This is a genomic window from Pseudomonas sp. W22_MBD1_FP4, assembly GCF_052113765.1.
Taxonomy (GTDB): Bacteria; Pseudomonadota; Gammaproteobacteria; order Pseudomonadales; family Pseudomonadaceae; genus Aquipseudomonas; species Aquipseudomonas sivasensis.
In genome coordinates, this window is the sequence record NZ_JBGQOI010000024.1 from 57,672 (window position 1) to 101,480 (window position 43,809).

Consider the following 43,809-nt stretch of genomic DNA (forward strand, 5'->3'; position numbering starts at 1 on the left):
GCGTGAGCCTGTTCGACCCAATTGCCGCCGTCGAGGCAAACCAGTCTCATCAAGGTGGCCTTACAGCGCCGATGAACGGCAGCATTGTGCGAGTGCTGGTGGAAGTCGGCCAAGCGGTTGAAGCTGGTACGCAATTGGTGGTGCTCGAAGCGATGAAGATGGAGCACAGCATCCGCGCGCCCAAGGCCGGAGTGGTCAAGGCGCTGTTCTGCCAGGAAGGCGAAATGGTTGCCGAAGGTTGCGCGCTGGTGGAACTCGAAACCGCTGATTAGAACTTCGCCGTGGCCTGCACGACGACGCCAAGGATGCGGCAATCCTTGGTGAACAGCCGTTTCGGGTAGGTAGGGTTGAGCGGCACCAGGTAGAGCTCGCCGCTCTCTTCCATCAACTGGCGGAAGGTCGCCTGGGGGCTGTCTGCCCATTGGGCGACCACCAGCCTGCCGGGTTGTGCGGCGATTGCGGGATCCACCAGAATCATCATTCCCGCAGCGATGCTCAGGCCACTAAGCGCAGTCATGGCGTCCCCCGTCACGGGCAGCCAAAAGGCATCTCCGTGGGCATGGTAGTCCGACAGCTCGAAGCCCGCGGCGCCATAAGCGGGGCGCTCTTCGCGCACTTCGCACAGGCCCCTCCACTCGCTGACCGGGTAGCGAAAATACGGTGTGTACTGTTTAGCCTGAATGGGGACTTCGTCGGTTTTCTCACGCACCTCCTGCACCACTTCCAGATAGCCCAGCCCCAACTCTTCCAGGACCCGGTTCATGTCTGCCAGGCTCGGCACGCGCCGCTTGTTGAGCCAATGGCCCACACCGCCCTGGGACATGCCCAAGCGTTCAGCCAGCTCACCCTGTGTGACCTTGCGGTCTTTCATGTTGGCCTTGACCAACGCTATCCAGTTATCCATGGCGCCAGACAATACGGCAGGTATTTTTCAGGGCAATAAACAGTTTGTAGTAATCCATAAAACGACATAAATACGATACGTACTATTATCAGGCTCAAGGTTTTCGACACCCACACAGAGTACCGCCCCTTATGACAACGAGCCCGTATCTCCTGCCTGAAGCCACCAAGAGTGACGACGTTTACAACCTGCGCAGCAGCGGTGCTGCCCAGAGGGCGCTGGACTTTTACTTGAAAGGAAATATGTCAGCACACGTCCCGGACGAAGGTTTTTTCACACTCAAACCGGGCATCAGTCAGGAAGAAGCGCTGGTCCACGCCTCAGAGCTGTTGCGCAGCGCCGCCGCTACGGCCTATGAATCGGCGAGCAGCCATCAAGGCAATCAGCGCGACCTGGCGTTTTCGGTGGTGTATTTGATTGATATGGCGAAGGCGATGATAGAGCGGTCGCTGCAGGCATCGGAGGCTCAGACGAACGCGTAAGAGGCGCGAAGGAAAATATTTCTATCACTGGGATAAAAACATTTGACTTGCAAATGATAATGATTATTATTGGGCTCAGCTGATCGCGAGATCAGTCGATAAACCAAGGGACCTTAGGTCGGACTCTTGGAATATCTCCTCATCAGGCTAATCACGGTTTTTGACCCGGCTCTTTGGCCGGGTCTTTTTTTTGCCAGTTTCCCTGGCGTGGCTTCAGGCTAATGAAGACTGTGTGTTGCTCGATGGCGCGCATGGTAGCAAAAGACCATCGCCAAAAGAAAGTCAGTCGGGTGCTCTGGCTCAGATCTCTGCGAAATAGCGCTTGAGAATCAATCTCATAGATTTTAAGCTGCGGCAGCGTCACGGATGACGCCCCCCTTCTCGCAACAATTTTGCGTCCAGTCTTTACCAGACTCCTGTGTAATATAGTCGTCACAACACTCATATTCAGGCAACCAGACTATGACCGTGGCCTTGACTTCCATCAAGATCAGCACCGACTTCGACAGTGGCAATATCCAAGTACTCGACGCCAGCGATGCATACCATTTGTTGCTGGCAATTCGACCCGATACCCGCAGCCACCATTTCCAATGGTTCCACTTCAAGGCCGAAGGCATGCACGTGGGCCACACCCACACCTTTCGCCTGAGCAACGCGGGTGGCTCCTCGTATAAGCACGCCTGGAGCGGCTACCACGCTGTCGCGTCTTATGATCACGTCAACTGGTTCCGAGTACCAACGCGCTTCGACGGAGAGATCCTGCACATCAGCCTCGAAACCCGCGAGAAACATGCCTGGTTCGCCTACTTCGAGCCCTACAGCCGTGAACGCCATGATCGGCTGATAGAGCTGGCGCTGAAATACGCCGGCACTCAACTGCTGGCGACCGGTAAAAGCGTCGAAGGCCGCGATATCCAATTGCTGCGCCGTGGCAAAGGCGGCGAAGGCCGTCGCAACATCTGGATCATCGCCCAGCAGCACCCCGGCGAACACATGGCCGAATGGTTCATGGAAGGCATCATCGAGCGCCTGCAACAGGACGGCGATGCCGAGATGAAAAAACTCCTGGCCGTTGCCGACCTGTACCTCGTGCCGAACATGAACCCCGACGGTGCCTTCCACGGTCACTTGCGCACCAACGCCATGGGTCAGGACCTCAATCGTGCCTGGCAAAGCGCCAGCCAGGAGATCAGTCCAGAAGTGCTGTTCGTGCAGCAACAGATGGAAGAGTACGGTGTGGACCTGTTCCTCGATATCCACGGTGACGAAGAAATCCCCTACGTGTTCACCGCCGCCTGCGAAGGCAACCCGGGCTATACCCCGCGTATCGAAGCGCTGGAAAAACACTTCCGCCGCCACTTGAGTGCGCTGACCCGAGACTTCCAGACCACACATGGCTACACCCGCGACTTGCCGGGAGAAGCCAATATGACCCTGGCGTGCAATGCAGTCGGCGAAAAATACGACTGCCTGTCCCTGACCCTGGAAATGCCATTCAAGGACAACGACGACGCCCCCAACCCGAAAACCGGTTGGTCGGGTGAGCGGTCCAAGCAATTGGGCAAGGATGTGTTGAGTACCGTGGCCGATATCGTCACGGTCCTGCGCTAACGCCCCTGCCCTCAGCCGGCATCAGTCCCTGGTGCCGGTCATGCTCTGCAACACCCCATCACGCCGAATCAGTCCATGGAACAACGCCGCCGCCAAGTGCAACAGCACCGTGAAAAACAGCAGGTAAGCCAGATACCCATGGGCCTTGCGCAGCAGCGCAAACAGCGGCGCGTTAGCCGCCACGAGCGCCGGCAACTGCACCGAACTGCTGAGCATTACCGGATCACCTGCCGCCGAGATCATCGCCCAGCCCAGCAGCGGCAATACCAGCATCAACCCATACAGCACCAGATGGGATGCCTTGGCCGCCAGCACTTGCCACTGCGGTAAGTCAGACGGTAACGGCGGCTGACGGGTGGAAAAACGCACCACCAATCGCACGATCACCAACGCCAGGATCGCAATCCCCAGCGGCTTGTGCAGGTGGATCAACCACTCATGCCGCTCCGACACCGACGCCGCCAGCCCCGCGCCGATAAACAACATGGCGATGACCATCAGCGCCATCAACCAGTGCAGCAGACGTGCCAGGGGCGCAAAAAACCGAGGGTGGGCATTCATGGTTTCGACTCCTGAGGGGCACTGTGCAACGGGCCGACTTCACCGGCACGGCGCAGGTACGAACTGGCATACGCCGCAGAGCGGGCGGCCAGCAGCGGATCATTTGAGGCTTCGATGCCGCTGGGCAGAATCAGCGGGTCAAAGTTGATGTCGCGGCAATCACCGTCGGCCTGGGGTTGGCTGCTTTGCAGCACCAGGGTGCCGGCGTTCAACACTTTGTGCTCGCCGGTCCAGCTCTTGCTCGCATCGTCGAGTGGGTCGCCGGGGTTGGCCAGGGTGATGTTCAACTGCCAACGCAATGGCCCTGACGCCAGGCGCTGCGCCAAGTCTTTCTCAAGGAAGTCAGCACCGGCCGGCGCAGTATCCCCCGCCGCGTCCTGGCTCTGCGGCACCACGCCCCAGCGCACGGCCTGGCGCTTGCCATCGGCGCTCACCAGGTAAAACGCGTTGATGCCGTTATAGGTTTCGGTGGCGTAACTGGCCGATGGCTTGGCGGTCTTGACCCACGCCAAAAACGGCGCCGTCTCGGGATGCGCGGCGAAAAACGCCGGCATATTCGCCGGGTTCGGCTTGCCGGTGGCCGGATCGGGCGCACCCGCTTTGAGCATCTGGTAGAACGCCTCGGGCGTGCCTACCGGGAACACCGGCATGCTGTTCATACCCGTGCGCCATTGCTGGCCGTTGGATTGGTTGAACTGCACGGCAAAGCTGCGGATCGGCACACTGCTGTCCGGTGCATATGGGTTACCACTGGGCAACGCAAACCGGCCGACCAGGGGCGTCTTGGCCTCGCTGAACACCTGGGCACTGGAGTACGCACGGGCTTCGGGGCTGCTCTCGAAATACCCGGCCACGCACACGCCCTTGGCATGGTTACGGCGAAAACCAGGGTGCACGCCGTTATTCGTTTCCAGGGCATTGACCAAGGTTTTCGGCCGCAGCCGCTGTGGGTCGAGCGTGCCGTTGACGTAGGCAAATGCCCCAGCAACGACAGCAACTACGGCCCCAATACCGGCGAGTCGCGCAATCAGGCTCGCAGTGCTCAACGCAGGACGGGGCGGTGATGAGTGATCTACCATGAACAAACTCCAGGGCCAGAGGCCTTAGGGGGTGAAACTTAAGGTCGGAGCATTGAGACGAATGCCGATCTGCTCTATTCCCTGGCCGTGGATTTATTTTTCCTAGCCTGGAATAACCCTTAACGCCGGACGTCTCTCTAGTCCCAGCGTAGTGACCAGCCAGACACCCATGCATGAACTCGACGAACAGTTACGTGAACTCATCCCCAGGCTGCGGCGTTTTGCCGTGTCCTTGACCCGTAACGCCAGCAGCGCCGATGACCTGGTGCAGTCCACCCTGGAACGGGCGATTACCCGCTGGGCCGACAAACGCGTTGAGGGCGATCTGCGCGCGTGGCTGTTTTCGATCCTCTATCGGCAGTTCCTCGACGCCCACCGCCGCACCCGGCGCTATGCACGCATGCTAGAGTTTTTTACCGGCCGCGATGACGCGCAGCCGTCGGTGGAGCGCACCGTGATCGCCCAGTCGACCCTGCAAGCCTTCGATCAACTCAACACCGAACAGCGCGCCCTGCTGTTATGGGTGTCGGTCGAAGGTTTGAGCTACAAGGACGTCGCCGACATCCTCGACGTGCCAGTCGGCACCGTGATGTCGCGCCTGTCCCGGGCACGCCAAGCCTTGCGTCAACTCAGCGATGGCGAAATTGCCAGCCCTTCCCTGCGGATACTCAAATGATCAGCCTGCCCCCCAGCGAACGCGACCTGCATGCCTACGTCGACCACCAGCTCCTGGAGAGTGATCGCCGTGTGCTCGACACCTATTTGGCGGCCCATCCCGACGTCGCGGCCCGGGTCCAGGCTTGGCAACAGGACGCGCAACTGCTGCGCGCGTCCTTGAGCGGCGCCCTGCAACAGCCGCCCAACCCGGCACTGGACCCGGCGCTGATTCGCCAACGCATCAAGCATCAATCGCGCCGCCACTTCGCCACGGCGGCGGTGTTGCTGATTGCCGTCAGCCTGGGCGGCCTCGGCGGCTGGCACGCCCGTGAAGCCACACAAGCACCGATGTTGCCGATGGCCGACGCGATGCAAGCGTTCCGCCTGTTTGCCCAGGAAGGCATCATGCCCGCCGACTACAACGGCCAGGACAGCGGCACCATGCAGGCGTGGCTCGACCGCTACTTCAACCAGGCCCACCGCCTGCCTGACTTGAGTCAGTCGGGCTTCAAGCCGGTCAGCGGTCGATTGCTCACCACCGACCAAGGCGCCGCCGCCATGGTGCTGTACGAAGATCCCCAGGGTCGGCGCATCAGTTTCTACATTCGCCCACCGGGCCCGGACAACGGTTTCCTGCCCCGCGGCCAGCGCACGGCGGATGGGTTACAAGCGCAGTACTGGTCCGGCGGCGGCTACAACTATGCGGTGGTCAGCCCGACGGATCAGCCGCCACCCTCCCTTCAGCCGTTCTAGAACCCCACGTCCAGCACTACATTGTCGAGATAGGTGCCAGCGGGTGGGGTGGTCTGGTCGCTGTAGATTTTCGCGTTGTAGTTGAACACCTGGCTGCCGGTGCCCAAGCCATTGCCGGGGTTGACCTCAGCCGTGGAACTGGCCCGCCGCGCTGCGCCAACACTGCCCCACCGCGTGGTGCCGGCGCTTTTGAAAATGTCGTAGGCCAGGTAATTGCTGCCTGAAATCATGCGCCGCCGCCCACCCGCACTCAGCGGATTCTGGCCGTCGCTCAGGCCCACGGTGTAGGCACTGCCCTTGGTGCAGGCGATGTTGATGGTTTGTCCGGTCACGGCAGTGAACCCACTGATCACCGGAGCACTGCCAAAGCTGATATTGGGCGCGGTGATCTGACAGTCGTTGGTGACGATCATGCTGACCGTCAGGGTCGCGACGGCATTACCAATGTCCCGTCCCAGGCAGACGCCGCCGATGCCGATCCCCGAGCAATAGTTCCAGTTCCAGGCAATGTTCAACGTCTCGGTATATAGCCCCGCTGCCACATTGCTGCCCGTGATACTGCTCAGGTACAGCGGCACGGTTTTCGTCCCTGGCCCTGCGATCAGCCCCAACGCCTGGGCAATCCCCCCGGATCCACCAAAATCGAATTGCGTGCCTCGGGTAATCGGATAGCTGCTGCTGTTGTTGCCGTAAAGGGTGTAAGCGATCACGTCACCGGTCGGCCCGACCATGCCACTCTGGGCCGACGTAACGGTGGCGTAGAAGTGGTCCGACGACACCAACAGCGAAATCAGCGCCGACGTGCAACTCAAACCGGCGTTGGCCGTGGAACTGGTCTGCGCGGCAGTGCGCACCGTCATTGAACTGATCGAGCCGAAGCTGGCCGGCGCGGTGGTGACCACCGAGCACGCCGCCATCGCCGGGCCCGCCTGCAGCAGCCCGAGCAGCAACCATGCCCTGCCTCTCACTGGCACACCAACGGCCCGATCAGCGGCACGCCTTGTTGCTGCTCATCGATATCAAAGGTCGCCTGGCAGGCTCGCCCTTGTCCCAACGTCACCTGCAAGGTGTTGTGGGCCGACAGGTTCTCCAGGTACACCAGACCATCCCAGCCCACCACCGCCTGCTGGCCGCTTTGCTCATGGACCACCAGGCTGCCCAGGGGTAATTCCTGATGCTGACTGTCCACCAGGGTAACGCTCGCAGCGAGCACTCGCCGCAGCGGGAACTCAAGCAGATAACCCGCGCCACGGCGCACCGAAACTCGTTGTTCCACGTTAGGGCTCTGCACATTGAGCGGCAGGTTCAGCGGATCGATTTCATACTTGCCCCGGTAATACGCACTGCTCCATGGCACCAGCAAATGCCCATTGCGATCGGTCTCTCCCACCAACTGGTTTTCGTAACGCACCGGAATCCCGGCAAACCCCTGGGTACTCACCACCACAAATGCATCGTTGATGCGGTTGGCAGCAAAGGTGTCGCCGCCCATCCACACCAGAGAGCCACTGGCATCCGCCCAGCGCGTCTCGGCATCGCTGCTGCCGTACACGCCGGCCTGCAATTGCACCGACTGCAAACGCCAGGTCAAGTCAGCTTGTCGATAGCTGGGTGCATAGCCTTGGGCATACCCCAGGTTGTAGCCGAACCCACCTTGGCTGGGCACCGCACTGCTGTAGTTGACGCGCTGGCGACGAGTGCCGTCCTTTCCGCGCTCGGTGCTCAACGCAAGGCTGCCGTTGAGGTCGAACGGGATTACCAGTTGTGCCTGCATGGCCCAATTGCTATCGCCGATCTCGCGGTTGGCCGACAGGTAGAAACTGGTGTTGCGCCACAACGGTTTGCTCCAGCTCAGGTTGAGCAGCCGCGTGCGGGAATCGTCCGCTGCCTGCACGTCGAAATACCCAAGGCCCAGGCTGCCAAAACGCTGCAGATTGAGGCTCAGGGTCACCTGTTCGCTGCGCTTGCTGAGGCTGGCGTAGGGCGTGTCGACCAGGGTCAGATCGGCGTAATCGGCGCGCCGTTCCACCCGTTGGTAGGACAGGCTGTAACGGGTGCTGTTGTACTGATAACCCAGGCTCAGTTGCTGGCCGTTGCGGCCTTCGAACCGGCTTTGACTGAGGGCAGTGTTGAGCACGCCAAAATTGCCCAGGCGCACATTGGCGCCCAGCCCGCCGAGGGTCAGATCGCTGGTGGCTTCGGCGTGGCTTTCCAGAGTGAGGTTGTCGGAGTAGCCATAACGCAACGTGGCACTGGTCACCCCTGATCCATAGGAGAAGTCGCGCACGGTGTAGTCGCGGCGCAACGTGCCGGCCGCCACCGAAAAATCCGTCAGGCCTTGTTGCAACAGCGTACTGGTGACGTAGAACGGCACCGTGGTCGACACTTGGCGACCCAGGGCGTCGGTGGTGACGACCACCGCTTCACCCGCACCGTTGATAAACGGGATATTGGTCAGGGTGTAGGGGCCCGGTTGCAGCAGCGCGCTTTCGGATTTGTAGCCGTTGATGAACAGATCCACCGACGACGGCACTGCCGCCTCGCCCGCAAATTGCGGCAAGGGATAAGTAACCAGATCGGGGCGCACCGCAAAATCGCGCGACAACTGCACCCCGCCCAAGCGTACCGAGCTGCTCCAGGGCAGCGAACCGCTGATCACGTCGCCGGCCTCGTAGGTGAGCAAGCGCTCATCATCCGAGAAACGCCAGGTGGTGTCGTAGCGCCGGTAACCATTATTGAGGGTGCTGTCGTTGATACCGCCGGCCAGGGTCTGGCGATACTGCCCGGTGTTGGACAAGGTGCCCCAGTTGTCGAACAGCCGCACTTCATTCCAGGCCGCGAGGTAGCTGCCGCCTTCATCGGTGTCGTTGAAGTACAGGTCGTAGTTGAGCAAAGCGCCAAAGCTGCTCATGGCCTGGGTACGCGGGTAGGTGTCGCGGTTGCCGATGAACTGCTCCTGCAACCACGACGGCGGCACGTCGATCAGCAGGCGCTGGCCGTTGCTGTCGTAATCGCTGTGCAGGCCGGGGATTGCGTCCAGGGCCACGCTGCCGCTGAGTTCACCGGGCAATTTCATGCCCACGTCCTGCAGCGCACCGGCCGGCACATAGAGTTGCCCGGCACGTTGATCGACTGCAACGACGCGGCCGGTGTCCATCTGGTTGACCACCAACTCCAGAAATAACTGTGCATCGGCGACAGCCTCCATGCTGCTCGGCGGCGGCGGCAGGTCGCCAGCCACTGCCACGCCCCACAGCCCGCTGACCACCACCGACAGCCATAGATGACGAGCCCGACCACGACTCACCATGGCGTTGTGTCCTTCAATGGACATCTCCATCTGCTTAAAACCCGGAGCTTCCCCGCCCCGTTACGTTGCCTTCAACGCTTCGGCGCCAGGCTCTCCAACTGCGCCGCACCATTGACGCGAACCTGCAACGGCTGATCAGCCGACACAGCCTCCGGCACCGGCCAGCGCATCGTCGCGCCGGGCAGCACATAACCCAACAAGCCCTCCACCAGCGGCCGCGTCTGTCCGCTCTGCTTGAACGACGCGTCCGTCAATCGTGCATGCACAGCGCCCTGGTTACGCACCTCGATGTAATTGCGCCCCGCGACGGTGACCTTGTGCCAACTCAGGTCCGGTTTGCCCGCGCCCGCCGGGTCACGCTGACGCGTGGCGTCCTCCTTGCTCCACAGCCCCGCGCCGTAGGCGAATAACGGCACCGAGTAGCGCATCTGGAAACGAATCGCCGCCGCCGTATTCTTGCCTTCCGGCGGCGTGGGCACCTGCAATGGCGAGGGAATTTCATCAATGATGATGCGGTAGGCCAACTCCTGGCCCGGCGGCACTTCACGGGTGCGGGTCAGGCGTACCAGTTGCTTTTGACCTGGTTCGATCCTGGCCACCGGTGGGCTGCCGATCACATCGCGCTGGTTCTGGTACTGCTCGTCAAAGCCACTCTGGCTCCAGGCAAATACGCGAATCTGCAGGCTCGCGGTTTCCGTTCCGCGGTTCTCCAGCCACAGCGCGCTGGCCTGTTGATCAGCTTCCAGCACCGGGTCGATAGGCCAGATCAGCACCGAACTGGCGGCCTGGACCAGCCCCGTCGTGCACAACGCCCCCAAGGCAATACCTGCGGCCCACAGCCGCCGGGAAGGTGAACGCATAAAACCACTCCTTTTACCGATAAGCCCTACCACGTCAGCTGCACCTGCAGCGTGTCGCTGTACGTCCCCCCAGGCTGATTGCCCGGTAAAACCACCCGCCCATAGATCGGCAGACTGATGTTGTTTGCGTCGCTGTACGCCACGCTGACGCTCTGGCTGATCCCCAGGCTCTGGCTGAACGCCGCGTCCCGAAACAGCTGATAAGCCACTCGCGCACTGCCGCTGTTGAGTTGCAGGTTGCGCCCGCTGCTGTTATGCAGGCCGCCGTCGACACTCATGCTTAACGCCACCCCCGGCGTGCATTGCAGGGTCACGCCGCCGGTCAGCACCGCGGTCACGGTGCTGGTGGCCAGGGCCGAGTAACTGCCGTAGTTCAGCGCGCCGTAGTTGGCGCCGCCGCCGACGATCAGGCAGCCCGGCGTAATCGTCGCGCTCACCTGAAAACTCTGGCTGGTCACTGCCGCCAACGGCAGCGGCACCACCAGCCCACAGGCCAGCAATGCGCGAAGCCAGCGCATTAGAACGTCAGTTCAACGGCCACGGTGTCCGAGTACGTGCCCGCCGGCAGCCCGGCCTTGCCCACTGCCCGACCATAAAGGTTCACGGTTTGCGCCACACCGGTGCTGGTCGCGAGGGTGATCACGCCGTCAATCGCCAGCAGCGCCGAATGGCCGCTGTCGGTGTAGAAGTCGTAAGGCACGAAGTTACCCGCGCCGTCGGCCAGTGCACGGGTGCCTCCCGGAGAAGCACCATCATGGGCACCGGCACGCACTTTCACTGCTGGCGTGGTGCCACTAGAGCACAGGATCGAGAGCGCGCCACCAGTGCCGGTACCGCCCAGCAGTTGGGCGTCAGCATTGGTAAACAGGCTGTTGGTGGTGCCGAAGTTCAAGCTACCGAAGTTGAGACCAGTAGCCGCTCCGGAACCGTTGACCTGGCAACTGGCAATCAGTGTCAGGCTGGAGGTGATCTGGCCGGTCACCGTGGTGGCCGCATTCAGGCTGGAGGCCATCGCCAGACCCAGTGCACAAACGCCGAGTCGAGATACAAGTGCATGCATGATCGTCATCCTTTTGATTTACCAATCCAGTGTCACCGTCAATGTGTCGGTATAGGTTCCTGCAGGGAGGGCCGTGGTATTGGCCACCACGGCGCCCCACACCGGGATGGTCATTTGCGTGCCATTAGCGGCTACAAAACTGCGTTGCTGGCCGATGGTGTAAGGGATACGCCCCCGCGGGTCGGCCATCAGTTGATAAGGGATAGTCTGGCGGCCGTTGCTCAGGCGCCGGGTGGTGCCGACGGCATTGGTGCCGCCGTCGATGGTCACGGTGAAGCTGGCGACCGTCGGGTTGCACGAGACTGTCAGCGGCGCGTTACTGCCGTCTGAGATGTTCGCCCCCAAGGGGTTGCTCCACGTAGGTCCCTGGCTGCCGAAGTCCAGCATGGCGGTGCCGCCCGTCGGGCTGACCGGCGCTGTGTCGTTGCCCTTGCTCACTTCGCAACTGGCGGTGATCACCATGCGCGCCTGGATAAACCCGCTGGCCACCGCCGCGCGGGCGTCTTCAGCCAGCAGCAACAGGCCACCCATGGCCAGCAGGGTCCAGCCACGGTTCACCATGTGACCGTTACCTTGAGCAGGTCGGTGTAACGGCCGACGGCCGGGATGTCCTTGAGCGGTTCGATACGACCATACAGCGGCAGATCGACGGAACCAGAGTCCGGCACACGGCCGCTGAGCGGGACATTCACTGGCAACGGAACACGCCGCGCGGCGTCGGCATAAATGCGATAAGGAATGGGTTTGCCGGAGGGGATGCCCGTGCTCAGGTAACGCACTTCGCCGGTACCACCGTTCAGGCCGCCATCGACGCGCATCTGGTACGGGGTGTCGGGGTTACATTCCAGGCGCGGCTGGCGCTGACTGATCAGCGCCGCACTCAACGGCCCGGCCGGGTCATCCAGACGCGGGCCGCTGCCAAAATCCAATACGCCAAGTTGCTCGATGCCAGCGCTGCGGGTGGTGCCCACCAACTGACAGCCCCGTTGCACATCGATGCGCACCACAACTTGCAGTTGCGCCGCGTAAACCGTGCTGCAGAGCATCGCGCCCATGACTGTCAATACTGCTCGTCCCTTCACTGCCCCAAATCCTTATACAGGGGTGACTTCCATGTAGAAGGGTAGTCACTGAGAAAAAATCTGCCAGTGTGGACAGGATTACCTGTGCTCCATGCCGTTTAGAGATAGCTGGCCGCGGCCTTCTGTATTGGTCAAATCGCTGCAAGCGACCTAAAGTAAGCGACCTCGACACACAGAGTGAATCCCATTGGCCGTGCTTCCTTTAATCCGTCGCTTGCTCGGTAAACACACCGACGGCCACGACGACTCGCCCATCCAGACGTTCTTTGAGAACAAGGCCCGGCAACAGGGCTATACCCTCAGCGCCGGCCAGGCCCAGGCAATCGCCGCCATGGCGCGCGCGACCCAGCATCTGCTCGCTGGCCAACCCACCCGCAGCCTGTACCTGCACGGCCCGGTAGGTCGCGGCAAAAGCTGGCTGCTGGACGGTTTCTTCCAGGCGCTGCCCCTCGCCGAAAAGCTGCGCGTGCACTTCCATGATTTTTTCGCCCAGTTGCACCGGGGCATGTTCGCCCACCAGAAGGCCGAGGATGCCCTGGCCGTCACCCTGGACGAACTGCTCGACGGCTGCCGTGTGCTGTGTTTCGACGAGTTCCACGTGCACGATATCGGCGATGCCATGCTGATTACCCGGCTGTTCAAGGCGTTGTTCCAGCGCGGCGTACTGGTACTGGTCACCTCCAACTATGCGCCCGAAGGCCTGTTACCCAACCCGCTGTACCACGAGCGGTTCAAGCCGGTGATCGACTTGATCGCCACGCGTATGGAGGTGCTGGAAGTCAGCTCGCCCAAGGATTTTCGCAGCCTGCCCCAGGCTCATTCCGTGCAGCGCTTTACCACCGGGCAATACGTGTGGCCGGGCACTCCGACCCAGCGTGCGGCGCTCGGCCTGCCGGTCACCGATGGCCCGGCGCAGCACCTGACGGTGGGCAACCGACAATTGATCTGCCGCCAGCATCACGCTCGTACCATCGCGTTTACCTTCAGCGACCTCTGCGAACAGCTGACAGCCGTGATGGACTACCTGCTGCTGTGCGAGGATTTCGATCACTGGATCATCGACGGCCTGCCCCACTTGGCCGAGTGCCCGATCGCTGTGCAGCAGCGCTTTATCAACCTGGTGGACGTGCTCTACGACAAAGACAAGCACCTGATCCTGATCGGCGAACAACCGCTGGCACAGGCGATGAGCGGTCAGGCCATCGACTTGGCGCGCACCGCCAGCCGCCTGAATCAACTGCAACACGCCAGCCCGCAACCGGTGCCCGACCCGGTATCATGAGCGCCATTTACGCCCCCTTGCCGAGTGACCGCGCCGTTCATGAATACCCTCGCCCAACTCAAGGCTGGCCAATTGGCCGGCGTTACGCGCCTGGACCTGTCCTGCGGGCTCACCGAATTCCCAGAAGAAATCTTCGGGCTGGCCGACTCCCTGGAGATCCTCAACCTCAGCGGTAACGCCCTGAGCCGCCTGCCCGACGACCTGCAACGCCTGCCGCACCTTCGCGTGCTCTTCTGCTCGGATAACGCTTTTACTGAGCTGCCGGAATGCCTGGGGCAGTGCGCCAAGTTGAGCATGATCGGCTTCAAGGCCAACCAGATCAGCCACGTTCCCGCCGCCGCTTTACCGCCGCTGTTGCGCTGGCTGATCCTCACCGACAATCGCATCAGCCAGTTGCCCGACGCGTTGGGCGAGCGGCCGCTGCTGCAAAAACTGATGCTCGCCGGGAACCAGCTCGCGGCCCTGCCGGAAAGCCTGGCCAACTGTCACAACCTCGAATTGCTTCGCATCGCGTCCAACCGCTTTACCCATCTGCCGCAATGGCTGTTAGCCCTGCCAAGCCTGACCTGGTTGGCCTATGCCGGAAACCCGGTGGAAATGGCAGTGGATGTGGCGGCAGACGACGCAACGCCGGACATCCCGTGGGCAGAACTGGAATTGGCCGAAGTGCTGGGCGAAGGCGCCTCGGGGGTGATCCGCAAGGCCCTATGGAAACCGCAGGCCAAGCCGGTGGCAGTCAAACTCTATAAAGGCACCATCACCAGCGATGGCTCGCCGCTGCACGAAATGCAGGCCTGCATCGCCGCCGGGCTGCATCCCAATCTGATCAAGGTCGAGGGCCGTGTAGTCGGCCATCCCGATCACCAGGCCGCACTGGTGATGGACCTGATTGACCCCAGTTACCGCAACCTCGCCGCCCTGCCGAGCCTAGCTTCGTGCACCCGCGACATCTACGAGCCGACTGCCCGTTTCAGTGCCAATGTGGCCTTGCGCATGGCCCAGGGCATCGCCTCGGTGGCCGCTCATTTGCACAGGCACGGCATCACCCATGGCGACCTGTACGGCCACAATATTCTGTGGAATGAAGTGGGCGATTGCCTGCTAGGGGATTTTGGCGCAGCGTCGTTCCATGCCACGACGGATACCTTGGAAACACGGGCGTTACAGCGACTTGAAGTGCGGGCGTTCGGGGTGCTGCTGGGGGAATTGTTGGAGCGGGTTGAAACGGGGTTGAGCGGTGAACTCTTGGAACTCCAAAAAATGTGCTGTCAGCCGGATGTGTTGGCACGACCGAGCTTCGAAGAAATCAACGCCTTGCTGGCATCTATCCAACACTCTTAAACCATGTGGGAGGGGGCTTGCTCCCGATTGCAGTGGGTCAGAACCACCGCTATCGGGAGCAAGCTCCCTCCCACAGTTGTACAGCTATAAATTCAATCAGCCCGCCAGGCCCACGAACATATCCTGCACGTCATCATGGTTGTCCAAACCTTCGAGGAAGGCTTCGACTTCAGCCATCTGCTCATCCGTCAAACCGCTGACCGGATTTTTCGAGATGTAGCCCAGCTTGGCCGATAGCACGGTGAAACCCTGCTCGGGCAACGCTTTCTGCACTGCGTCCAAGTCGGTGGTTTCGGTGATGAACAGGGTCGCGCCCTCTTCTTCGCCGTCTTCAAAGTCCTGTGCACCGGCTTCAATCGCAGCCATTTCCGGATCCGCGTCCGGGGTATCCGGCGACGCTTCGATCAGGCCGACGTGGTTGAAGTCCCAGGCTACCGAACCCGAAGCACCCAACTGACCCTTGCGGAACGCCACGCGGATTTCCGCCACGGTGCGGTTGATGTTGTCGGTTACGCACTCAACGATCAGCGGCACCTGGTGCGGGGCGAAACCTTCGTAGGTCACGCGGTGGTATTGCACAGTTTCACCGAGCAGACCGGCGCCCTTCTTGATCGCGCGTTCCAGGGTTTCCTTGGGCATCGAGGCCTTCTTGGCCTGCTCCACCACCAGACGCAGGTGAGCGTTGGTCGCGGTGTCGGCGCCATTGCGGGCGGCGATGGTGATTTCTTTCACCAGCTTGCCAAAGATCTTGCCCTTGGCATTGGATGCCGCTTCTTTATGTTTGACTTTCCACTGTGCGCCCATGACTCACTCTCTTCTATACATCGCGCCGAAACGTCTACTGGCCGGCGCTTTGGGGGCAGAGTTTATAGGGCAAAAACGCTCTGATCCACCAAAAACCGGCCATACACCTCAGGTTCGCAAGGGTTTGATCGCAAGACCGCGGTCCGGCACGAAATCCCCGACCTGGGCCAGCACGGCCGGCCTGGCGTTCCAGTAGGGCATCAGCACCAGCGAGGAAAAGAGCGCGGCACCGGCAAACACGATAAACACCGTCACCGTATCGAAGTAGCCCGGCAGCAACCCGCCGAGGATCGCCCCCACCGAACCGCAACCGTTCACAAAGCCTGCGGCTGTCGCCCCCGCCTTGGCGGTGCCGAAGTCGATGGCGGCGGTGCTGCTGATCATTGAGTCCGGCCCGTAGAGGGTCAGGCCCATCACAAACAACAACGCCATCACCAGCAGCACGCTGCCGGTGTGCAGCGCGCCCATGAACAGCGCAAGGGCCACGGTCAGGGCCAGTAGGCTGAGCACGCAGGCCGGCATGCGTCGGGCGCCGAAGAGTTTGTCGGACGCCAGCCCGATCAGCACTGGCCCCAGCAAACCGGCCAGTTCGAACGCCGTCGGCACGATGGCCGCGCCGACCTTGCCGACCGAGGGCATTTGCTCATACACGATCACCGGGCCCCACAACAGGATCGCGTAGCGCGCCGGTTTCAACAGGAAATACGCCAGCCCCAGGGTCAAGACGGTGCGGTTACGCAAGATGGCCCGCAGCGGTTCCAGCACGCTGATGCGCTTCTCGGCGGCGGCCTCCTCGGCGCTCAACAGCGGCTCCGGTTCCACGGCCGGCAAGTCCACGTCCTGCGGCGTGTTGCGCTGGAAGAGAAAGAACAGCACCGCCACAAACGCTACCACCGCCGCACTGGAGATAAACGCCGCATGCCAGCTGCCGATCAGGGTGTAGGCCCACCACCCGGCAAAGGGCGACGCCACCAGGCCACCGAAGGCGTAGCACGAACTCCATAACCCCAGCACCCGCCCGCGCTGCTGCGCCGGGAAGAAACTGCCGAGGTTCTTGCACAGTCCAGACCAGCCGGTGGACTGCGCCAAGCCCTGGATCAGCATGCAACTTATAAAGATCGGCAAGGTGGCAAACGTGCCCATCACCAGCGCCGCAGCGGCAGAAATCAGTAACCCGCCGAGCACAACGACACGCGGCCCGAAGCGGTCAGCCAGCATGCCCCAGGTGAACTGTCCGACGGCATAGGCCGCCAGGTAAATGCCATCCAGGTTGGCCATCATCATTTTGTCGAGGGGGAAACTCGGGTCGTCGACGATCCCCAGCTTTGCCACGGAAAACGCCTTGCGAGTGAAATAGAACGCGGCGTACGCCAGCCATGTGATGGCGAAAATCTGCACACGCCAACGCTTGATGCTACCCATAGGGATATTCATGGTGGTTCTGACCTCAGGTGAGTGTGCCGGCAGAATCGAGAAGCAAATGCCTGTTGTTTTTATGGTTAAGCACTGCAATGCCGAGCCGTGGATGGCGCGGTATTGGTCAGATGAGTCCGGTGTCCCAGAGCCCATGACCACCGGAGGTTGTAGGACTCAACCTACAGTGGTTGAGACATATCAAAGCAATGGCTGACTAATAGGTAAAATCGATTTATCGTATTTCAAATATAAGCTCAGCTTGTAAGAGGATTTGCGATGTCGGTGTCCCATGCCCAACTCAAAGCCTTTCATGCCGTGGCCGTACACGGCAGTTTCACCCAGGCCGCCGAACGGTTGTTCCTGACGCAACCGGCGATTTCCGACCAGGTGCGCAAACTCGAAGAGCGCTTCGGCGTGCTGTTATTTCATCGCAACAAGCGCTCAGTGCGCCTGACAGACCTGGGCGAACGCCTGCTGAGCATCACCCAGCGCCTGTTTGTGATCGAGGCCGAAGCCCAGGAACTGTTGCAGGACTCCCGCGCGTTGCTCACCGGCACCCTCACCCTCGCCGTAGATGCCCCCGTGCATGTGCTGCCGCAGATCGCGCGTTTTTGCCAGCTGTACCCGGGAATCAGCGTGAAGATCGAAACCGGCAACACCGACGAATCGCTGTTTCGCCTGTACAACTACCAGGCCGACCTGGCCTTGCTGGGCCGCGACGTCGACGATGAGCGCCTGCTGTCGCTGCCGTTGCCTGACGACCAATTGCTCGCCTTTGTCGCGCGCAACCACCCGTGGGCCGGACGCGAGTCCATCTGCTTGGCTGACCTGGACGACACGCCGCTGGTATTGCGTGAAATCGGCTCGGTCACCCGTCAGACCCTTGAACAGGAAATGAGCCAGGCAGGCTTGCGCATTCGCCCGGCGATCCAGGTGGAAGGCCGTGAGGCCGCGCGTGAAGCGGTGGTGGTGGGCATCGGCGTGGGCGTGGTCTCGGCGGCGGAGTTCGGCGCCGACTCACGGGTGTGCGCCATGCCGATCCGCGATTGCAGCCAGCGCATGAAAGAAACCCTGGTATGCCTCAAGGAACAGAGTTCCCGCCGGGTGGTGGCGACGTTCCTGGAGATCGTGCGCGACAGCCTTCAGCTCGGCGCCAACTCGAAAAACGCCTGAATCAGGCGCAACGAACGGCGCCGCTCCATGCAACCGAGCGTATGCCGGTTGACCAGCCCATCGCCTTGGATCGCCACGCTCTGGACGCGCGGGTCGGGGCTGACTTCCATAGAAGAGACCACGCCCACTCCCAACTCAGCGGCGACGGCTTCGGTCACCGCTTCGCGGCTGTCCAGTTCCAGCAGCACCTTGGGCTGCACATTCGCGGCCATGCAGGCGTCATCGAAGGTACGCCGGGTGATGGAGCTGGGCTCGCGCAGCACCATGATCACGTCGTTGAGTTGCTCAAGGCGAATACCCTCGGGTTGCTGCGCCCACGGATGGCTGGCCGGCACCAATGCGCAAATCCTCGACTCGTTCAACGGTTGCAGGTGCAGGCCATTGCGCGGCTCCACTTCGGTGAGCACCGCCACATCCGCATGTTCGGATAACAGTGCGGCGAGGGTTTCCTGGGCATTGCCCAGGCGCAGGTTGACGGTAATCCCGGGGTAGCGCGCGCGCAGGCTGGCAATCATCGGCATCACCAAGTGCGGGCCGTCCGCCGCGACTTCCAGACGCCCGGTCAGCAGTTGGCGGTTGGCCTCCAGCATCGTCTGGGCCTCGTCCACCAGGCCGAAGATCGCCCGTGTGATCGCCGCCAGCCGTGCGCCCTCTTCAGTCAACTCAACCCGTCGGGCGGTGCGCCGTAGCAACGGGATCTGGTAGTACTCCTCCAGGGCCTTGATATGCCCGGTCACCGCCGGTTGGCTGATGAAAAGCCGCGCGGCAGCACGGGTAAAACTACCCTCGCGGGCCACGGCATCGAATGCGCGCAGTTGGAACAGGTTCATAGTCATCGGCCTCACTGATAGCTCGCATAACAACAAACAATTTGATTGATGACAAGCCAAACTGCAATTTAGGCGCCGTAGCTTCAACCCCCGATGCCTTGCGAGGACTTGAGATGACCACTGCCGCGCCGATCCTGCTGACCCCTGGCCCCCTGACCACATCCAACCGCACCCGTCAGGCCATGATGGTGGACTGGGGTTCATGGGATGACCGTTTCAACCAACTCACTGCCAGCGTCTGCGAGCAATTGCTGGCAATCCTCAATGGTGCTGACAGCCACCACTGTGTGCCCTTGCAAGGCAGCGGCACCTTTGCCGTCGAAGCGGCCATCGGCACCCTGGTCCCACGTAATGGCAAGGTGCTGGTCCTGATCAACGGCGCGTACGGCAAGCGCCTGGCGAAGATCTGTGAAGTGCTGGGCCGCGACTTCAGCACCTTTGAAACCGCTGAAGACGAACCCACCACCGCCGCCGATGTGGACCGTTTGCTCCAGGCCGACACGGGCATCACCCACGTCGCGTTGATCCACTGCGAAACCAGCACCGGCATTCTCAATCCGTTGCCGGAGATCGCCCAGGTCGTTAAGAACCACGGCAAGCGCCTGATCATCGACGCCATGAGTTCCTTCGGCGCCCTGCCAATTGATGCCCGCAATGTGCCGTTCGACGCACTGATCGCCGCCTCGGGCAAGTGCCTCGAAGGCGTGCCCGGCATGGGCTTCGTCTTTGCCGAGAAGCAGGCACTGGCCGCCGCCCAAGGCAACTGCCATTCCCTGGCGATGGACCTGTTCGACCAGCACACCTACATGGCGAAGACCGGCCAGTGGCGCTTCACCCCACCGACCCACGTGGTCGCCGCCCTGCACGAAGCGCTGCTGCAATACCAGGAGGAAGGTGGCCTGCCTGCACGCCATCGACGCTATGCCGAGAACTGCCAGGCGCTTCTGGACGGCATGGCCAGCGTTGGTTTGCGCAGTTTTCTGCCGGCCGCAATCCAGGCACCGATCATCGTCACCTTCCACGCCCCCAAAGACCCGCGCTACCAGTTCAAGGACTTCTACGAGCGGGTCAAGGCCAAGGGTTTCATCTTGTACCCCGGCAAATTGACCCAAGTGGAAACGTTCCGCGTCGGCTGCATCGGCCATGTCGACGCAACCGGCATGCAGGCGGCGATCAAGGCAATCGCCGAGGTGCTGCAAGAAATGGAAGTGTTGGACATCTGATTCTCCCCATAACCCACAGGATCTGAACCATGAACTATCAAAACCCCAACACCCTCCAGGCCGTCATCCTCGACTGGGCCGGCACCGTCGTCGACTTCGGCTCCTTCGCGCCGACTCAGATTTTTGTCGAGGCCTTCGCCGAGTTCGACGTGCAAGTCTCCATCGAAGAAGCCCGTGGCCCGATGGGCATGGGCAAGTGGGACCATATCCGCACCCTTTGCGACCAACCGCAAGTCGCCGAGCGTTATCGCAAGGCGTTCGGCCGCACGCCCACCGACGACGACGTGACCGCCATCTACCAGCGCTTCATGCCGTTGCAGATCGAGAAGATCGCCGAACACTCGGCGCTGATCCCCGGCGCACTCGACACCATCGCTCAACTGCGTGAGCAAGGCATCAAGATTGGCTCCTGCTCCGGCTACCCTAAGCAGGTGATGGACAAGGTTGTCGCCCTGGCCGCCACCAATGGTTACGTCGCCGACCATGTGGTCGCCACCGATGAAGTGCCCAACGGCCGCCCATGGCCGGCCCAGGCCCTGGCCAACGTAATTGCCCTCGGAATTGATGATGTGGCGGCGTGCCTTAAGGTCGACGACACCGTGCCCGGCATACTCGAAGGTCGTCGCGCCGGAATGTGGACCGTGGCCCTGACCTGCTCCGGCAATGCCCTGGGGCTTACCTATGAACAGTTTCAAGCCCTCGATGCCGCCACCCTGGCCAGCGAACGCACACGCATCGAGGCGATGTTCGAAGGCTCACGCCCGCATTACCTGATCGATACCATCACTGACCTGCCGGCGGTGATCGCCGATGTTAACCAGCGTCTGGCGCGCGGTGAAATGCCGCAAAGCCACTGACAAGCGTCAATACAAAGGCATTCGCGCCGGGCAAATCGTTCAAAACAGGCATAAAGTAAAAAGACTCCGTCGCCAAAGAGCGGAGGTTTACCCTGATGAATAAGGAACCGAGCGATGCCGTGGAAAAATTCCGATACGCGCTACAGCACCATGTCGATTGCGCTGCACTGGTTGATGGTGGTGCTGCTGGCGGTGGTCTACGCCTGCATAGAGTTACGCGGCCAGTTCCCCAAAGGCAGCGGCGCCCGCACCTTGATCGTCGAGATGCACTTCATGTTCGGCCTCACCGTGTTTGTATTGGTATGGCTGCGTCTGTTCGCGCGCAGCCTGGGGGTGGCGCCGAAGATCGTCCCCGCCCCGCCGCAATGGCAAAGCCTGCTCGCCACCCTGATGCACGCCGCGCTGTACGCCTTGATGATCGGTATGCCGATTGCTGGTTGGCTGATCGTCAGTGCCGAGGGGCATTCGGTGATGTTCTATGGCATGGAGTTGCCGCCGTTAATTGGCGAGAACAAGCCACTGGCCAAAGAGATTGAAAGCTGGCACGTGTTGTTCGGCCAGATCGGGTATTGGCTGATCGGCCTGCATGCCCTGGCGGGGATCTTTCATCATTATGTGATGCGCGATAACACAGCGTTGCGGATGATGCCGGGTAAGCGCGCTAGGCTGTAAGCCCTCGGCGGCCTTGCAGGCCGCCGGTGTGCACAAAGATCAGGCGAGTACCGGGCGCGATGTGCCCGGCCTCGATCTGCTGCTTCAACGCCAGCAGGGCTTTGCCGGTGTACAGCGGTTCCAGCGGCACGCCGCAGGCCTGCTCCGTGGTTTCAATAAAGTCGAGCAATATCGGGTCGACCTTGGCGAAGCCACCCCGGCAGGCATCCAGCAATGTATAGCCGCCTTGCACCAAGGCACTCACGTTTTGCGCCACACCATGATCGTCCGGCACGGCCATTGCGCCGAACACCGGATGGGCGCCCGCCTCTGCCAGGACCAAACCTGCCAGCGTGGTTCCGGTGCCTGCTGCCAGCCACCAGCCGTCGTAATCGGCCCAACCCAGGTTTCTCAGTTGTTCACCGGCCTGTTCGACCAACACCCCACACCCCACTGCGCCGGCCAATCCGCCGCCGCCTTCAGGCACGGAATACAGATGCGGATAAAGCGCGCGCCAAGGTTCCCAGAAACCCGGCTCATGGCGCGCACGATAGCCGCCATAACCGAGCCAATGCAGCTGCATGCCGAATGCTTTCAAATCCTGGACGGTAGCCGTGTCTTGCGCATGACCGCGCAACAGGCCGACAGTGGGAAAGCCAAAACGCTTGCCCGCCGCCGCCAGTGCGTGCAGATGGTTGGAATAGGCGCCGCCGAGGCTGATAACGCCGCTGGCGCCTGCCTGTCGCGCCTGGGCCAAGTGCTCGGTGAGCTTGAACCACTTGTTGCCACTGATCAGCGGGTCGATGCGGTCCAGGCGCAGCACGGCCAACTCGACGCCGTTGAGCCAATCCAGTGCTAACGGTTCAAGCGGAGCATGGGGAAGCCAATCGAAAGGACCCATCGGGCGGCATCTGAATAAAAAAAGGGGCGGTAGTCTAACACCGCCCCTTTCGTCGTCTTACAGCTGCGCGGCGAGGCGTGAGCCTTGGTTGATGGCGCGCTTGGCATCCAACTCAGCCGCCACATCGGCGCCGCCGATCAGGTGTACGTTCTGGCCCGCTGCGACAAGGCCGTCGTGCAATTCACGCAACGGATCCTGGCCGGCACAGATGACGATATTGTCCACTGCCAACAGCTGCGGCTCGCCCTCGGCGCCGATGCGGATATGCAGGCCGTCATCGTCGATTTTCAGGTACTCAACGCTGTTGAGCATCTGCACCTGCTTGTTCTTCAAGCCGGTACGGTGAATCCAGCCGGTGGTTTTGCCCAGACCGTCGCCGACCTTTGAAGCCTTGCGCTGCAATAGAAACACTTCACGGGCCGGTGGATGGGGTTGAGGCTTGATGCCGGCCACACCGCCACGGGCTTGCAACTGGGTGTCGATGCCCCATTCTTTCCAGAATGCTTCACGGTCCAGGCTGGTAGACACGCCTTGGTGCACGAGGAATTCCGACACGTCGAAACCAATACCGCCAGCGCCAATCACCGCGACGCGCTTGCCCACCGGCTTGCGTTCAAGGATTACGTCCAGGTAGCTCAGCACCTTGGCATTTTCCACGCCCGCAATCGCCGGCGTGCGCGGCGCGATGCCGGTGGCCAGGATGATCTCGTCGTAGCCGCCAGCCGCCAGCTGCGCGACATCCACTCGGGTGTTGAGGCACAGCTCGACGTGGGTGGTTTGCAACTTGCGCTTGAAGTAGCGCAGGGTTTCAAAGAACTCTTCCTTGCCGGGCACACGCTTGGCGATGTTGAACTGGCCGCCGATCTCGCTGGCCGAGTCGAACAGCGTCACGTGGTGACCGCGTTCAGCGGCTACGGTGGCAGCCGCCAGACCCGCAGGGCCGGCGCCGACCACAGCGATTTTTTTGATCTGCTTGACCGGCAGGTAATTCAGTTCGGTCTCGTAGCATGCACGGGGATTGACCAAACAGGTGGTCAGCTTGCCGCCAAAGGTGTGGTCCAGGCAGGCCTGGTTGCAGCCGATGCAGGTGTTGATTTCATCGGCACGCCCGGCGGCGGCCTTGTTGACGAACTCCGGGTCGGCGAGGAACGGTCGCGCCATCGAAACCATGTCCGCATCGCCTTCGGCGAGAATCTGCTCGGCAATTTCCGGTGTATTGATGCGGTTGGTGGTGATCAGCGGGATCTGCACCGCACCGCGCAACTTGGCAGTGACTTTGCTGAACGCGCCGCGTGGCACCTTGGTGGCGATGGTCGGAATACGCGCTTCGTGCCAGCCGATGCCGGTGTTGATGATGGTCGCACCGGCCTGCTCGATGGCCTTGGCCAACTGCACGATTTCTTCCCAAGTGCTGCCGCCTTCCACGAGGTCGAGCATCGACAGGCGGAAGATGATGATGAAGTTCGGCCCCACCGCTTCGCGCACCCGGCGCACGATTTCCACGGCAAGGCGCATGCGATTTTCGTAGCTGCCGCCCCAACGGTCGGTGCGGTGGTTGGTGTGGGCGGCAAGGAACTGGTTAATGAAATAACCTTCGGAGCCCATGATTTCCACGCCGTCGTACTCGGCGACCTGGGCCAGCAGCGAACAGGTGACGAAATCCTGGATCTGCTTTTCGATGCCCTCTTCATCCAATTCCTTGGGCTTGAACGGGTTGATCGGCGCTTGGATAGCGCTTGGTGCGACCTGCTTGGGGCTGTAGGCATAACGGCCGGCGTGGAGGATCTGCATGCAGATCTTGCCGCCCGCTTCATGCACGGCCTTGGTCACGATCTTGTGCTTTTGCGCTTCCTCGTCGGTAGTCAGCTTGGCCGCACCGGCGTACACCCCGCCTTCATCGTTGGGGCCAATGCCACCGGTGACCATCAGGCCCACGCCGCCACGGGCGCGCTCGGCAAAATAAGCCGCCATGCGTTCGAAGCCACCGGGTTTTTCTTCAAGGCCGGTGTGCATCGAACCCATCAGAGTACGGTTGCGCAAGGTCGTAAAACCCAGGTCCAACGGGGCCAGCAGGTGCGGGTAGGCAGCAGCGGTCATGGTACAGCTCCACAACGGATCATCACGGGACGTGGAAGGCTCGAATGGCCTGCCATCGGTTTATGTCCCACAGACTAAGAGGCGATCCCCTACCGCTCAATGACCGAAACTCACAACTTATTGATCCAAACGCACAGCGCCCCTTGGCAAGCCGCCGCATGGGCCCTACCCTAGTCAGCGAACCCTGCACTTGGTCTGTTGTCTGTTCCCCCATGCGTAAACTTCTAGCTTTTACCGTCACCCTGGCCCTGGTTGCCGCCGTCGCCGCGTATCTGGTCTGGACCCAGGAGCGCCCCGTGGCGCATTACCTGTCGGACCTGCGCAGCACCCTCGCCGTCAACGAAGGCCAACCCGCCGATCGAGGTAACCTGCTGGGCATCCAGCCGGAGTTATTCCCCGCCGACTACCAGAGCCTGGAACGCCTGCACCTGAAGCTTGCGGCGTACCTGCAAAACGCACGGGACCAGGGCCTGATCAACGAAAAGACCATTGTGGTACTGCCTGAACACATCGGCACTTGGCTGATGCTCACCGGCGAAAAAAACGAGGTGTACCAAGCGCTACATGTGAAGGACGCGATGCACTGGCTGTCGCTGAGCAATCCCTTGCAATTCTTGCGTGCCTGGATCAGCGCCACGGGCGATGACCGCACCAACGACGCCTACCTGCGCATGAAAGCCCCGGCCATGGCGCGTGACTATCAAGTGCTGTTCGGCGGCCTGGCCAAGGAATTCGGGGTCACGGTGGTCGCTGGCTCCATTGCCCTGCCCAACCCAAGTGTGAGCCAAGGGCAACTCCAGGTCGGCCATGGCGCGCTGTTTAACGCCAGCGTGGTATTTGCGGCAGACGGCTTGCCCGTCGGCAATCTGCAACGCCAGCTCTACCCGATCTACGATGAGCGCGGTTTTATCGAGCCTGGAGACGAAAATATCGTCAGCGTGGTCGACACCCCGGCCGGCCGCCTTGGCGTGCTAGTGGGCAGTGACAGCTGGTACCCGGACAACTACCGCAAGCTCAACGAACAGGGCGCGCAACTGATTGCAGTGCCGGCCTTTGTGCTTGGCCGCGAGACCTGGGATCGACCATGGCGCGGTTTCAAAAGCGTCTCCACTCCACAGGAAATCAGCCTCAAGCCCGAAGAGCTCAGTGAGGGCGAAGCGTGGCGCCGCTTGACCTTGATCAGCCAACAACCGATCAGCCAGGCCAGCGCCGGCATGAGCGTATTTCTGCGCGGGCAGTTCTGGGATTTGGGCACTGCCGGGCAGAGTTTCCTGAGTCACAACGGGCAGATCAACGCCGACAGCGACGCCCGTGGCGCGCGCCTGCTGAATATCTGGCTGTAACGCGGTGAAGCCGGTGCGCCTCGGGGATTTGTCGGTGGGCTTCGTGCACACCCTGGCCGACGCGATCCACAGCCACGGCCTGGACCCGCAACCGCTCTTGCTGCAATACGGCCTAGACCCGGCGCGCCTCGCCGAAGCTGGCGCGCGCTTGTCGATCCCGCGCTATATGCGCCTGGGCCATGCGGCCATTCAACTGACCGGCGACCCCGGCCTGGGCTTGCGCATGGGGCAACTCAGCCGCTTGAGCCAAGCGGGACTGGCTGGTGTCACCGCCGCACAGGCGCCTAACGTACGCGAAGCCGCTCGCACCCTGACGCGCTTTGAGCCGCTGTATGGTGCCAACTATCGCGGGCAATCGAGTTTTCATGAGGATGCCGAAGGCGCCTGGCTGCGTTTCTATTCCATCAGCCCCTACAACGCCTACAACCGTTTTGTGGTGGACTCGATCATTTCCAGCTGGTTGCATCAGCTCGCCAACCTGGCTCAACAACCGTTGCTGGCGCAACGAATCGACATCGAGTTCGATGCCCCCGAGTACAGCGAGCAGTACAGCCTATTGGGCGCCAACCAGGTCCACTTCGGTGCCGAGGCCAACCAGTTGCGCCTGAGCCAATCCACCCTGGCAATGCGTAACCCGCAGCATTGCCCAAGTACCTGGCAGCTCTTGCTGCAATTGTGTGAAAGGGAGTTGGAGCAGTTGACCCGCACCCGCAGCTTGCGCGAGCGCATTACCCGGTTGCTCGGGCCGATGCTCAATGGCGGCCGGGAACCCGACCTGGAAGAAGTGGCGGCACGCTTGAAGCTGCCGACCTGGACATTGCGCCGTAAACTGGCCGAAGAAGGCACTCAATTCCGCGCGATTCTCAACGATACCCGCCGCGACCTGGCCATGACCTACATTCGCGATACGGAACTGGCGTTCGGCGAGATCGCCTACTTGCTCGGCTTTGCCTCAGCCCAAGCCTTTCAACGGGCATTCAAGCGATGGAACAACCAGACCCCAGGGGAATTTCGCCGCAGTCAGCGGCATTCCGCCTGAAGTCGGTCTTACAGCTCGGTGGCGTCGTCGGCCGGATCCAGCGGATCGAATTCAAAGGCCTGGTACTCCAGCAGTTCTTCCTGGTAATCGTCCATCATGGACTCCTTCTTGACGTTAAAAGTGGCTGCAGATAAATGACCTGCATCACCAGCCTAAAGTGCCGTCATGACGAAAAAATGTCTGCGCCATGACGTTCCTGCACTTCAAGATTAAACGTAGCAGCGTTATGCGGATTTAGCGCCAGGGCTTTGAAGCGCGATTGCAATCAGCTACGCACTCAAACAAATGGACGGCAATGCATTCCATTGTGGGAGGGGGCTTGCACCCTTGCACATGAGATCTGCATCAGCTTTCAGCTTTGCGTCGGCCACGGGTTTGAGCACCCGCCTCCACCGCCATCCCGGCGGTACGCTCCAACGCCTCGGCAAACGCCCGGCGCTGCTCCGGTTCGATCTGCGACAGGAACAACTCGTCCACCGTACTTTCGTAGATCTTCCACATTTTTTTACGCAACGCCCGGCCGGTATCGGTGATCGACGCAAATGCCGCGCGGCCATCGCCGTCGGAGCGTGAACGCAGCACCAGGCCCTCCTTTTCCAGGCGGTCTACCAGGCGCGTGAGGTTATAGCGCTCAATGGCCAATACATCGGCCAACTCGTGCATGCGGCGGGTGCCTTCGGGGCCGCTTTCTAGACCCCACAGTGCGTCGTACCAGGCGTAAGGGGGCAAGTCGGCGGCCGCCAGGCGGCGCTCGATTTCACGGATGACCGTCCTGTGGGCCCTGACAAAACGGAACCATACATCGGGCTCTTTCGACGACATGCAACACCATCCGGTGGATTTCAAGAAGGTTGCAATAGTAGCTCATCCCGCGCTAGATTCGGCCATGTAGTTGCAATTGCAACAACATTGACGACGCTCCCACAAGGAGCCCGCCACTTGAAATCCGCCGACCCTGGAGCCTCACATGACCCCGAACAACGCAGTCAGACGCGACGTCGATCCACAGGAAACCCGCGAGTGGCTGGAGTCCATCGAATCGGTGCTGTCCACCGAAGGCCGCCCGCGCGCCCATTACCTGATCGATCAGTTGCTGGATTTCGACGTGGCGCGGCATGGCGACTTCTATGGGCGGGTGACCACGCCTTACGTCAACACGATCCCGGTGGATCGCCAGTTGCCCTACCCCGGCAACCTGGCCATCGAACGCCGCACCAATGCGTTTATCCGCTGGAACGCCATGGCCATGGTATTGCGTGCAGGCAAACACTCCGGTGTGGGTGGGCATATCGCCACTTATGCGTCAGCCGCTGTGCTTTACGACGTCGGCTTCGACCACTTCTTCCGTGGCCGCACCGACCGCTTCGACGGCGACCTGGTGTACATCCAGGGGCATTCCTCGCCTGGCATTTACGGCCGCGCCTACCTCGAAGGCCGCATCAGCGAAGCACAACTGGATAACTTCCGCCGTGAAGCCGGTGGTGAGGGCATTTCGTCCTACCCCCACCCACGACTAATGCCGGACTTCTGGCAATTTCCTACGGTGTCCATGGGACTGGGGCCGATCACGGCGGCCTATCAGGCGCGTTTTATGCGCTACCTGGAGTTTCGTGACCTCAAGCAACACCAGGGCCGTAAGGTCTGGGCATTCCTGGGTGATGGCGAAATGGACCAGCCGGAATCCCTGGCCGCCATTTCCCTGGCCGGACGCGAGAAACTCGACAACCTGATCTTCGTGGTCAACTGCAACCTGCAACGCCTGGACGGCCCGGTACGCGGCAACGCCAAGGTGATCCAGGAATTCGAAAGCCTGTACCGCGCCGCCGGCTGGAATGTGATCAAAGTGATCTGGGGCGGTGGTTGGGATGCACTGCTGGAAAAAGACACAAGCGGCCTGCTGCGCCAACGCATGATGGAATGCGTGGACGGTGACTATCAGAACTACAAATCCCAGAACGGCGCCTATGTGCGCGAACACTTCTTCGGCAAATACCCGGAGTTGCTGGCACTGGTTGCGGACCTGTCCGACGACGACATCTGGAAACTCTCACGGGGAGGCCATGACCCGGACAAGGTCTACAACGCCTATGCCGCCGCCGTGCGTCACAGTGGCCAACCGACGGTGATCCTGGCAAAAACCGTCAAGGGCTTTGGTATGGGCGAAGCCGGCGAAGGCCAGAACATTAACCACCAACTGAAAAAGATGGGTGCCGACGCCGTCAAGGCCTTCCGCGACCGCTTCGGCCTGGAGGTGCCCGATGAGCAACTTGCTGAAATTCCTTACCTCAAGCCCATAGCCGATAGCGAAGAAGCCCGTTACTTCGCCGCACGTCGCCAGGCCATGGGCGGCTATGTGCCCGCGCGCCACACTGCGGTCGAATCGCTGCAGATCCCCGAACTGAGCGCCTTCGCGACTCAGCTCAAGGACACTGGCGAGCGCGCGATTTCCACCACCATGGCCTTCGTGCGCATCCTCGGCACCCTGCTGAAAGACCCGCACCTGGGCAAGCTGATCGTGCCCATCGTGCCGGACGAATCACGCACCTTCGGCATGGAGAGCCTGTTCCGTCAGATCGGCATCCACTCCGCCGTCGGCCAACTCTACACCCCACAGGACTCCGGGCAACTGAGCTACTACAAGGAGAGCAAGGACGGACAGATCATGCAGGAAGGCCTGAATGAGTCAGGCGCCATTTCCTCATGGATCGCGGCGAGTACGTCCTACAGCAACCACGGCCTGATGACCGTGCCGTTCTATATCTTCTATTCGATGTTCGGTTTCCAGCGCGTCGGCGACCTGGCTTGGGCGGCGGGCGATGCGCGCGCGCGTGGTTTCTTGCTGGGCGCCACGGCCGGGCGTACCACGCTGATGGGCGAAGGCTTGCAGCATGACGATGGTCATAGCCATATCCTCTCGTCGGTGATTCCGTGCTGCATCTCTTATGACCCGACCTTTGCCTACGAACTGGCGGTGATTATTCGCGAGGGCATGCGGCGCATGTACGTTGAGCAAGAGGACATTTACTACTACATCACCCTGCTCAACGAAAACTACCCGCACCCGGCGATGCCCGAAGGCGTGGAAGGCGGCATTCTCAAAGGTATGTACAGGCTCAGCGCCAACCCTGAGGCGCAAGTGCAACTGATGGGCAGTGGTTCGATCCTGCGAGAAGTGATCGCCGCCGCTGAACTGCTGGCCACCGACTTCGGTGTGCACGGCAACGTGTGGAGCGTGACCAGCCTCACCGAGTTGCGCCGTGACGGGCATGCGGTCGAACGCTGGAACCTGCTGCACCCGGAAAGCGAGCCTCGCGCGAGTTATGCAGAGCAATGCCTGGCCGGGCACACGGGGCCAGTGGTGGTGGCGACGGACTACGTGAAACTGTTCGCCGATCAGCTTCGTCCGTTCGTGCCGGGCCGTCGCTTTGTCGCGCTGGGCACTGATGGCTTCGGGCAATCAGACACCCGGGAAGCCTTGCGTGAGTTCTTTGAGGTGGATCGCCACTTCATCGCCCTGGCCGCCCTGAAGGCGCTGGCGGATGACGGCATGATCGGTCGCGACAAGGTCAGTGAAGCGATCAAACGCTACGGGATCAACGTCGACAAGGTGAATCCCGTAGCGGTCTGAACTACTGCGCAGGCGTTGGCAGGGGCGGAATCGCTTCTGTAGGCGCAGGCAGGTCCGGCGTGGTCGTAGCGGGTGCGGGCTCGGCCTGCGGGGCAATCGGTGCAGCTTCAGGCGCAGGCACAACCGGCTCCGCAGCAGCTGGTACGGCAGGCTCTTCCTTCGGCGCCTCGACTTTCTCCGCAGCGGGTGCGGCCTTCGGCTCCGGCACACCGAGGTCCGCCTTTGGCTGCTCGGGGATATGCTCAGCCTTCTTCACTTCCTGGGGCAGGAAGACGTCCACCAACGCAAAGTAGCGATCGTAGAACTTCGGCGCGGACACCGTTTCACTCGCCACCTTCACCATCGAGTCATCGGTGGAGCCAATCGGCATCGACACCGACCCCAGCACGCCTACACCGAGGCTCGCGGAGTTGTTGACCTTCTTCAGCGCATAGCGATCCTGAAGGGCGTTGGCAAACATCGTCGAGTGCTTTTTACCTTTGCCGTCATCGGCACACACCACGTTGAAGCTGATCTGCAGGTGAGTTTCGCCGGTCTGCTGGAAACTCTTGTTACCCACGACCAGTTTCGGGTCGCTGCTGGTGATGATGTAGCCCTGGCTCAGCAAGGCACGCCGCGCGGCCTCGCACGCTGCTACATCGCTAACGGGGTAATCCCGGGAAAACGTACCGGAGTCGTCGAAGTTCTCATGTTCATAAATAGCGGTCTTGGGTGACGAGCAGCCCGCGGCGCCCGCCAGCACCAGCGCCAGCCCGAGGCTACGCAAGTGGAATGATGTCGACATTGAAGATCCTGAGGAAAACGGTCTGGGCGGTATTGTGCAACAGAACGAGGCCTTGGCGCGCGCATTCCTGTCGGTAAAACGTCACAGGGTTACGCACCGGGGCCTGCAGGGAAAAGCCCGGCGCACATATGGTCAATAAACACGCGTACCTTGGTCGAAGTATGGCGACCGGGCCACAACATCCAGAAACTGCCCCGGTGTTCCAGGTAATCATCCAACACCCGTTGCAAGCGCCCCTCGCCCACGGCCTGGTTGACCATGTAGTCCGGCAGGCAGGCAATGCCCAAACCCTCGAGCACCACGTGGTTCAGAGACTCAATGGTGGTACTGACCAACGGCGTACGTAACAGCGGTTCCGCAGCACCCGGGGCAAGACGCAACGGCCAGGGCTCGAGCTTGCCCGTGGCGCAGAACTTGTGGCGAAGGCAGGCGTGGCCATTCAGGTCCTGTGGTTGCTGCGGGGTGCCGTGTTGGGCGAAGTATCCCGGTGTGGCGACGAGCACCAACTGGTAGTGACCCAGGTGGCGCGCTATCAACCGCGAATCTTCCGGCTTGCCCGTGCGAATCACCGCATCGAAACCTTCCTCGATCACGTCCACCATACGGTCAGAGAAATCCACATCCAACTCGATATCCGGATAGACGCGCATAAAGTCACTGAGTACTGGCATCAACAAGTCCCGCACCTGCGGCACACTGATGCGCAGCTTGCCCCGTGGGGTTGCACCGGCGTCTGTCAGTTCCTGCTCGGCTGCTTCCACCTCAGCGAGAATCCGCCGCGACCGTTCAAGGAACAGCGAGCCTTCACTGGTCAAGGTGATACTGCGCGTGCTGCGGTGAAACAGCCGCACGCCCAGGCGCTCTTCCATCCGCGCAATGCTTTTGCCTACAGCCGACGACGACACCCCCAGCACACGGCCGGCGGCGGTGAAGCTGAGCGTCTGCGCCACCTGCACGAACACCGAAAGGCTGCCCAAGCTGTCCATGATCCCGCCTTCAGCGATTGCGGACACTTGCGTCCGATAAGTTCGGAACCTTAGCCTGTTTTTCCGTCAACCACAGCCCCCTACTCTGCCTGCTTGCCCTTTTACCTGGATAAAACGTCATGAGCAGCAGCCCTTCACTCACCGCATCAGCCCAGCGGGATTCATTACCGCTGGGCGGTCTACTGGCCCTGGCCAGCGCTGGCTTTATCACCATCCTCACCGAAGCCATGCCCGCCGGATTACTACCCCAGATAGGCGAAGGCCTAGGCGTGTCGCCCGCCCTGGTCGGTCAACTGGTCACGGTCTATGCCCTTGGCTCGTTGCTGGCGGCCATCCCCCTGACGCTGCTGACCCGCGGCTTGCGCAGACGACCGTTACTGCTGATGGCCATCGGCGGCTTTGCCTTGGTCAACAGCATAACCGCGCTGTCCAGCCACTACGGGCTGACCCTCGTGGCGCGCTTTTTTGCCGGGGTCTTCGCCGGGCTGCTTTGGGCGTTGCTAGCGGGTTATGCGAGCCGAATGGTGGCGCCACACCTGCAAGGTCGCGCCATTGCCGTGGCCATGCTGGGTGCACCGCTGGCGCTGTCACTGGGTGTGCCTGCGGGCACCTTCCTCGGCACCGCCGTTGGCTGGCGCCTGAGTTTTGCAATCATGACCGGGCTGACCTTGGTGTTACTGGCCTGGGCACGCTGGCAACTGCCGGATTTTGCCGGCGAACGGGCGGATAAACGCTTGGGGCTGCGCCAGGTGCTGAACCTGCCAGGAATTCGTCCGGTGCTGTGGGTAACGTTTACCTACGTGCTGGCCCACAACATTCTCTACACCTACATCGCCCCGTTGCTGGTGCCCGCCGGGATCGATGCGGATGTTGACCGAGTGCTGCTGGTGTTTGGCCTCTCGGCGGTGCTTAGCATCTGGTTGGCAGGTGTGTTGATTGACCGGTGGCTGCGCGCCTTACTATTAATCAGTTGTGCGCTGTTTGGCCTGATCGCCCTGGCGCTGGCGTTCTGGATCAATGTGCCGGCAGTCATCTATACCGCCGTGGCGTTATGGGGCCTGGCGTTCGGCGGCCTGCCGGCGCTGTTGCAAACCGCACTGGCCCAATCGGCGGGCGAGTCGGCGGATGCCGCACAATCAATGCTGGTGACCGTGTGGAACTTGGGGATAGCCGGTGGCGGGCTGGCGGGTGGCGTGTTGCTTCAGGGCTGGGGCGTCGCGGGCTTTCCATGGGCCGTTATGCTACTGATGCTACTGGCCTGGGCCGGCGCATCACAGACGGCGCCCCAACAGTTGGCCCGGCCAGCCCGCCAAGTCGAATGTTGAAATGCGCTCGTAGCCACAGGACACATAAAAACGCACCAGATCCCCTGTCCCGCCGCCGTAGCAGTCCACACGCAAACGCGTGACGCCTACTGCCCGGGCCTGGTCATCGGCAAAGGCCATCATGCGCCGCCCAAGGCCGCGAACACGCGGGTCACGCGCGGCAATCAACAGGCGCACATACACCTCGGGCTCAGTCGCCAACGGTACATAAGGCATGGGATCGCCCAAAACCAGCGCTCCACGGATACGCCCTGCGGGATCCTCTACCACCCACGCCCCGGGCAACGCGCAGGCTTCAGCCACTTGCGCGATCCGCCGGGGCAACGCCGACCAGGGCTCGGTGCCCCACTGATGGGTATTGCCTATGCCAACGAACCATACAATCACCTCGTCGAACACCTGGAGCACGGCAGAAACATCCGCCACACGGGCGCGGCGGATCAGCAAGCCGTCCATTCCTTGAATCAACATGCATGGAACTCCTGGGTCGACGATACCTAGCACCCAGTCTAGCGCACATAAAAAAGCCCCCGGTCTTTTCAGGCCGGGGGCTTCTTGTTCAAACCAACATCAGTACTTCTTGATATCAGCCTTGGTTTCCAACTGCTTGCGGTACGCTGCGAAGTCCTGCTGGCCGACACGGGAAGCGAGGAAGCGGCGGTATTGGGCCTTTTCTTCTTCCGATGGGGCTGCAGCTTCATTCACGCCGTTCAAGCGCACGATCGCCAGGCTACCGTCAGCCAGGGTCACGGTGGTGAAGGTCGGCTTGTCCTTGACCGCAGGCTTAGGCATGCGGAACAGGGCTTGCAATACGGCTGGGTCGATCGCTTCCTGGCTACGGGTAGCCGCTTCAGTGACTTTCCACGCCTGACCATCGACCGGCTGGTTCAGCGGTGTCTTGCCATCACGCAGGCTGGCGATCAGCTCGTCAGCGCGAGTCTTGGCAGCCGCGCTGGCGCGCTCCTTGGCCATCTGCGTGCGGATTGCCGCAGCAACGCTTTCCAGCGGCAGTTGCGCAGGTTTGCGGTGCTCTTTGGCACGCAGCACGATGATGGTTTCCGGGTCCAGCTCAATGGCGGTGCTGTTGGCACCTTCATCCAGCACTTCCGGGCTGAACGCAGCGGTGACCACGGCACGGTTGGCCGCGACACCGTCACCACCTTCACGGCCAAACGGTGCGGAGGTGTGCACGGTCAGCTTCAGGTCAGAGGCAGGCTGAGCCAAATCAGAAGCTTCGAATGCCGCATCTTCCAATTGCTTGGTCGCTTCGACAAAACGCTGCTCTACCTGCTGGGCCTTGAGCTCACGGGTCAGTTTGTCTTTCAGGCTGGCGAACGTCGGCACTTGCGGTGCTTCAACGCCCAACAACTTGATCAAGTGCCAACCGAAGGTGCTGCGCACCGGCGTCGAGACCTGGTCCTGTTTCAACGCATACAGGGCCGTTTCGAAGTCCGGATCGTAGACGCCAGGGCCAGCGAAGCCGAGGTCACCGCCGTTGTTGGCAGAGCCAGGATCCTGGGAAAACTCCTTGGCCAGGGCTTCGAACTTCTCACCTTTGGCCAGGCGTGCCTGGATTTCTTCGATCTTAGCCTTGGCTTGCGCGTCGGAAACCTTGTCGTTGACTTCAATCAGGATGTGCGCCGCGCGACGCTGTTCAGCGAGGTTGGCGGTTTCTTTCTGATAGGCCGCCTGCAGCTCATCGTCCTTGACGTTGACCTGGTCGAAGAAAGAAGACTTCTTCAATTCCAGATAGTCGATGACCACCTGGTCCGGGGTCATGAACTCTTTGGCGTGCTGGTCGTAGTAAGCCTTGACCTCTTCGTCGGTGAGCTTCACCGCCGCAGGGTTGGCCTTGATGTTGACGGTGGCGAAATCGCGAGTCTGTTTTTCCAGACGGGCAAATGCGAGCACTTCGGCATCGGTGACAAAGCCGCTACCGGCAATGCCTGCGCGAACCTGACCGATTAGCATTTCCTGGGTCATCATCTGACGGAACTGCAGACGGCTGTAGCCCAACTGACGGATCACCTGATCAAAGCGTTCGGCGTTGAACTTGCCGTCAACCTGGAATTCCGGCGTTTGCAGGATCACCTGGTCCAATGCAGCTTCAGAGAATCCGAACTTGGAATCGGCAGCACCTTGCAGCAGCAGCTTGCGGTCGATCAGGCCTTTGAGAGCCGCCTCGCGCAGCAGTTTTTCGTCGAGGAGCGAAGCGTCGAAATCCTTGCCCAACTGTTGCATCAGCTGTCGACGTTGCATGTCGACGGCCTGGCTCAGCTCGGTCTGGGTGATTTCTTCACCGTTGACCTTGGCCACGTCCTGCTTGTTAGTACCCGAAGCCTGGAAAATGGCTTCGATACCGGTGAACGCCATCAATGCGACGATGATCCCGATAATGGTCTTGGCAATCCAGCCTTGTGAATTGTCCCTGATATTTTGCAGCATGCGTCCCCCAGAAACGGTTGAACTTCAAAAATTGGCAACCGTGGAGCGTGGGTAGAATCCGGATAGAAGAAAGGCGCATCCGAGGATGCGCCTTCTCGTAACTGGCGGAGCGGACGGGGGGGTGAACTTGCACCCCCGGCGTGGCGACCCAATGGATACGTGGGTCAGCTACCGCTCCGCTGCCAGGCCAGACCTGCGTCCGACCCGTGTAGCAAAGGCTTGAACGAAGCTTAGTTAACGGCTTCTTTCAGGGCTTTACCGGCTTTGAAACCTGGTTTTTTGGCAGCAGCGATTTGCAGTGCTTTGCCAGTCTGTGGGTTGCGGCCAGTGCGAGCTGGGCGGTCAGTCACAGAGAACGTACCGAAGCCTACCAGTACCACGGAGTCGCCGGCCTTCAGAGCGCCAGTGACGGATTCGATTACTGCATCCAGCGCACGGCCAGCAGCAGCTTTCGGGATATCAGCGGATGCAGCAATAGCATCAATCAGTTCCGACTTGTTCACTCTAAGTCCCCTTATATATCTATTGAGTATGATTCTAAGTTTTTTGGTAAACAGCAAAAACCAGTGCTGAATGGCCTACAGACACTTAAGAGCCGCTTTATAACAAGGGCTCTAAAAAGCTGTCAAGGAAGCCTCCAGGCTTATTCACATTAATGCGTGCTAATTCTTTCCTTGGAATCAGACTCTCGTTTTTCATCCTTGGCAACTATCTCCGGAGCCACATCCGGCAAGGGCTCTGGCGCGTATTGCAGCGCAATTTGCAGGACCTCGTCAATCCATTTAACCGGTTTAATCTGAAGATCCTGCTTGATGTTGTCAGGAATTTCCTTCAAGTCGCGAACATTCTCTTCAGGGATGATCACTGTTTTGATACCACCCCGGTGTGCTGCAAGCAATTTCTCTTTCAGACCACCGATGGCCAATACCTGACCACGCAGGGTGATTTCCCCAGTCATGGCAACGTCGGCACGCACCGGGATGCCGGTCAATGCAGACACCAAGGCCGTGCACATGCCTACGCCAGCGCTAGGGCCATCTTTAGGCGTAGCACCTTCCGGCATATGGATGTGAGTGTCATGCTTCTCGTGGAAGTCCAGGGGGATCCCCAGGCTTCTGGCGCGACTGCGCACCACGGTCTGCGCGGCAGTGATGGATTCAACCATCACGTCACCCAGGGAACCGGTCTTGATCAGCTGGCCTTTGCCTGGAATCACAGCAGCCTCGATGGTCAGCAATTCCCCGCCAACCTGGGTCCACGCCAAGCCAGTCACCTGACCGACTTGATCCTGCTGCTCGGCCAGGCCGTAGCGGAATTTCTTCACACCCAGGAAGTGCTCCAAGGAGTCGGCCACCACCTTCACGGAGAAGCGTTTTTCCAGCGCATGCTCTTTGACTGCCTTGCGGCAAATCTTCGCGATCTGGCGTTCAAGGCCCCGCACACCGGCCTCGCGGGTGTAGTAACGCACGATGTCGCGGATCGCTTCGATGTCAAATTCGATCTCGCCCTTCTTCAGGCCATTCGCCGAAATTTGCTTGGGCGCGAGGTACTTGACCGCAATGTTGATCTTCTCGTCCTCGGTGTAACCCGGTAGACGAATCACCTCCATCCGATCCAGCAAGGCCGGCGGGATGTTCATGGAGTTGGAAGTGCAGAGGAACATTACGTCAGACAAGTCGTAGTCGACTTCCAGGTAATGGTCGTTGAAATTATGGTTTTGCTCAGGATCGAGCACTTCCAGCAACGCCGATGCCGGGTCGCCACGCATGTCGCTTCCCATTTTGTCGATTTCATCAAGCAGGAACAGCGGGTTGCGCACACCCACCTTTGTCATTTTTTGAATCAATCTTCCTGGCATCGAACCGATGTAAGTTCGGCGATGACCACGAATTTCCGCCTCATCACGCACACCGCCGAGCGCCATGCGCACGAATTTGCGATTAGTCGCACTGGCAATCGATTCGGCGAGAGAGGTTTTACCAACACCTGGAGGTCCGACCAGGCACAACACCGGACCACGAATTTTCTTCACGCGCTTTTGCACGGCGAGGTATTCGAGAATCCGCTCTTTGACTTCTTCGAGGCCATAGTGATCGGCGTCGAGAATTTCCTCGGCACGTGTCAGGTCCAAACGCACTTTGGTCTGGGCCTTCCACGGCACCTGCACCAGCCAGTCGATGTACGAGCGCACTACGGTCGCTTCAGCGGACATCGGCGACATCTGCTTGAGCTTGTTCAGCTCGGCATTAGCTTTGGTAAGAGCGTCTTTCGGCAGGCCTGCGGCATCAATGCGCTTTTTCAGCTCTTCGATTTCGTTGTGGCCCTCCTCGCTGTCGCCAAGCTCTTTCTGAATGGCCTTCATCTGCTCATTCAGGTAGTACTCGCGCTGGCTGCGCTCCATTTGTTTCTTCACGCGACCACGAATGCGCTTCTCAACCTGCAACAGGTCGATTTCGGCATCCAGCAACGCTAGGACATGTTCAACACGGGCCGACAGGTCGATGATTTCGAGGATGTCTTGCTTCTGCTCGATCTTCAGCGCCATGTGTGCGGCCATGGTGTCGACCAGACGGCTTGGCTCATCAATGCTATTGAGGGAAGACAGGACCTCAGCCGGGACTTTTTTGCCCAACTGCACATACTGCTCGAACTGCGAGAGCAGGCTGCGTACAAAAACTTCGGATTCGCGCTCAGGGGCTTCGACTTCGTCGATCAGCGCCACTTCGGCGCGCAGATGACCATCCACCTCCATGAAACGCTCTACAGCACCTCGTTGCTCGCCTTCTACCAGCACCTTGACGGTGCCATCAGGCAGTTTGAGCAGTTGCAGGACAGTAGCAATTGTACCGACGCGATACAGGGCGTCTTCGCCTGGATCATCATCGGCAGGATTTCTCTGGGCCAACAGCAGGATCTGCTTGTCGCCCGTCATCGCTGCCTCAAGGGCTTCGATAGACTTCTCGCGCCCCACGAACAGCGGGATAACCATGTGCGGATAAACGACGACATCACGCAACGGCAGGAGAGGCAATTCAATGGTTGTCTTCATGATTTCGCCTCTATGACAGTTGAAAAATAAGCTTGAAACCAAGATGGGGGCTGCATGCAAAAAAAACAAGCTTATTGCCAGCAGTTAAACGCAGTAAACGCTTCAAGATAAAAGTCGCACAAAAAACAAAGGGGCCCTAGGGGCCCCTTGTTTGTACCGAAACTGCGAAACGCTTACGCGTCTGGCGCAGCTTTGGCAGTCGGCTCACTGTTCTCGTAGATATACAGCGGCTTGGACTTACCTTCTATAACGCTTTCGTCGATCACCACTTTACTCACCTCAGACTGCGAGGGGATTTCGTACATGGTGTCGAGCAATACACCTTCAAGGATAGAACGCAGACCACGTGCACCGGTCTTGCGCTCCAGCGCCCGCTTGGCTACCGACTTGAGGGCATCAGTACGGAACTCAAGGTCCACACCTTCCATCTCAAACAGCTTGGCGTACTGCTTGGTCAGGGCATTTTTCGGCTCGGTGAGGATCTGAATCAGAGCAGCCTCATCCAACTCGTCCAATGTGGCCAGGACCGGCAAACGGCCAACGAATTCCGGGATCAGACCGAACTTGACCAGATCGTCAGGCTCAACCTCACGCAGGGACTCGCCCACCTTCTTGCCTTCTTCCTTGCTGCGCACTTCTGCACTGAAACCGATACCGCCCCGGGTGGAACGCTGCTGAATAACTTTTTCCAGCCCAGAGAACGCACCGCCACAGATGAACAGGATGTTACGCGTATCAACCTGAAGGAATTCCTGCTGCGGGTGCTTGCGGCCGCCTTGTGGCGGTACGGAAGCAACCGTGCCTTCAATCAGCTTCAACAGAGCCTGCTGCACGCCCTCACCAGAAACGTCCCGGGTGATCGACGGGTTGTCAGACTTGCGCGAGATCTTGTCGATTTCGTCGATATAGACAATACCCATCTGGGCCTTCTCTACGTCGTAATCGCACTTCTGCAGCAGTTTCTGAATGATGTTCTCGACGTCCTCACCCACGTAGCCAGCCTCAGTGAGGGTGGTAGCGTCGGCGATGGTGAACGGAACATTCAGCAGACGAGCGAGGGTTTCTGCAAGCAGGGTTTTACCCGAGCCTGTAGGACCGATCAGCAAGATGTTGCTCTTGCCGAGTTCGACTTCGTCGCCTTTCTTGTCACGCTGGTTCAGACGCTTGTAGTGGTTGTACACCGCTACGGCCAGAACCTTCTTTGCACGCTCTTGACCAATCACATATTGATCAAGGATGCCGCTGATTTCTTTAGGCGAAGGCAGTTTATGCGCGCTGCTCTCGGCCTGTGCTTCCTGCACCTCCTCGCGGATGATGTCATTGCACAGGTCGACGCACTCGTCGCAGATAAACACCGAGGGGCCGGCAATCAACTTGCGTACTTCATGCTGGCTTTTGCCACAGAAGGAGCAATAGAGCAGCTTGCCGTTGTCCTCGCCGTTGCGGGTGTCAGTCATTCGTTCGATCCAAATCCGATAGGCTTGCAACACAAGATGAAGGCTTATGCGGGCTTTTTCAAGCCCGCCGATGATCGGACACGCCGACCAGCCCTATTTTGAGCGGCTTATATTAAGCGGGGCGCTTTTCGATCACTGCATCGATCAACCCGTATTCACGGGCGGCTTCGGCGCTCATGAAGTTGTCGCGGTTGGTGTCGCGCTCGATTTCTTCCAGCGTGTGCCCGCTGTGCTTGGCCATCAGCGTGTTAAGACGTTCGCGGATGAAGAGGATTTCCTTAGCGTGGATTTCGATGTCCGACGCCTGGCCCTGGAAACCGCCCAGTGGCTGGTGAATCATCACGCGCGAGTTCGGCAGGCAGTAACGCTTGCCCTCGGCACCCGCCGTCAGCAGGAACGCGCCCATGCTGCAGGCCTGGCCAATGCAGGTCGTCGAGACGTTAGGCTTGATGAACTGCATGGTGTCGTAGATCGACATACCTGCCGTCACCGAACCGCCCGGCGAGTTAATGTAGAGATGGATGTCCTTGTCCGGGTTTTCCGCTTCAAGGAACAGCAGCTGCGCACAGATCAGGTTGGCCATGTAGTCCTCTACCGGGCCCACCAGAAAGATCACTCGCTCCTTGAGCAGGCGCGAGTAGATGTCGTAGGCGCGCTCGCCACGAGCAGACTGCTCGACAACCATCGGGACCAAGCCGCCTGCGGCCTGGATATCAGAGTTCTGCTGAATATAGGAATTACGGAACATGCTCTGCAGTTACTCCCAAATAGTCATGTCTTGAAAACGCATAAGCCAGCGCGAGGCTGGCTTATGGTTGAATTTCCAACGAGTTGGACAATCAGTCGGCTTGTGCTGCTTCCGCCGGCTTGACTGCTTCTTCGTAAGAGACCGCTTTATCGGTCACCTTAGCCTTCTGCAGAACAGTATCCACAACTTGTTCTTCCAGCACAACCGAACGCACTTCGTTCAGTTGCTGGTCGTTCTTGTAGTACCAAGCCACAACCTGCTCAGGCTCCTGGTAGGCCGAAGCCATTTCCTGGATCATTTCGCGAACGCGATCTTCATCAGGCTTGAGGTCGAACTGCTTGACCACTTCAGCCACGACCAAACCCAGCACAACGCGACGCTTGGCTTGCTCTTCGAACAGCTCGGCAGGCAGTTGGTCAGGCTTGATATTGCCACCAAACTGCTGAACCGCTTGAACGCGCAGGCGATCCACTTCATTGGACAGCAAAGCCTTAGGCACTTCGATCGGGTTGGCAGCCAGCAGACCGTCCATGACCTGATTCTTAACCTTGGACTTGATGGCCTGGCGCAGCTCGCGCTCCATGTTCTTGCGAACTTCGGTGCGGAAGCCTTCGATGCCGGTTTCCTTGATACCAAACTGATTGAAGAACTCTTCGTTCAGCTCTGGCAGCTTAGGCTCGGAAACGCTGTTGACGGTCACGGTGAACTCGGCAGCTTTGCCAGCCAAGTCCAGATTTTGGTAGTCAGCAGGGAAAGTCAGGTTCAGAACACGCTCTTCGCCGGCTTTGGCGCCAACCAGGCCGTCTTCGAAACCAGGAATCATGCGGTTGGAGCCCAGTACCAATTGGGTACCCTTGGCAGAGCCACCAGCGAACACTTCGCCGTCAACCTTGCCAACGAAATCGATGTTCAGCTGATCTTCGTTCTGGGCGGCACGATCGGCCACTTCGAAACGAGTGTTCTGCTTGCGCAGGATTTCCAGCATGTTGTCCAGGTCGGAATCAGCGACGTCAGCGCTCAGGCGCTCGATTTCGATACCGTCGAAACCAGCGACCTCGAACTCTGGGAACACTTCAAATACGGCAACATATTCCAGGTCCTTGCCAGCTTCCAGGGACTTAGGCTCGATCGAAGGCGAGCCAGCTGGGTTCAGCTTTTGCTCAACAACGGCTTCGTAGAAGGAAGCCTGGATCACGTCACCTACAGCTTCTTGACGCGCATCAGCACCAAAACGGCGCTTGATTTCGCTCATCGGCACTTTGCCTGGACGGAAACCAGCGATCTTGGCCTTTTGGGCAGTCTGCTGCAGACGCTTGTTGACCGCAGTCTCGATACGCTCTGCCGGCACGGTGATGCTCAGGCGGCGCTCAAGAGCAGTAGTATTTTCAACAGAAACTTGCATGAATATTCCTCGTTGCACAGACGTTAGCCGGCCGTTTCCGACCCCAGAATCAAGGGCATGCATTCTAGAGGGTCAAACTCAAGAAGTCACCCTACTGGAAACGGGTAAAAAAACAGCAGGCCATTTGTAGGTTCAAGTGCACGCGTGCACCTCATCCCGTTAGCAAATACAGCTCATCACGCCAGGGCTCTGCGCCAACCCTTCTATATATAGAAGGACCAGGAACGCAGCCCCCGGCAGCCAGCCTTGCGAGCAAGACCGGCGACAGGGAAGCAGCATCGAGAAACACAAATACGATGAAGCGCCCCGCCCTTGAAACTCGAAACGCTTAAACGAAAACGGCACAGCCCTTTTCAGGTACTGCGCCGTTATCGCTATTTAATAGCGGTACTGACCCCTCTATAGACGAGCATCAGTCCTACACGTTCAAAACCGGCAACGATTCTAACGCCAAGGCATTGAGAATGCTTGCTTTTTTGACAACCATAATCTCTAGGCGCGTCGCACTACTCGACCGCAACCGCCCACAGAAACAAGACCTGGCTTTTTCCAGATGCAAAAAAAAGCGCCAGATCATTGATCTGGCGCTTTTTCAAAATATGGGGTGGACGAAGGGGATCGAACCCTCGACAACGGGAGTCACAATCCCGTGCTCTACCAACTGAG

General features: G+C 60.1%; 41 protein-coding genes (1 of these 41 cut by a window edge). 15 read left to right on the plus strand and 26 right to left on the minus strand.

The window, feature by feature from the left end; all coding sequences use genetic code 11:
* A protein-coding gene (locus ACEN2T_RS25010; protein ID WP_181643835.1) for an acetyl/propionyl/methylcrotonyl-CoA carboxylase subunit alpha crosses the window boundary here: on the plus strand, positions 1–272 show its 3' end. Its footprint begins 1,654 nt before the window's first position; the window shows 272 of its 1,926 coding nt (coding positions 1,655–1,926); its start codon lies beyond the left edge, outside the window; it ends in the stop codon at positions 270–272.
* On the opposite strand, the gene ACEN2T_RS25015 is transcribed toward ACEN2T_RS25010, so the two are convergent.
* Positions 269–904: a LexA family protein gene (locus tag ACEN2T_RS25015; protein ID WP_095184402.1), complete on the minus strand. Its 636-nt coding sequence runs from the start codon at positions 902–904 to the stop codon at positions 269–271. The genes ACEN2T_RS25010 and ACEN2T_RS25015 overlap by 4 nt on opposite strands.
* A gap of 131 nt (positions 905–1,035) precedes the next feature.
* Between ACEN2T_RS25015 and ACEN2T_RS25020 the strand changes: the two genes are divergently transcribed.
* Complete coding sequence (locus ACEN2T_RS25020; protein WP_339483130.1) at positions 1,036–1,386, plus strand: DUF6124 family protein; 351 nt, start codon at positions 1,036–1,038, stop codon at positions 1,384–1,386.
* Positions 1,387–1,537: 151 nt separating this feature from the next.
* Here the strand turns inward: ACEN2T_RS25020 and ACEN2T_RS25025 are convergent, their stop codons facing one another.
* The gene (locus tag ACEN2T_RS25025; RefSeq protein WP_442117735.1) at positions 1,538–1,750 is read right to left on the minus strand and encodes a hypothetical protein; all 213 of its coding nucleotides are present in this window, start codon (positions 1,748–1,750) and stop codon (positions 1,538–1,540) included.
* 98 nt (positions 1,751–1,848) lie between these two features.
* Between ACEN2T_RS25025 and ACEN2T_RS25030 the strand changes: the two genes are divergently transcribed.
* Positions 1,849–3,000, plus strand: coding sequence for a M14 family metallopeptidase (locus tag ACEN2T_RS25030; RefSeq protein WP_032889844.1), 1,152 nt, complete (start codon positions 1,849–1,851; stop codon positions 2,998–3,000).
* Positions 3,001–3,021: 21 nt separating this feature from the next.
* Here ACEN2T_RS25030 and ACEN2T_RS25035 read toward each other — a convergent pair whose 3' ends face one another.
* Together ACEN2T_RS25035 and ACEN2T_RS25040 are read right to left on the minus strand one after the other, a co-directional pair.
* Positions 3,022–3,561, minus strand: a complete 540-nt coding sequence (locus ACEN2T_RS25035; protein WP_099600977.1) for a cytochrome b — start codon at positions 3,559–3,561, stop codon at positions 3,022–3,024.
* Positions 3,558–4,640 carry a catalase family peroxidase gene (locus ACEN2T_RS25040; RefSeq protein WP_122765504.1) on the minus strand — a complete coding sequence of 361 codons (1,083 nt, stop codon included), beginning with the start codon at positions 4,638–4,640 and terminating at the stop codon, positions 3,558–3,560. Before ACEN2T_RS25040 ends, ACEN2T_RS25035 begins: the two co-directional genes overlap by 4 nt.
* Positions 4,641–4,809: 169 nt before the next feature.
* Here ACEN2T_RS25040 and ACEN2T_RS25045 point away from each other — a divergent pair, with 169 nt between their 5' ends.
* Both ACEN2T_RS25045 and ACEN2T_RS25050 read left to right on the plus strand, forming a co-directional pair.
* Positions 4,810–5,316, plus strand: a complete 507-nt coding sequence (locus ACEN2T_RS25045; RefSeq protein WP_032889850.1) for a sigma-70 family RNA polymerase sigma factor — start codon at positions 4,810–4,812, stop codon at positions 5,314–5,316.
* Positions 5,313–6,050 (plus strand): anti-sigma factor family protein, encoded by a 738-nt coding sequence (locus ACEN2T_RS25050; RefSeq protein WP_095184398.1) that lies wholly within the window; start codon positions 5,313–5,315, stop codon positions 6,048–6,050. The genes ACEN2T_RS25045 and ACEN2T_RS25050 overlap by 4 nt, the downstream gene beginning before the upstream one ends.
* On the opposite strand, the gene ACEN2T_RS25055 is transcribed toward ACEN2T_RS25050, so the two are convergent.
* From ACEN2T_RS25055 to ACEN2T_RS25085, 7 genes are all read right to left on the minus strand, one after another.
* Positions 6,047–6,967: a Csu type fimbrial protein gene (locus ACEN2T_RS25055; protein WP_442117747.1), complete on the minus strand. Its 921-nt coding sequence runs from the start codon at positions 6,965–6,967 to the stop codon at positions 6,047–6,049. The two genes, ACEN2T_RS25050 and ACEN2T_RS25055, sit on opposite strands and share 4 nt — an antisense overlap.
* A gap of 47 nt (positions 6,968–7,014) precedes the next feature.
* On the minus strand, positions 7,015–9,360 hold the full coding sequence (locus ACEN2T_RS25060; RefSeq protein ID WP_442117748.1) for a fimbria/pilus outer membrane usher protein: 2,346 nt from the start codon (positions 9,358–9,360) through the stop codon (positions 7,015–7,017).
* Between the two features lie 71 nt (positions 9,361–9,431).
* Positions 9,432–10,220 (minus strand): fimbrial biogenesis chaperone, encoded by a 789-nt coding sequence (locus ACEN2T_RS25065; RefSeq protein ID WP_032889858.1) that lies wholly within the window; start codon positions 10,218–10,220, stop codon positions 9,432–9,434.
* Positions 10,221–10,246: 26 nt separating this feature from the next.
* On the minus strand, positions 10,247–10,738 hold the full coding sequence (locus ACEN2T_RS25070) for a Csu type fimbrial protein (RefSeq protein ID WP_339483135.1): 492 nt from the start codon (positions 10,736–10,738) through the stop codon (positions 10,247–10,249).
* On the minus strand, positions 10,738–11,280 hold the full coding sequence (locus ACEN2T_RS25075) for a Csu type fimbrial protein (RefSeq protein ID WP_032889863.1): 543 nt from the start codon (positions 11,278–11,280) through the stop codon (positions 10,738–10,740). Before ACEN2T_RS25075 ends, ACEN2T_RS25070 begins: the two co-directional genes overlap by 1 nt.
* 18 nt (positions 11,281–11,298) lie before the next feature.
* Complete coding sequence (locus ACEN2T_RS25080; RefSeq protein ID WP_122680612.1) at positions 11,299–11,841, minus strand: Csu type fimbrial protein; 543 nt, start codon at positions 11,839–11,841, stop codon at positions 11,299–11,301.
* Positions 11,835–12,335 (minus strand): Csu type fimbrial protein, encoded by a 501-nt coding sequence (locus tag ACEN2T_RS25085; protein WP_032889867.1) that lies wholly within the window; start codon positions 12,333–12,335, stop codon positions 11,835–11,837. The genes ACEN2T_RS25080 and ACEN2T_RS25085 overlap by 7 nt, the downstream gene beginning before the upstream one ends.
* Before the next feature lie 214 nt (positions 12,336–12,549).
* Here ACEN2T_RS25085 and zapE point away from each other — a divergent pair, with 214 nt between their 5' ends.
* Positions 12,550–13,644 (plus strand): cell division protein ZapE, encoded by a 1,095-nt coding sequence (zapE, locus tag ACEN2T_RS25090; protein ID WP_442117736.1) that lies wholly within the window; start codon positions 12,550–12,552, stop codon positions 13,642–13,644.
* A 39-nt stretch (positions 13,645–13,683) separates the two neighbouring features.
* Entirely contained in the window at positions 13,684–14,985 is a 1,302-nt protein-coding gene (locus ACEN2T_RS25095; RefSeq protein WP_442117737.1) for a protein kinase, read from the plus strand.
* A 96-nt stretch (positions 14,986–15,081) separates the two neighbouring features.
* Here the strand turns inward: ACEN2T_RS25095 and ACEN2T_RS25100 are convergent, their stop codons facing one another.
* Both ACEN2T_RS25100 and ACEN2T_RS25105 read right to left on the minus strand, forming a co-directional pair.
* On the minus strand, positions 15,082–15,789 hold the full coding sequence (locus tag ACEN2T_RS25100) for a YebC/PmpR family DNA-binding transcriptional regulator (protein ID WP_032889871.1): 708 nt from the start codon (positions 15,787–15,789) through the stop codon (positions 15,082–15,084).
* Positions 15,790–15,897: 108 nt separating this feature from the next.
* Positions 15,898–17,223: an MFS transporter gene (locus ACEN2T_RS25105; RefSeq protein ID WP_032889872.1), complete on the minus strand. Its 1,326-nt coding sequence runs from the start codon at positions 17,221–17,223 to the stop codon at positions 15,898–15,900.
* A 258-nt stretch (positions 17,224–17,481) separates the two neighbouring features.
* On the opposite strand from ACEN2T_RS25105, the gene ACEN2T_RS25110 reads away from it, so the two are divergent.
* On the plus strand, positions 17,482–18,378 hold the full coding sequence (locus ACEN2T_RS25110) for a LysR substrate-binding domain-containing protein (protein WP_442117738.1): 897 nt from the start codon (positions 17,482–17,484) through the stop codon (positions 18,376–18,378).
* Here the strand turns inward: ACEN2T_RS25110 and ACEN2T_RS25115 are convergent.
* The gene (locus tag ACEN2T_RS25115; RefSeq protein ID WP_442117739.1) at positions 18,348–19,208 is read right to left on the minus strand and encodes a LysR substrate-binding domain-containing protein; all 861 of its coding nucleotides are present in this window, start codon (positions 19,206–19,208) and stop codon (positions 18,348–18,350) included. The genes ACEN2T_RS25110 and ACEN2T_RS25115 overlap by 31 nt on opposite strands.
* A gap of 113 nt (positions 19,209–19,321) precedes the next feature.
* Here ACEN2T_RS25115 and ACEN2T_RS25120 point away from each other — a divergent pair, with 113 nt between their 5' ends.
* The 3 genes from ACEN2T_RS25120 (at position 19,322) to ACEN2T_RS25130 (ending at position 21,960) form a co-directional block, all read left to right on the plus strand.
* Positions 19,322–20,431, plus strand: a complete 1,110-nt coding sequence (locus ACEN2T_RS25120) for a 2-aminoethylphosphonate--pyruvate transaminase (RefSeq protein WP_442117740.1) — start codon at positions 19,322–19,324, stop codon at positions 20,429–20,431.
* 29 nt (positions 20,432–20,460) lie between these two features.
* Positions 20,461–21,288: a phosphonoacetaldehyde hydrolase gene (phnX, locus tag ACEN2T_RS25125; RefSeq protein ID WP_032889878.1), complete on the plus strand. Its 828-nt coding sequence runs from the start codon at positions 20,461–20,463 to the stop codon at positions 21,286–21,288.
* A gap of 114 nt (positions 21,289–21,402) precedes the next feature.
* On the plus strand, positions 21,403–21,960 hold the full coding sequence (locus ACEN2T_RS25130; RefSeq protein ID WP_032889883.1) for a cytochrome b: 558 nt from the start codon (positions 21,403–21,405) through the stop codon (positions 21,958–21,960).
* Here ACEN2T_RS25130 and ACEN2T_RS25135 read toward each other — a convergent pair.
* Both ACEN2T_RS25135 and ACEN2T_RS25140 read right to left on the minus strand, forming a co-directional pair.
* Positions 21,950–22,840 carry a 1-aminocyclopropane-1-carboxylate deaminase/D-cysteine desulfhydrase gene (locus ACEN2T_RS25135; RefSeq protein WP_442117741.1) on the minus strand — a complete coding sequence of 297 codons (891 nt, stop codon included), beginning with the start codon at positions 22,838–22,840 and terminating at the stop codon, positions 21,950–21,952. The two genes, ACEN2T_RS25130 and ACEN2T_RS25135, sit on opposite strands and share 11 nt — an antisense overlap.
* Positions 22,841–22,897: 57 nt before the next feature.
* Positions 22,898–24,937, minus strand: coding sequence for an NADPH-dependent 2,4-dienoyl-CoA reductase (locus ACEN2T_RS25140; protein ID WP_032889888.1), 2,040 nt, complete (start codon positions 24,935–24,937; stop codon positions 22,898–22,900).
* A gap of 212 nt (positions 24,938–25,149) precedes the next feature.
* On the opposite strand from ACEN2T_RS25140, the gene ACEN2T_RS25145 reads away from it, so the two are divergent.
* Positions 25,150–26,280, plus strand: a complete 1,131-nt coding sequence (locus tag ACEN2T_RS25145; RefSeq protein ID WP_032889892.1) for a carbon-nitrogen hydrolase family protein — start codon at positions 25,150–25,152, stop codon at positions 26,278–26,280.
* A 4-nt stretch (positions 26,281–26,284) separates the two neighbouring features.
* The gene (locus tag ACEN2T_RS25150; protein WP_032889894.1) at positions 26,285–27,319 is read left to right on the plus strand and encodes an AraC family transcriptional regulator; all 1,035 of its coding nucleotides are present in this window, start codon (positions 26,285–26,287) and stop codon (positions 27,317–27,319) included.
* Positions 27,320–27,664: 345 nt separating this feature from the next.
* Here ACEN2T_RS25150 and ACEN2T_RS25155 read toward each other — a convergent pair whose 3' ends face one another.
* Positions 27,665–28,141: a MarR family winged helix-turn-helix transcriptional regulator gene (locus tag ACEN2T_RS25155; RefSeq protein ID WP_122680605.1), complete on the minus strand. Its 477-nt coding sequence runs from the start codon at positions 28,139–28,141 to the stop codon at positions 27,665–27,667.
* A 145-nt stretch (positions 28,142–28,286) separates the two neighbouring features.
* Between ACEN2T_RS25155 and aceE the strand changes: the two genes are divergently transcribed.
* Positions 28,287–30,947, plus strand: a complete 2,661-nt coding sequence (gene aceE, locus ACEN2T_RS25160) for a pyruvate dehydrogenase (acetyl-transferring), homodimeric type (RefSeq protein ID WP_442117742.1) — start codon at positions 28,287–28,289, stop codon at positions 30,945–30,947.
* Between the two features lies 1 nt (position 30,948).
* Here the strand turns inward: aceE and ACEN2T_RS25165 are convergent, their stop codons facing one another.
* Positions 30,949–31,731 (minus strand): DUF2242 domain-containing protein, encoded by a 783-nt coding sequence (locus tag ACEN2T_RS25165; protein ID WP_095184387.1) that lies wholly within the window; start codon positions 31,729–31,731, stop codon positions 30,949–30,951.
* Positions 31,732–31,820: 89 nt separating this feature from the next.
* Positions 31,821–32,717: a LysR family transcriptional regulator gene (locus ACEN2T_RS25170; protein WP_442117743.1), complete on the minus strand. Its 897-nt coding sequence runs from the start codon at positions 32,715–32,717 to the stop codon at positions 31,821–31,823.
* A gap of 119 nt (positions 32,718–32,836) precedes the next feature.
* Here ACEN2T_RS25170 and ACEN2T_RS25175 point away from each other — a divergent pair, with 119 nt between their 5' ends.
* Entirely contained in the window at positions 32,837–34,042 is a 1,206-nt protein-coding gene (locus ACEN2T_RS25175; RefSeq protein ID WP_442117744.1) for an MFS transporter, read from the plus strand.
* On the opposite strand, the gene ACEN2T_RS25180 is transcribed toward ACEN2T_RS25175, so the two are convergent.
* From ACEN2T_RS25180 to tig, 7 genes are all read right to left on the minus strand, one after another.
* A complete protein-coding gene (locus tag ACEN2T_RS25180) occupies positions 33,989–34,513 on the minus strand; it encodes a GNAT family N-acetyltransferase (RefSeq protein WP_442117745.1) in 525 nt (174 codons plus the stop codon). The two genes, ACEN2T_RS25175 and ACEN2T_RS25180, sit on opposite strands and share 54 nt — an antisense overlap.
* Before the next feature lie 99 nt (positions 34,514–34,612).
* Positions 34,613–36,487, minus strand: a complete 1,875-nt coding sequence (locus ACEN2T_RS25185) for a SurA N-terminal domain-containing protein (protein WP_442117746.1) — start codon at positions 36,485–36,487, stop codon at positions 34,613–34,615.
* A gap of 230 nt (positions 36,488–36,717) precedes the next feature.
* Positions 36,718–36,990 carry an HU family DNA-binding protein gene (locus ACEN2T_RS25190; RefSeq protein WP_003174819.1) on the minus strand — a complete coding sequence of 91 codons (273 nt, stop codon included), beginning with the start codon at positions 36,988–36,990 and terminating at the stop codon, positions 36,718–36,720.
* A gap of 149 nt (positions 36,991–37,139) precedes the next feature.
* A complete protein-coding gene (lon, locus tag ACEN2T_RS25195; protein WP_032889909.1) occupies positions 37,140–39,536 on the minus strand; it encodes an endopeptidase La in 2,397 nt (798 codons plus the stop codon).
* A gap of 173 nt (positions 39,537–39,709) precedes the next feature.
* A complete protein-coding gene (gene clpX / locus ACEN2T_RS25200) occupies positions 39,710–40,993 on the minus strand; it encodes an ATP-dependent Clp protease ATP-binding subunit ClpX (RefSeq protein WP_003238279.1) in 1,284 nt (427 codons plus the stop codon).
* Between the two features lie 112 nt (positions 40,994–41,105).
* Positions 41,106–41,741, minus strand: coding sequence for an ATP-dependent Clp endopeptidase proteolytic subunit ClpP (clpP, locus tag ACEN2T_RS25205; RefSeq protein ID WP_003174822.1), 636 nt, complete (start codon positions 41,739–41,741; stop codon positions 41,106–41,108).
* Between the two features lie 91 nt (positions 41,742–41,832).
* Positions 41,833–43,143, minus strand: coding sequence for a trigger factor (tig, locus tag ACEN2T_RS25210; protein ID WP_032889911.1), 1,311 nt, complete (start codon positions 43,141–43,143; stop codon positions 41,833–41,835).
* Between the last annotated feature and the right edge of the window lie 666 nt (positions 43,144–43,809).

What these genes read in the sequence shown, in the direction of transcription:
- ACEN2T_RS25015 (WP_095184402.1), bottom strand. Translation starts at nt 904, where the DNA reads ATGGATAACTGGATAGCGTTGGTCAAGGCCAACATGAAAGACCGCAAG.
- ACEN2T_RS25020 (WP_339483130.1), top strand. Translation starts at nt 1,036, where the DNA reads ATGACAACGAGCCCGTATCTCCTGCCTGAAGCCACCAAGAGTGACGAC.
- ACEN2T_RS25030 (WP_032889844.1), top strand. Translation starts at nt 1,849, where the DNA reads ATGACCGTGGCCTTGACTTCCATCAAGATCAGCACCGACTTCGACAGT.
- ACEN2T_RS25035 (WP_099600977.1), bottom strand. Translation starts at nt 3,561, where the DNA reads ATGAATGCCCACCCTCGGTTTTTTGCGCCCCTGGCACGTCTGCTGCAC.
- ACEN2T_RS25040 (WP_122765504.1), bottom strand. Translation starts at nt 4,640, where the DNA reads ATGGTAGATCACTCATCACCGCCCCGTCCTGCGTTGAGCACTGCGAGC.
- ACEN2T_RS25045 (WP_032889850.1), top strand. Translation starts at nt 4,810, where the DNA reads ATGCATGAACTCGACGAACAGTTACGTGAACTCATCCCCAGGCTGCGG.
- ACEN2T_RS25050 (WP_095184398.1), top strand. Translation starts at nt 5,313, where the DNA reads ATGATCAGCCTGCCCCCCAGCGAACGCGACCTGCATGCCTACGTCGAC.
- ACEN2T_RS25055 (WP_442117747.1), bottom strand. Translation starts at nt 6,967, where the DNA reads ATGGCGGCGTGCTCGGTGGTCACCACCGCGCCGGCCAGCTTCGGCTCG.
- ACEN2T_RS25060 (WP_442117748.1), bottom strand. Translation starts at nt 9,360, where the DNA reads ATGGTGAGTCGTGGTCGGGCTCGTCATCTATGGCTGTCGGTGGTGGTC.
- ACEN2T_RS25065 (WP_032889858.1), bottom strand. Translation starts at nt 10,220, where the DNA reads ATGCGTTCACCTTCCCGGCGGCTGTGGGCCGCAGGTATTGCCTTGGGG.
- ACEN2T_RS25070 (WP_339483135.1), bottom strand. Translation starts at nt 10,738, where the DNA reads ATGCGCTGGCTTCGCGCATTGCTGGCCTGTGGGCTGGTGGTGCCGCTG.
- ACEN2T_RS25075 (WP_032889863.1), bottom strand. Translation starts at nt 11,280, where the DNA reads ATGCATGCACTTGTATCTCGACTCGGCGTTTGTGCACTGGGTCTGGCG.
- ACEN2T_RS25080 (WP_122680612.1), bottom strand. Translation starts at nt 11,841, where the DNA reads ATGGTGAACCGTGGCTGGACCCTGCTGGCCATGGGTGGCCTGTTGCTG.
- ACEN2T_RS25085 (WP_032889867.1), bottom strand. Translation starts at nt 12,335, where the DNA reads ATGGGCGCGATGCTCTGCAGCACGGTTTACGCGGCGCAACTGCAAGTT.
- ACEN2T_RS25095 (WP_442117737.1), top strand. Translation starts at nt 13,684, where the DNA reads ATGAATACCCTCGCCCAACTCAAGGCTGGCCAATTGGCCGGCGTTACG.
- ACEN2T_RS25100 (WP_032889871.1), bottom strand. Translation starts at nt 15,789, where the DNA reads ATGGGCGCACAGTGGAAAGTCAAACATAAAGAAGCGGCATCCAATGCC.
- ACEN2T_RS25105 (WP_032889872.1), bottom strand. Translation starts at nt 17,223, where the DNA reads ATGAATATCCCTATGGGTAGCATCAAGCGTTGGCGTGTGCAGATTTTC.
- ACEN2T_RS25110 (WP_442117738.1), top strand. Translation starts at nt 17,482, where the DNA reads ATGTCGGTGTCCCATGCCCAACTCAAAGCCTTTCATGCCGTGGCCGTA.
- ACEN2T_RS25115 (WP_442117739.1), bottom strand. Translation starts at nt 19,208, where the DNA reads ATGAACCTGTTCCAACTGCGCGCATTCGATGCCGTGGCCCGCGAGGGT.
- ACEN2T_RS25120 (WP_442117740.1), top strand. Translation starts at nt 19,322, where the DNA reads ATGACCACTGCCGCGCCGATCCTGCTGACCCCTGGCCCCCTGACCACA.
- phnX (WP_032889878.1), top strand. Translation starts at nt 20,461, where the DNA reads ATGAACTATCAAAACCCCAACACCCTCCAGGCCGTCATCCTCGACTGG.
- ACEN2T_RS25130 (WP_032889883.1), top strand. Translation starts at nt 21,403, where the DNA reads ATGCCGTGGAAAAATTCCGATACGCGCTACAGCACCATGTCGATTGCG.
- ACEN2T_RS25135 (WP_442117741.1), bottom strand. Translation starts at nt 22,840, where the DNA reads ATGGGTCCTTTCGATTGGCTTCCCCATGCTCCGCTTGAACCGTTAGCA.
- ACEN2T_RS25140 (WP_032889888.1), bottom strand. Translation starts at nt 24,937, where the DNA reads ATGACCGCTGCTGCCTACCCGCACCTGCTGGCCCCGTTGGACCTGGGT.
- ACEN2T_RS25145 (WP_032889892.1), top strand. Translation starts at nt 25,150, where the DNA reads ATGCGTAAACTTCTAGCTTTTACCGTCACCCTGGCCCTGGTTGCCGCC.
- ACEN2T_RS25155 (WP_122680605.1), bottom strand. Translation starts at nt 28,141, where the DNA reads ATGTCGTCGAAAGAGCCCGATGTATGGTTCCGTTTTGTCAGGGCCCAC.
- aceE (WP_442117742.1), top strand. Translation starts at nt 28,287, where the DNA reads ATGACCCCGAACAACGCAGTCAGACGCGACGTCGATCCACAGGAAACC.
- ACEN2T_RS25165 (WP_095184387.1), bottom strand. Translation starts at nt 31,731, where the DNA reads ATGTCGACATCATTCCACTTGCGTAGCCTCGGGCTGGCGCTGGTGCTG.
- ACEN2T_RS25170 (WP_442117743.1), bottom strand. Translation starts at nt 32,717, where the DNA reads ATGGACAGCTTGGGCAGCCTTTCGGTGTTCGTGCAGGTGGCGCAGACG.
- ACEN2T_RS25175 (WP_442117744.1), top strand. Translation starts at nt 32,837, where the DNA reads ATGAGCAGCAGCCCTTCACTCACCGCATCAGCCCAGCGGGATTCATTA.
- ACEN2T_RS25180 (WP_442117745.1), bottom strand. Translation starts at nt 34,513, where the DNA reads ATGTTGATTCAAGGAATGGACGGCTTGCTGATCCGCCGCGCCCGTGTG.
- ACEN2T_RS25185 (WP_442117746.1), bottom strand. Translation starts at nt 36,487, where the DNA reads ATGCTGCAAAATATCAGGGACAATTCACAAGGCTGGATTGCCAAGACC.
- lon (WP_032889909.1), bottom strand. Translation starts at nt 39,536, where the DNA reads ATGAAGACAACCATTGAATTGCCTCTCCTGCCGTTGCGTGATGTCGTC.
- clpX (WP_003238279.1), bottom strand. Translation starts at nt 40,993, where the DNA reads ATGACTGACACCCGCAACGGCGAGGACAACGGCAAGCTGCTCTATTGC.
- clpP (WP_003174822.1), bottom strand. Translation starts at nt 41,741, where the DNA reads ATGTTCCGTAATTCCTATATTCAGCAGAACTCTGATATCCAGGCCGCA.
- tig (WP_032889911.1), bottom strand. Translation starts at nt 43,143, where the DNA reads ATGCAAGTTTCTGTTGAAAATACTACTGCTCTTGAGCGCCGCCTGAGC.